Below are 45467 nucleotides of genomic sequence, written 5' to 3'. Positions count from 1 at the left end.
TAGCTGATCCCGCTGCCGGATCGCCAGTACATGAAGTCGAAAATCAAGTGAATAGGCCATCCCTATAGAATAATCAGAATTATTCAATCTTGCTATATGTCAGCGAGCTGAGTGGACCGGGACGGTTTTTCACTGTCGAGGTGGATATTAATGTGCTGCTCGACCGCCACAATTTGCAGTATGCCGATGTGCTCATGGCAATGGCTCGCGCACTGCTCGAACGAGTGTCCGGTCAAAAGATAACCCTGCCCGCCGCAGCGTTGAGCAAGTTGGAAAACTGGTTCGCTGAAAAGGTGGTCAATCAGGAAAAAACCAGTGAACTCACGCTTGGCATCGAAACCAGCGTCACGGCGAACAGCGGCATACCTTACCTGCTGGAATTGCTGGGCCGCTTCACCACCGCGTTCAAGAACAATCACACCTACAAGGAATCGCTGCGGCAGGTGATCCGCAACACCTTCAGCGATTTGGCCGATGCATTTAACGAATTGCTGAGAGCCGCTGAAACAGCGCTGACCGATGCCAACAAGGCGCGGCGCCTTTTGTTTCTCATCGACGGCACCGACAAGCTGCGCGGTGAGGACACCCGCCGGTTCTTCATTTACGACGTAGAGCAATTGCTGGCGATTACGGTGCTGGCGGTTTACACCGCACCCATCAATCTCAAATATGAAAGCCATCTTGCCGGCAAACTGGACGACGACCTGGTGTTGCCCATGATCAAGCTCTATGAAAAGCATAGCGCGCGCTGTGAGGCGGGCTGGGTTGCCATGCGCGCCATTTTGTTACGGCGGGCTGATCGCTCCATCTTCGCCAGCGATGCGGATATCGACCGCCTTGTCGAGCATTCCGGCGGCCATCCCCGCGAACTGCTGATTTTACTCAAGCTCAGTTGCGAGTTCGCTGAGGGTGACAGGCTCACGGCGGCGGATATTGAAGCGGCGATCAAGCAACTGGCCTCGGAATATCGTCGTTTCCTAGAGCCGGAGGATTACGCGCTGCTGGCTCGGATCGACAGCGACGCAATCCATGCCGGCAATGACGAGCGCACTCGCCGATTGCTCTACAACTTGGCGTTGCTCGAATACAACGATGCGTCGTGGCGGCGCAGTCATCCGGTGGTGCGCACGCTGGATGGCTATCAGCGCGCCCGCTCGCTCTTGCCGTCGCCAGCCGCGGGGAGCTAGCGACCCCGTGGCGAGGAATGGGCCGTTTGATTTCGACTACGCGCGCCATTGGGTGGCCAGTGCGCTGCGGCCCGAACATGTCGCCGATTTTCAGCGCTTGATCAAAAGGCTGCGATACGGTAGCCATTTTCAACTGCTGTTTGCCGAATTCACCGAAGCCAGCTATCGCAACATGTTGATGGAACAGCTTGATCATGTGTTCGCCGATCTTGGCCAGCCGGTAGCTCAGATCGATCTAAGCACTCACAACGTGGCCGATTTTGCCGCGCTTGAAACCGAGCTGCGTCGCTTGGCTAGCAACCATGCGGCGATTCATTTAACCGGCGTAGACGGCTGGTTCGATAAAGATCGTTGGCAGGATTTCAACATCCGCCGCGAGGCCATCGCTTTTGGCATACCGGTGCGATTGATCGTTTGGTTGAGCGCCGAAAGCGTGACCCAGGTTATTGACTTGGCTCCCGATCTTTGGGCGTGGCGCGGTGGTGTTTATGCCTTTACCACCACGCCCGTCGGCCCCCGCGAAATACCGCAGCCTCAAATGAATCTTGTCGATCCGCGCACCTTGGCCGAGCGCAGTTACCGCATTGCCATCTTGCGCGAATCCGTCGCCGCCAAACCCCCGCCGGACGATGAAATTCTGGGCTTGTTGTTGGATGAGTTAGCGGATTTGCTGGCCAGCATTGGCCAACTGGACGAAGCGCTGCGCATCCGCCAGGAGGAACAACTGCCGGTCTACGAGCGGCTGGGGGACGTACGCGCGCGGGCGGTGACGCTGGGGAAAATCGCCGATGTTTATCAGGCGCGCGGCCAACTGGACGAAGCGCTGCGCATCCGCCAGGAGGAACAACTGCCGGTCTACGAGCGGCTGGGGGACGTGCGCGCGCGGGCGGTGACGCTGGGGAAAATCGCCGATGTTTATCAGGCGCGCGGCCAACTGGACGAAGCGCTGCGCATCCGCCAGGAGGAACAACTGCCGGTCTACGAGCGGCTGCAAGCAGCGCGGGATGCGCTTATCTGTCGCGCCAACATCGGGATCAATTATCTGGCGCGCAACTCGGCGGGAGATCGGGAAAAGGCGTTGGCGTTGCTGCGCTTGGCTTTACAAGCCGCCCAGGCGTTGAAACTGCCGGAAGCGCAACAAATCGCTGAAATAATCCGGCATGCGGAAGAGTAACAAGATGGTTCTCGGGTTAAAGGCGCGCTTCGCTGGTGGCGCGCTCGGTGGTCATCGCTATGCGCGTTTATGAGGCGATATCTTAAATCATAGCACCAAGTGGGTGCAGAAAGCCGAGCGTCCGATGGCGATGCCTCAGCTATTACGCTGATTATAAAAACTTTTATGGGTCGGCGTGAAAATTGCTATTTCGCCCCATCTTCATCCGGGTTCGGCCCAATTTCGGCCCGGATTGGGGTAATTCCTCTCAAAACCCATCCGCGCCAAACGAAAAGAGCCATTCGATCATTACGCCTGCATCGGGCTATGTGGGGCCAGCGGGCGGTGTGGTCATCGGTAGTATGGACACTCGGGCACAAAAAACGGCCAAAAACGGCCGTTTTTTATCGTAATGCAACAACTGAGTGCTTGAGCTAACCAATTGATTTATGGTGCTGGTGGTGGGACTCGAACCCACAAGCCGGGCTAACGGCGCAGGATTTTAAGTCCTGTGTGTATACCATTCCACCACACCAGCGAAACCTGCCACAACCAAAACTAGACCGATCAATGCGTGGGCACTAATCCTTATCGCTATCGGTTGCGGCACCTGATAGCGGGCTTAGGATAAAGCAATAACCTGCCAATTGTCATCTTCGGCTCTATCGCCAACTCACCACCTCGTCCAAGCGGCGGCGCGAACTGGGTGCAGGCAGTTCTGCTGGATAGCCCAGACTCAACAGGGCCAAGGGGACCAAGCCCGACTCCAGTTTCAGCGCCGCCCGGACTCGACCCTCATCGAAATACCCAATCCAGGTAGATCCCATACCGGCGGCAACGATGGCAAGTTGGGCATAGGCCGCCGCGATAGTGGTATCTTGCAGGGCATAGAGATTAGCACCGCGTTCACCAAATACCTGCGCCGAGCGCGTGGGGTCCGCGCAAAACACCAAGCATACCGGGGCTTCAGCGATAAAAACCTGGTCATCGCACGCCTCAGCCAAGGCCGTCCGCTCGGCCAGATCGCGCACCACGATGATCCGATACGCTTGCAAATCACCGGCCGAGGGCGCCGCACACGCCATTTCTAGGATGGCGTAAAGCTTTTCCGCTTCAACCGGCATGTCCGGCTGATATTTACGAATCGAGTGACGATGGCGAACCGTTTCGAAAAAATCCCACATCACGGAGTCCTCTCGATGCTGGAGCAATCATTTTAACGCCATGTGCTTAAAACCACCTTGCCATCCTGGACAAAAGGCACTCAGCAGCTTGCAGCCATGCCTTTCAACCAGATCCCTTGACCAACGCATTCAGCTTGGGCAGTTCCGGGGATTGCGGATAATTGCGCTCCAGCACCCGCAAACTGTCAGCAGCCAATTGCGGCATATGCATCTTGACGTAGGCTTGGGTCATGATACTGAGCGCATCGGCTGAGGCAGGTGTCCGCGCATAAGTTTCTAGGACATATTTAGCCCGATTGACCGCCGCGACATAAGCGCCACGCCGTAAATAGTAGCCGGCGACGTTGACCTCATAAGCGGCCAAATTGTTGTGCAAGTACAGCATCCGCTGACGCGCATCCTGCGCATATTTGCTGTTAGGAAATTTGCGCGTTAATTCAGCAAAGTCGCTATAGGATTGCCGCGCAGTTGTGGTATCGGTTTTATCGCGATCACTAGGCGCGATTTGCTCAAGCAAGGTGTTATTGCGATTAAAATTTACCAACGCTTTCATGTAATAAGCATAATCCACATACGGATGGCGTGGATTGGCCTTAATGAAGCGGTCGGCGGCAGCAAGAGCAGCATCTGGCTCGTTGTCTTTATACTGGATGTAAATCGTATCCAGTTGGGCCTGTTGAGCTAGACGACCGAACGGATAGCGCGCCTGGAGCTTGTCCAAATATTCGAGGGCAGTTTTGTAGTTGCCCCCATTCATCGACTCCTTGGCTTCGCTGTAGAGGCGCTGGGCCGACCAACCTCTGGTTTCGTCGATTTTTTCAGGGAGCAGCGAGCACCCCGCAAGCAGCACGGCCACAAGAGGAACGGCGAGGAATAGTTTCAATAGACGGTGCATGGATGACGGCATGGAACGGCGATTGTCGGGAGTAAAATGAACGATTTGATGCCCAGTATAACCTTCGCGCCAGCAAATACCATCATGTCTGCATCTGAACAAATCGCCTGCCAGGTACCGGCCGACTATGCCGGAATGCGACTCGACCAAGCCTTGGCCGCCTTGCTGCCGACCCATTCGCGCAGCCGCTTACAACGGTGGCTGAAAACGGGCCAATTACGGGTGGACGGTCGAATCTGGCGGCCTCGTGATCCGGTTTTTGGTGGGGAAACCATCAGCGGAGAGTTGATTGCAGAAGCGGAGACCTTCGCGCTCCCGCAAGATATCCCGCTGGATATCCGCTATCAGGATGCCGATCTGCTGGTTCTCAACAAACCGGCCGGGCTGGTCGCCCATCCGGCTGCCGGGAATTGGGATGGCACGTTGGTCAATGCCCTCCTCCACCATTACCCAGAACTGGCGAACTTGCCGCGCGCTGGGCTGGTCCATCGGCTGGATAAGGAGACAACCGGCTTGCTGGTCGTCGCCCGCAGTTTACAAGCGCACAGCGCTTTGGTGGCGCAATTACAGGCGCGGCACATTGAACGTGACTATCTGGCGGTGGTGAATGGCTTGCCGGTAGCGGGTGGCACCGTGGATGCCCCTATTGGCCGCCATCCGGTCGAGCGGCAACGCATGGCGGTTGTCCCAGGCGGCAGACCTGCCGTTACCCATTATCGGATCATGCGCCGTTTCCGTACCCATACCCTGTTGCACGTCAAGCTGGAAACCGGCCGCACCCATCAAATTCGGGTTCATATGGCGCATATTCGCTTACCCCTGGTTGGTGACCCTCTCTACGGAGGACGCCCCCGCTTGCCTCCGAGCGCCTCTCCTCATGTGCTTGAGGTAATTCAGAATTTTCGGCGGCAGGCCCTACACGCCGAACGGCTGGCCCTGAGCCATCCTGTCAGCGGCGTGCGATTAACGTGGCAGGCAGAAATGCCGGCCGACTTGCTGGAATTAGTGGCAGCACTCGAAGAGGATGCCAAGGTATGAACCCACTGCGTCAAGAACATCTCCTGGTTCCCGAATGGCCAGCGCCGGCACGGGTACGGGCGCTTAGCACCACTCGTCAAGGTGGGATCAGCGAACCTCCCTTCACCAGTCTCAATCTAGCCGATCATGTCGCTGATGCGCTGGCTGACGTCACCGAAAACCGGCGACGGTTAGCGATGTTAGCCGGTTATCCTCGTGAACCGGCCTGGTTGCAGCAGGTTCACGGCAACCGGGTCGTGGCCGCTGAGACAGTATACGAACCAGTTGCCGCCGATGCTGCCTGGACCCGTCAACCGGGCTACCCTTGTGTGGTGATGACCGCCGATTGCCTGCCGGTGCTGCTATGCGATCAAGCGGGGACGGTGGTCGCTGCCGCTCATGCCGGTTGGCGTGGACTGGCCAACGGCGTGATTGCCGCAACGGTTAAGCATCTCAAGGTACCCCCTAGCCAATTACTGACTTGGCTAGGGCCTGCCATCGGTCCTAGCGCTTTCGAAGTGGGTGCGGAAGTGAGGGAAGCCTTTTTGCTGCTGGACGCTGATTACACCGGCTGCTTTCAACCGTCTCCGGCCGGTCGCTGGCTGGCTGATCTCTATGGATTGGCACGGCGACAGTTAACCGGGTTAGGCGTGACCGCCATTTACGGAGGGGATTTCTGTACGTTTGGCGATTCGGCACGATTCTTTTCGTACCGCAGGGAAAGCCGCACCGGACGGATGGCAAGCTTAATCTGGTTGGCGTGAAACGACCGGCTCCAGAGAGACCAACGGACTAACGAAAGTGGTCATACCCCGCTCGTTCCAGTTGAAAATCAGCACCATCCGCGCGGCTTAACCGTAAGCCCGGTGCTTCGGTAATCACCCCAATGCGGGTACAACCACAATCCCAGGCGGCGGCTAGCGTTGCCAACGCGGCGCTCTGTTGCGGCGGCACGGTAAAACACAATTCATAATCATCACCACTGGTCAGGGCCATGAGCCAGGCCGCTTCGCAGTCGAGTGTTCTGGAAAGTGCCGGTGACAGTGGTAATTGCCCGACATCCAGCCGAGCGCCGACCCGGCTGCGCTCCAGGATATGGCCGAGATCCTGCGCTAGGCCATCAGAGATATCGACGGCCGCACTGGCGATGCCACGCAATGCCAAACCTTGGGCGATCCGCGGTTCCGGCCGTTCCAGCCGCGCCTGAACAGAGTCACGATCTTCAGCGGCAACAGCGACTTGACCGTAGGCGGCCGCTAATGCCAAACCGGCATCACCCGGTGTACCCGTGACATAAATGCCATCACCCGGTCGTGCGCCATCGCGGCGCAGAGCCTGGTTCGGCGGTACGAAACCATGGGCCTGAAGGCTGATGACGGTGGTCGGCCCATGAGTCGTGTCGCCACCGACCAGTTGCACGTTGTAACGTCGGGCCAGATCAAACAAACCCCGACAAAACCGCTCCAGCCAAACTTCGTCGATTTGGGGAAGAGTCAGCGCCAGCGTTGCCCAAGCGGGAAGCGCGCCCATCGCCGCCAGATCGCTCAAATTGACCGCCAACGCTTTGTGGCCAAGCCTTTCTGGGTCAGTCGCGGCAAAGAAATGCACATCCGCTACCAACGTGTCCAATGTCACCACTAAGTGTTGGTCCAGCGGCGGCACCAACAAGGCGCCATCATCGCCGATGCCGAGCGCGACATCCGAGCGGGTCAAGCTCTGAGCCGCAAGATAGCGGTCGATCAGGGTAAACTCTGAAAGTGGCATCAGTGCATCATGACTCGAAACAATTTGAGTGATTCTTGATCAACCCTGCTCATTCCCGTTGCCAATCGCGCCGTGACGAGGAGATCGTGACTGTGAAGCCAGCGATGACATCGCTCGCCGTCATCAACATGATCAGGAAAAAGGTCATGTTAGCCATCTGGCGCATCACCAGCAGCTCGATCAGAGCAATGATGAAGACGACTAAGGACAGGACGTGGTTAAGCACCGCACCTTTGGAACTGCTGGTCGCGCGATAGACCTCGACACACAGCAAAACCAAACCCAGCACCAACAGAACATCACCTCCCCGAAACGGCAATCCATTGCCCGATAACAGCGGCAAACTGAACTGCACGGCCTCCAGCCAGCCCGGTGCGGTGAGCGCAAAAGCGGAATATAAAAAAACGACAATCGCGAGCAGGGGAAAACTAGCCATCGCTTCTCCTCCACAACAAATAAGAAGGCCGCCTGGCTACAGGCGGCCTGAGACAATCGAGGATGTTTTAGCCGTCCAAGCGCCGAAAAACCAGGGTCGCATTGGTGCCGCCAAAACCGAAGCTGTTGGACATCACCAGTTTAAGATCCGCATTGTCGATCCGTTGCCGGACAATAGGAAAACCTTCCGCTGCTGGATCAAGGGTTTCAATATTAGCCGAGGCGGCGATGAACCGATTTTCCATCATCAGCAGCGAGTAGATCGCCTCGTGGACGCCCGCTGCGCCCAGCGCATGACCGGTCAGGGGTTTGGTGGAACTGATCGGTGGAACCCGCTCGCCAAACATTTCGCGCAAGGCTTCCAGTTCGCGAACATCGCCGACCGGCGTGCTGGTGCCATGGGTATTGATGTACCCCAGCGGCTCTGCAATCCCAGTCAGCGCCTGCTTCATGCAACGCAATGCACCTTCACCGGAGGGCTGTACCATGTCGTAACCGTCTGAGGTGGCGCCATACCCGACCAGTTCCGCGTAAATCCGGGCGCCGCGCCGCTGCGCGTGTTCGAGTTCTTCCAACACCACCACGCCGCCACCGCCGGAGATGACAAACCCATCACGGTTGGCATCATATGTGCGCGATGCTGTTTGCGGCGTAGCATTGTATTTGGTGGATAACGCGCCCATAGCATCGAACAGATGGCTCAGACTCCAATGGACCTCCTCGCCACCACCGGCGAACACGATGTCCTGCTTGTTCCATTGAATCAACTCGGCGCCGTGGCCAATGCAATGAGCGCCGGTGGCACAAGCGGAACCCAGGCTGTAATTAACGCCCTTGATTTTGAACGGGGTCGCCAAACAGGCTGTGGTCGTGCTGCTCATGGTTCGCGGCACCATGTACGGCCCCACCCGCTTTAAGCCCTTGTTACGTAATAAATCAGCCGCTTCGACCATATTTTGCGGGCTACCGCCGCCGGTACCCGTCACCAATCCACTGCGTGGATTGGATACCAGATCCTCGGACAATTGGGCGTCGGCAATGGCTTCGCGCATGGCGATGTAATTGAACGCCGCCGCATCGCCCATAAACCGCAAGATCTTGCGGTCGATTTGTGCCGCCAGATCAACACGGATTGGCCCCCGCACATGGGAGCGCATCCCCATTTCTTTATAGTCTTCAGCGAACTCCAAACCACTGCGACCCTGCCGCAGTGACTCCAACACCTCCCAGCGGTCGTTACCGATGCTGGAGACAATACCGATACCGGTCACTACCACCCGTCTCATTTTTGGTATCCTCAAAAACCGTCGGTTGAGGTAAACAAACCAACGCGCAGATCTTTGCCGGTATAAATCGTCCGGCCATCGACCTCTAAATTCGCGTCAGCGATACCCATAACCAGTTTGCGCAGAATGACCCGCTTCATATGAATGTGGTAGGTCAGTTTGTGAGCTTCAGGCCGTACCTGGCCAGTGAACTTAACCTCACCACAACCGAGCGCCCTACCGCGCCCCTGGCCACCCATCCAGCCCAAGAAAAACCCGACTAGCTGCCACATGGCATCTAATCCCAAGCAACCCGGCATCACCGGGTCGCCGATAAAATGACAACCGAAAAACCAGAGATTAGGATTGATATCCAGTTCCGCGACGATCTCGCCCTTACCGTACTCGCCACCTTCGGAACCGATGTGGACGATTCGATCCACCATCAACATGTTCGGCAAAGGTAATTGGGCGTTGCCTGGCCCGAAGAGTTCGCCCCGGGCGCACGCGAGCAAATCTTCACGAGTATAGCTGGATTGTTTATTCACGATCAGAAATATCCACAATGAAAATGCTGTGATTCGAATTACTCAATAGAGTTCAACCTAAAGGGCGAATTATAAGGATTTTTTGGTTCGATAAACGGTTGGGCCGACAGTTCTTTTACAGCGCTACCCCAATTGTGCTCTATGATAAGCAATGTCTGTGGAGAGCGACTTGAAGAGCCATGATTTTCTTGTGCTAAATGCCATGCGCCTGGCGGAATACGCCCATCGCAAGCAAAACCAGTACCGCAAGGCGCCACCCGGCGAGGATCGTCCCGCTTATTTTCTGCATCTGACCGAGGTGGCCTGGCTGCTGGCGCAGAGCGCTATCGACGATAACGAGTTGATCGCCGCCGCCTTCTTGCACGATATCATCGAAGACTGCGGCTACGATGAAACCTCCCTCGCACAAGCCATCGGTAACTGTCGAGTCGCGCAACGGGTCGCGGCAGTCTCAGAATTGGCTAAAGGCCAGAGTTGGGAGGCCCGGCAGCAGGCGTATTGGGAGCGATTGAGCGCGATCAACGACCCGGCGATTCTGGCTTTATCGTGCGCCGATAAGACCTCCAACCTGATGGATATGAACCGACTGCTGGTCAAAGGCTACGAGGTGAGCAGTTTCACCAAGCGGGGTTTTGCCTCGCAATGCGCCAAGTTCGAGAGGCTGGACCTGCTTTTTCGCGGGCGCGTGCCCGCACGGCTGTACCAATACTTCGAACGGGCACTGACGGAATTTCGGCAACAAGACCCGATAAGTGCTGAAAAAGCTCCGTAGCCTCAATGCTCTGGCCGATCAGTACCGATCTTGTCCTCGGCGCCAGCCAGCAGGTTACGGATATTGGAGCGGTGCCGCCAGATCAACAACCCAACCATGATGGCAATGGCGACCAAGTACATCCCCGGCAAATCAAACCACCAACCGAGCAAGGGCGTCAGCGCGGCGGCGGTCAAAGCCGATAGCGAGGAAATACGGACCACGAAAGCCATGAATAACCACGCTGTCAGCGCCACGAGCGCGACCGGCCACGACAATCCCAGAATGGCACCAAACGCAGTCGCCACACCCTTACCGCCGACAAAACCGAAAAACACCGGATATAAATGCCCGACAAACGCCGCCAGTGCGGTCAAAGCCAGACCGGTCGCGTCGATACCTGCCAGCCGCGCCAATAAGACCGGCAGTAATCCTTTCAGAAGATCACCCGCCAACGTGATGGCGGCTGCCTTTTTACCGCCAAAGCGCAGTACATTCGTCGCGCCGGGATTACGTGAACCTTCGCTGCGCGGATCGGGTAGGCCCATCGCTCGGCACACCAGGATGGCGGTCGAAATGGAACCCGCCAAATAGCCGAGTACCACGAAAACAACGGTTCCGAACATAAATAGGTCACTCGCGGATTGGTCGCCTCAGCGAGAGCGCTGGGGCCTGAGAAGGCACGCTTCGCGCGGACGCTTTAGACTCAAACAAATTATTATCGGGCATTCTGTATGGACATCATTTTTATTCGTGAACTGCGCATCCAAACCATCATCGGCGTTTACGCCTGGGAGCGTGAGGCGCCGCGAACCTTGCTGATTGACTTGGACTTAGGCACCGATATCGGCCCGGCAGCCAGCAGCGACCAACTCGATCATACGCTCGATTATGCAAAGGTAGCGCAGCGAATTACAGAATGCGCCGCTCAGTGGAATTATCAATTAGTGGAAACGCTAGGGGAACGGATCGCCGAACTGGTACTGCGAGAGTTTGGCGTGTGCTGGCTGCGTTTATGCTTGCGCAAGCCGGGCGCGATACCCGACGCGCGCGAAGTCGGTATCCTTATTGAGCGCGGCAAACCCCTTTAGCTGCTGGCGCCCACCAACCGCACAGATTTACAACCGGCTCCACTGCGCACGACGCTGTTCTCGGATGCGCGGCATCAGCGTAGCCACCAACAAGCCAGCGCCCAAGAGAATCGCTCCCATCAGTAACCGGATATTGCCGTTATCGTTTCGCAGCGCTCGATTCTCCTGTTGAGTGATCTGCAACTCGCGCTCTAAGGTCACAGTTCGTTCCTGCAAAGCCTTGTTGTGGTCGTCAATCGCCACCGTCTCGGTTGCAACCTTCCGATATTGGGCTAATTGCTGGCGGAGCCGCAGGGTTTCCTCGTACAGTTCAGGATAGCTGAGCGCTTCACCGGCGGGGGTGCTGGCTGCCTCATCCATATGCTGTTTAAGATCGCTGTGGCGTGACTGCAATTGCGCCAGTTCTTGGCGGACGCCCACGAGCTGTTCCTTGCTACTTGGGGTATCGGTCAGCAGATCGCTACGAATCCATCCCCTGGCACCGGATGGGGCGCGAATTTGCGTAAAACCCCTGGTCGCATCCACTTGCAACACGCCGACCGCCGAACCGTTGCGAACCGTACCGACGATCTTGTAACGGTCGGACGCGCCTGCACGCAGCGGCATATCCACGGTATCGCTCACATAGGCATTGGTCCGCGCCGGGGGCTGCGCCCGCACCGGCAGAGCGATCATAAGCAGCAAAACCATTGATAAGGAAGAAAGCACAAAGGTTTTCATGGGAAACTGCTATAAGCTGGGGAAACGACAAGGATTGCTATAAATTTAGATAATTTTACCTGTTTATGGCCGCCGTTTATATCCATCGATACTACACGGCGATAAGAAAATTTCGGTGAGCCGCCTCTTGTGCGGTTCGATCTTTTGGCAAATGCAGCCTGCTCGTTGATGAAACCGACACCGACCGATCACCTCAGCGTTTTACCCGCGCCCGACCCCATTGCGGCGGCGCATAGCCATCGTCTCCTTCAGCATATTCATGCCGAAATGATTGCCGCCGGAGGATCGATTCCCTTTCTTCGCTTCATGGACTTAGCCCTCTATGCACCGGGGCTTGGCTATTATCGCGCTGGTGCCCGCAAATTCGGCCCGGACGGGGATTTCATCACCGCCCCGGAACTCTCTCCGCTGTTTTCCCATTGCCTCGCTCGGCAGTGTCAACAGATCCTGGTCCAAACTGGTGGTGGGGCGATTTTGGAGCTGGGAGCTGGCACCGGTACGATGGCTTGTGATCTTCTTCTGGAATTGGAACGGCTTAATAGCCTCCCAGAGCGCTACGCTATCCTGGAATTAAGCGGTGAATTACGCGAACGCCAGCACCAAACCCTCAGCCAGCGTATACCCCATTTGCTGGGGCAGATCATCTGGCTGGACACGCTGCCGGACTCTGGCTGGCGCGGCGTCATCCTCGGCAACGAAGTGCTGGATGCGCTACCGGTCGAGCGTTTTCGCATGACGGGCGCCGGACCTCGCCGCATGGAGGTGATCTGGCACGGTGACGATCTCCCAGAGGCGCTGCCAGAGACTTTTCCAGAAACTGCGCAAGGGAACTTGGGCTGGGCCGAAGGAGCACCGGACCCTGCCTTGACGGAAACCGTCGCCCAAATCGAAGCACAGATCGGCTGGGGCTTGCCGGAAGGTTACGTTTCCGAGTACGTCCCTCAACTGGGAAATTGGCTGAGCACCGTTGCCGAGTCTCTCACAGCAGGTGCCTTGCTGCTGATCGATTACGGTTATTCGCGGCGCGAGTATTACCATCCCGAACGCACCGACGGCACCCTGCTGTGCCACTATCGCCACCGCGTGCATGGTAATCCCCTGATTCTACCGGGCTTGCAGGACATCACCGCCAGCGTCGATTTCACCGCTGTCGCCGCAGCCGGTCGGGCCGCTGGGCTAGCACTGGCAGGTTATACCAGCCAGAACTATTTCCTGTTTGGCTGTGGACTCATGGAAGAATTGGCCCAGATGGACGCCACCGATACCGTGCGCTACCTGGAGCAGGTCCGCCAAGTCAAACTCCTGACGCTGCCCGGCGAAATGGGCGAGCGCTTCAAAGCCATCGCCCTAACGCGCGACATTGATGGACCGTTATGCGGTTTTTCCTTTCGTGACCAACGCGACCGGCTATAGTTTCGAGAACCGTCAGGCGGCTCGGAGACAGAGACCATGGGTCAGGAAATATCCCGCTCGCAGTTTACCCAGCAGGATTTCCAACGCTTTCAGACGTACCTGCGTGCGGAAACCGCTCAGTTAACCGAGTGGTTTCGCACAGAACGCTTCGTTGCGCGTAGTGGAATTGGCGGATTCGAGATTGAGGCGTGGCTGGTGGATCGGCATGGCAATCCGGCACCGATCAATGAGGCTTTTCTGGAACGGCTAGCCGATCCGCTGGTAGTACCGGAATTGAGCGTCTTCAACATCGAATTAAACACGCCCCCGTTGCCTCTGCACGGGCCGGTGCTTCGGCAGATGCACACTAATCTCGAAGCGCTTTGGCAACGCTGTCGGCTTGTCGCTGCCGAACTCGATAGCAGGGTGATGTTGATTGGAATCCCGCCCACGCTGCGCGCCGAACACCTGACCCTGGAACATATGTCAGGCCAGCAACGTTATCGGGCCATCAACGAGCAAATTCTCACACGGCGGCGCGGTCGGCCGATGCAGTTAGCGATCTACGGCGAAGAAACCCTGCACCTGACCCAATCCGACGTCATGCTCGAAGCTGCTACCACATCGTTTCAGACCCACTTGCAGGTTGCGATGCGCGATGCAGCCGATTTTTTTAATGCCGCTTTGGCGGTGTCGGCGCCCATGGTCGCGGTTTCGGCCAACTCGCCGCTGCTGTTCGGCAAACGATTGTGGGACGAAACGCGGATTCCAGTCTTTGAACAAGGGGTTGATTTAGCCGGTGGCGCAAGCTCCGACGACCTCAGTCACCGGCGGGTCGGCTTTGGCAGCGGTTATGTGCGCCAGTCACTGCTAGAGTTATTCGCTGAAAACCTGGCGCATTATCCGCCGTTATTGGCGGCCGACCCCAGTGGTGAGCGGGCGGCGGATCAATTGCCTCACCTACGACTACATAACGGTACGATTTGGCGCTGGAACCGGCCTCTGCTCGGCTTTGAGGTGGACGGAACGCCTCACTTACGCATCGAACATCGCGTTATGCCCGCCGGTCCCAGCATCCCCGATACCATTGCCAATGCAGCCTTCTATTACGGCCTCGCCCATGGCCTGGTACGCACACAGCCGCCTATCGCACTTACGCTGGACTTTGGGCAATGCCGAGCCAACTTCTACGCGGCGGCGCGTGATGGGCTACGGGCCGAGGTGGTTTGGCTACAGGGTCGGCGCGTACCGTTACGCCAATTGCTGCTGGAAGAACTCTTACCCTTGGCCGAGCAGGGATTGCTGGCTCTGGACATCGACCGGTCAGACGTGCGGCACTCTCTCGACATCATCGCAGCACGGGTGAACACCGGTCGTACCGGGGCAGACTGGCAGCGGCGGTTTCTCATCTCTCACGGCTCTGACCTGAACGCTCTCACCTTGGCGTATCTAGAGCGGCAACACGGCGGGCAGCCGGTCCACGAATGGGAATGTTGACTGTCGGTCGAGTCGGCTGCATCACCCTTCTCGCCGCGCCTCAACAAACTGGCTGCAAGTCGCTGGGTTACCCGACTTCCCGCACGCCTTAGCGGACCCCGGACTGGCGCGATACCGACCCGCCAGGAACAGTCGCTTGATATTGATCGTCAATTTCTAACCTTTCTTCCTCAGCGCCACCCTGAAAGAGATCGTTCCAAGCCACGTAAAGTAGCACGCCCAAATACGCCGGCAACGGCAGTGCCAGCACCTGAGCCGGGATCGAGAAAGGCTGGAAGAATGGCAATATCAGCAACACCAAGCCGACCAAGCCAAACATCGGTAGCAGCCACGGATTGAGTTGCATCGCCAGAGCGCTAGACCGCCAGCACACCGACAAAGGCAATTCCCGAAACAATTGCAGCGGAATGACGAAAACCGCCAGAAGCATCTGCAAAACCAGCAAGACGCTACCCAACACGCTTAATTGCGTACCCAAGATCGTGTCGGCTACGCCAAAGCTTCCAGACAGCGACCGGGAACCGCCGGTGATGTCGGGTGATATGAGCTGACTTTGCATCCAGTAGGCCAATAAATACCCCTGCAACAGGAGCAGGAACAGGAATAAGCTCGTCCTCGCCAGTGCCTTAGCAGCGGTTCGGTTAAATAGCTGCTTAAAAGCCGGTGCCCGTTTGCGATTGGCAGCGCGGGCCAAAGCGCAAGCTAAGGTGACAGTTAGGCTGAGCGGCAATCCATAGCAAAAGAGCGTGACGACCAGCAGCAACCACCCGCTCCCGGTCGGCAACCACCATTCCCAGATCGGTAGCGCCAGCAGCAATGCGCTACCCGTGGGGGCGAACAGCGCCACGGCCACAAACAACAACGGCCGCCGCCACATTAATTGCCACGCCTGCACCAACCAATCCCAACCATCGCCCGGAGTCAACGCCCGAGGCCCAAAACCTTGCATAGCCACCGCCCTGTCGGGGAATCAGTCGGTAGTTTAGCGTGGAAGGACCCCACACACAGCATTCGCGTAGCATTCCGCTGCTACCGGATAGATTCGGCTTTAGAACGGTCCAGCGCACGAAGGTAATGGGCTGGCGCAGCGCTACATTCGGTATCCGATCACTGCTCCTGATCAAGCGGAAGACGGGCATCCCAAATCCACCGAAACGGTGCGGCCTGCCGTGGTTAGGATGTCAAGATACAGTTTTGTCAAGCGATGAGGTTTGCCGCATCACGGCAAGAAGTAGAACGCCAGCGCCAGAATCACATACACCGCCAGCAACTGCGCGCCTTCCATCCAGTTCGATTCGCCATCCGAGGCGATCAGCACCAAAATCCAGGTGGCCAAGGCGATGGCCACCACCTCGAAGGTGGTGAACACCAAATCCATCGGTTGGCCGATGACGTATCCGGCAAACACCAGCACGGGGGCGACGAATAAGGCGATTTGGATGCTGGAGCCGATGCCGATGTTCATCGCCAGATCCATGTGATTTTTCATCGCCATCAACACGGCGGTGCTGTGCTCGGCGGCATTACCCACAATCGCCACCAGAATCACGCCGATGAAGACTTCGGTCATGCCCAGGACGCGCGCGGTATGCTCGACGGCCCCCACCAGAAATTCGCTCATGATCGCCACCACCACCGTGGCGGCAATCAGCACGATGAGTGCTTTCTTCTGGGTCCAGGTTTCGGTGCCGATGGCCTCATCGCTGTCGTCGGTTTCGTCGCCGACATAGAGATGTTTGTGGGTGCGCAGGCTGAAGATCAAGCTCAGGATGTAGCAGATGAACAGCACGATGGAGATTTCCAGGCTCAGCTCTCTTTCATGGGCTGCCGGATGGCCGGAGATCACCATGTGAAACAGCGCCGGAATGATCAAGCTGATGGTGCTGAGCGCCAGCAGCGTGACGCCGAGCGAGGCGGCGGTGCGGTTGAAATATTGGGTCTCGTATTTCAAACCACCGGCCAAAATACTCGCGCCCAGCACCAGCAAGATATTGCCGATGATCGAGCCGGTAATTGAGGCTTTCACCACATCGATCAGCCCCGCCTGCAACGCGATAAAACCGATGATCAGTTCCGCCGCATTACCGAAGGTGGCGTTCAGCAAGCCGCCAATCCCCGCCCCCAGATGCTCCGCCAAATGCTCGGTCGCCGTACCCATCAACCCGGCCAGGGGGATGATAGCCAGCCCGGCGGTGATGAAGATCCAGACCGGATCGGCATGGGACATTTCCAGCAGGATGCAGAGGGGGACAAAAGCCAGCATGGCCGACAGCGGCGTGAGATCGAATTCGAACTTTCTCAGCTTGATTCTTTTTTTCATGGGTAACACTCATTCATTGAAGCGTTGAGGGTTAACAGTAATCCAGTGTAGTTTAGCCGCAAAAGAAATTTTTGAAACGCCGTTTACATTTTTTGGCACACTATTCTATAGTATGAACACTGGGTCGCGGCTTCATTTCCACCTCGTGACGCCGACTAAAAGCCATCCGCCAGCGACGCCAATGAACCGGATGATTGAGACATGGATTTAATTGAAATTTTTGAGTCTGCTGACTCTCACCGCGCTGGAAATCGTGCTGGGCATCGACAATCTGGTGTTCATCTCGATCATGTCCAACCGTCTGCCAGCGCACCAGCAGTCCAACTAAAAACAAAAAAATCAACCCGGAGAACCCGCCATGACTTCACCGCGCCGCATCGTGCTGTTTGGGGAGTGCATGATCGAATTGCGCGGTCAGGTGTTCGGCGCGATGCGACAGGGTTTTGGCGGCGACACCCTAAACACCGCCATCTATCTGACCCGGCTCTGCGCCGACCAAAACCTGAGGATTTCTTACGCCACCGCGCTCGGCATCGACGTATTCAGCGATTACATGCTCACGGCGTGGCGGGCGGAAGGCATCGACACCTCGCTGGTGCGGCGGCTCGATAACCACCTGCCGGGCCTCTACGCCATCCAGGTCGATGCGAGCGGCGAGCGCCATTTCTTTTACTGGCGCGACACCAGCACCGCCCGCAGCTATTTCGACGCTTCCAGCACCCCTTTAGAAGACGCCATCGGCGGCGTGTCGATGCTGTATCTCAGCGGCATTAGTCTGGCGATTTTGCCGCCCGATGGCCGGGAGCGGCTGTTGAGCGCGCTGGCGCGAGTGCGCGCCAGCGGCGGTCAGGTCGCTTTCGACAACAATTTCCGCCCCCGCTTGTGGCCCGATCTCGCCCAAGCCCGCGCGCTCTACGACCGCGCCTACGCCTTGAGCGATGTGGTGTTGATCACGCTGGACGATGAAATGGCCCTGCGCGGCGAAACCTCCGCCGAGGACGCATTATCTAACGTGTTGGCGCTGCCTATTCCCGAAGTCGTGATCAAGCGCGGCGTGCAACCCACCCTGGTCCGAATCGCGGGCCGCGAACCCCTCACGGCGCCGGTCGAACCGGTCGCCCAAGTGGTGGATACCACGGCGGCGGGTGATTCCTTCGCCGGGTGCTATCTGGCGATGCGCTTGACCGGTGTGGAACCCGCCGCCGCTGCCCGCGCCGCCAACCGCACCGCGGCAGCCGTCATCCAACATCCCGGCGCCATCATTCCGCTGGATGCCATGCCAACGCGGAACGCCCTGCTGGCCCCGACTCCCTCAGCGCCTGTTTGAGCCTGTCCACTGGAGAAGAACCCCATGAAAATGTCGTTTCGTTGGTACGGTGATTCCGACCCCGTGTCGCTGGATTACATTCGCCAGATTCCCGGCGTCGAGCAGATCGTCTCGGCGGTCTATGACGTGCCGGTCGGCGAAGTCTGGCCGGTCGCCAACATTCAGGCGCTCAAGGCCAAGATCGAATCGCGCGGCTTAAAGCTGGAAGTGATTGAAAGCGTGCCGGTACACGAAGACATCAAGCTCGGCAAGCCGACCCGCGACCGACTAATTGAAAATTACTGCCAATCGCTGCGCAACCTGGCGCAATGCGGCATCAAGGTGGTCTGCTACAACTTCATGCCGGTGTTCGACTGGACCCGCACCACGCTGGAAAAGGAACTGCCGGACGGCTCAACGACCCTCGCGTTCGACATGGAGACCGTCAACAAAATCGATCCCTCGGAAGGCATCCAGTTACCGGGTTGGGACGCCAGCTACAAACCGGAAGAGCTGAAGTTGCTGCTGGCCGAATACAGCAAGGTCGATGAAGAAAAACTGTGGAGCCACCTCGAATATTTCCTGCATCGGGTGATTCCGGTCGCCAGGGAAGTCGGCATCAAGATGGCGATTCACCCGGACGACCCGCCCCGCCCTATTTTCGGCCTGCCGCGCATCGTCAAGAACCGCAACGATCTGGCCCGGCTGCTGGCCATTGAAGATACCCCCGCTAACGGCCTGACCCTGTGTTCCGGCTCGCTGGGCGGCGATTTTTATAACGACATCGCCGCGATGGTGCGCGAATTCGCCGGTCAGGGCCGCATCCATTTCGCCCATCTACGCAACGTCAAGGTCAACGAAGCGGGCGATTTCTACGAAACCGGCCACCGCTCGCAAGACGGTTCGCTCGACATGGCCGAGATCATGCGCGCCTACTACCAAGCGGGCTATGACGGCTATGTGCGGCCCGACCACGGCCGGATGATTTGGGGTGAAACCGGCAAGCCCGGCTACGGCCTCTACGACCGGGCGCTGGGCGCGGTGTATCTGAACGGACTCTGGGAAGGCATCGCCAAGGCCGAAACCGCCAAATCCACCTGAGAAGACCCATGAAACTTCCCTTCAAGATCGATCTGAACAATAAAGTGGCGGTCGTCACCGGCGGTGGCGGCGTGCTGTGCGCGGAACTGGCGGCGGCCCTGGCGGCCAACGGCGCCAAAATCGGGGTGCTCGACCTCAACGGCGACGCGGCGGAAAAAACCGCCGCGCAAATCCGTGAGCTGGGCGCAACCGCTATCGGGGTCAGCGCCAACGTGCTGGAGCGGGCCTCGCTGGAAGCGGCGGCGGAGCGGGTGCTGAAAGAACTCGGTCCCTGCGATTTGCTGCTGAACGGTGCGGGCGGCAATCACCCCAAGGGCACCACCACCAAGGAATGGTACGAAGACGGCGATTTGGACGATAAATCCTTGACCACTTTTTTCGACCTCGACCCCAAGGGGGTGGAATTCGTCTTTAACCTCAATTTCCTGGGTACGCTGTTGCCGACCCAGGTGTTTATCCAGCAGATGTTGGGCCGTTCCGGCTGTTCGATTATCAACATCTCGTCGATGAACGCCTTTTGCCCGCTGACCAAAATCCCCGCCTACAGCGGGGCCAAGGCGGCGGTCAGCAACTTCACCCAATGGCTGGCGGTGCATTTCTGCAAAGCCGGGATTCGGGTCAACGCTATCGCGCCCGGCTTTTTCCTGACCGCACAAAATCACAAATTGCTGATCGACGAAAAAACCGGTGAATTCACCGCGCGGGCCAAAAAGATCGTCGAACACACCCCGATGGGCCGCTTCGGCGAATCCCGCGAATTGATCGGCACCTTGCTGTGGTTGGCGTCCGAGGAAGGTTCCGGTTTCGTCAACGGCGTGGTGGTGCCGGTGGACGGCGCGTTCTCCGCTTATGCGGGCGTTTGAGTGTCTCGGGGGTTTGGCCGATCGCCAAACGGCTTTTTATCACTTGCTGTCTCTCATCCAAAGAAGGAAAAACCAATGAAAAATATGACGAAAGCGCTTGTTGCCGCCGTCGCCGTCGCGCTGGCGGGCGTCGCGCAAGCCCGTGATTTCCGCTCTTCCGATAACCAGCCCGCCACCTATCCCACCGTGATGGGCGTCAAGTTTATGGGCGAACGCCTGAAGGAACTTTCGGGCGGCAAAATGGGCGTGAAGGTATTCGCCGAAGGCAAGCTCGGCGGCGAAAAGGACGTGATCGAGCAAATCAAGATTGGCGGCGTGGACATGATCCGCGTCAACACCGCCCCGCTCAATAACATCGTGCCCGAAGTGATCGTGACCGGGCTGCCGTTCATCTTCCGGTCCAAGGACCACATGCGCAAGGTGCTGGACGGCCCGATTGGCGATGAAATCCTGGCGGCGATGGCAGCCCAAGGTTTCGTGGGCCTCGCTTTTTATGACAGCGGCGCCCGCAGTTTCTATACCGCGAAAAAACCCATCAAAAGTATGGCCGACATGAAGGGGATGAAGCTGCGCGTCCAGCAGTCCGACATGTGGGTGGCGATGGTGCAGGCGCTGGGCGCGGAAGCGACCCCGATGCCTTATGGCGAAGTTTACACCGCCCTCAAGACCGGCCTGATCGACGGTGCGGAGAACAACTGGCCGTCCTACGACACGGCCAGCCATTACGAGGCCGCCAAATATTACGCCCTGACCGAGCATTCGATGGCCCCAGAAGTGGTGGCCTTCTCCAAGAAAATTTGGGATACCTTGACCCCGGACGATCAAAAACTGCTCCGCCAGGCCGCCAAGGAATCGGTGCCGCACATGCGCAAACTGTGGGATGAGCTGGAAGTGCAATCCCGCGCCAAGGTCGAAAAAGCGGGCACCGAAGTCTCTACCATCGCCGACCGGCAAGCCATGATCGACGCGATGAAGCCGGTCTACGAAAAATTCGCCGCCGATCCCAAACTCAAGGATCTGGTCAAGCGGATTCAAGACACCCAATAAGACGAACGGCAAGGCGTGGCCCCCTGCCGCGCCTTGACCCTTCCCTCCTTGTCCACGCGGCCCAAGCAGGACCCCATCATGGAACATCAACATTCGGATGCACGGCCAGCGCAAGGCTGGCTGACGACCATCAACGCACCGCTCGCCCGCTCTGCCATGTACATCGGGGTGGCCGGATTACTGGCCATCGTCGGCATCGTGGTCTATCAGGTTTTCGGGCGCTACGTCCTTAACAAACCACCGACCTGGGCCGAAAGCTTGGCCTTGGTGCTGGTGCTGTACGTCACGCTGTTCGGCGCGGCGGCCGGGGTGCGCGATGCCGGACACATCGGCATGGAATCGCTGCTGGTGCTGCTGCCCGACAAAATCCGCAACCAGATCGAACTGCTGATTCACGGCCTTGTCATCGTCTTCGCGCTGGCGATGATCTACAACGGCATCGTGCTCGGCGCGCAGGCCAACTACAAAATTCCCAATCTCCCCTTTAACGAATGGGTGCGCTATATCCCGCTGGTGCTGGGTGGAATCATGATCATCCTGTTTTCCATCGAGCATATTCTTGCAGCGCTCAAGGGTGAGGAGGTCGTTCCGTCATGGCACTAACTATTCTATGTCTGACCTTTCTGCTCTTTCTCATCCTCGGTGTGCCGGTCGCTTTCGCCATAGGTCTCTCCGCCATCTGCACCATTCTGTACGAGGGGCTGCCGCTGGCGGTGCTGTTCCAGCAGATGATGTCGGGGATGAACATCTTTTCCTTCCTGGCCATCCCGTTCTTCGTCTTTAGCGGCGAGTTGATGCTGTATGGCGGCATCGCCGACAAGATCGTGCGTTTTGCCCAATCCCTGGTTGGGCACATTCGCGGCGGTCTGGGCCTCACCAACGTGGTGGCTTGCACCCTGTTCGGCGGGGTGTCCGGTTCGCCGGTGGCGGATGTGTCGGCGATGGGCGCGGTGATGATCCCGATGATGAAGGATAAAGGCTACGACCTCGATTACGCGGTCAACGTCACCACCCACGCCTCGCTGACCGGCGCGTTGATGCCGACCAGCCACAACATGATCATTTATACCCTGGCCGCTGGCGGGGCCGCCCAGGCGGCGGGCTATACGGTCTCGGCGGGCGCGCTGATTCCGGCGGGCATCATCCCGGCCATCCTGCTGATGGTCTGCATGTTGGTCGCTGCCTACTATGTCGCCATCCAGCGCGGTTATCCGGTCGGTTCCTTCCCCGGTTGGCCGGAAGTGGTGCGCACCTTCGTCGCGGCGCTGCCGGGTATGCTGGTGGTGGTCATCATCCTGGCCGGTATCCTCTCTGGCGTGTTCACCGCCACCGAATCCGCTTCCGTAGCGGTGAGCTACTCCATCCTCTTGACCTTCTTCATCTACCGGACGATGACCTGGGAGAACTTCCTGAAAGCGGCGGCCAAGGCGGTCAAGACCACCGGCGTGGTGCTGCTGCTGATCGGCGTTTCGACCATGTTTCAATACCTGATGGGCCTTTATGAGGTCGCGGAACTGATGGGGGATTTCCTCAAGGGGATTTCCAGCAACCCCATCGTCATCTTCCTGATGATCAACATTCTGCTGTTCCTGCTCGGCACCTTCATGGACATGGCCGCGACCATCCTGATTTGCACGCCGATTTTCCTGCCGGTGGCGATGGAAGCCGGGATGCATCCGGTGCAATTCGGCATCGTGATTCTGCTCAACTGCGCGCTGGGGCTGAACACCCCGCCGGTCGGCACCACCCAGTTTGTCGGCTGCGCCATTGCCGGGATTTCGGTCGGCACCGTGATGCGCTCCATCCTGCCCTTTTACGGGGCGCTGACGGCGTGTTTGCTGCTGGTGACTTATGTGCCTGCGTTCTCACTCACCTTGCCACGGCTGCTCGGTGTGTTGTCGGGCGGCGGCCACTGAACCCGCCGTAGCGCCAGCGGTTTCTCCTTCTTTGGCCAAGGGAAGGAGAAACCGGGCAACTCGCAGCGACATTCCAGACCTCCTCCCATCGGCCCAGCGCCTTGGGGGGAATTCAACCACCGAACTGTAACCTTCCGGCCCCGCCGACCTGTTGGCGGCCGGATTCCGTCGAACCGGAGGGCATATGGCCAAACCGTTTATGGACGAGGATTTTCTGCTCGAAACCCCGACCGCACGCAGGCTCTATCACGACTACGCCGCACCGCAGCCGATTCTTGATTATCACTGCCACCTGCCACCGGCGGAAATCGCCCAGAACAAGCCATTCCGCAACATCACCGAAGTCTGGCTGGGTGGCGATCATTACAAATGGCGCTTCATGCGCTCGGCGGGCGTCACCGAGGATTTCATCACCGGCGATCAGCCCGATCAGGCCAAATTCCGCCGCTTTTGCGAAGTGCTGCCGATGGGCGTCGGCAACCCGCTCTACCACTGGTGCCATCTCGAATTGCGCCGCTTTTTCGGCACCGACATCGTGGTCAGCGCCGCCACCGCCGATGCGCTGTGGGAACTCTGCAACGCCAAACTGAAGCAACCCGAATGCTTCGCCCGTGGCCTGATGCAAAGCGCCAAGGTGCGCGGGGTCTGCACCACCGACGATCCGGTGGACGATCTGGCCAACCATCAGGCTATCGCCGCCGATCAGAGTTTCTCGATCAAGGTGTTACCGACTTTCCGACCCGACCGCTCGTTCAACATCGACCGCGCCGACTATCCCGATTATCTGCGCCAGTTGAGTGCGGCCAGCGGCGTCCCCATCCATCGCTTCGCCGATGTCTGCAAGGCGCTGGACGCCCGGCTGGAGCATTTCGCCCGCTGCGGCTGCCGCTTGTCCGACCACGGTCTGGACACTGTGACTTTTTATGAGGAAGCGACCGAGGCCGAACTGGATCGTATTCTGGCCCGTCGGCTGGAAGGCGCGGCGCTCAGTCCCAAGGACATCGAGCAATACAAGACCGCCGTGCTGCTGCATGTCGGCCGCGAGTACGCCAAACGTGACTGGGCCATGCAGTTGCACATGAGCGCGCTGCGCAACAACAACAGCCGGATGTTCCAGCAACTCGGCGCGGACACCGGCTGGGATTCGATCAGTGATGGCCCGGTGGCGGCCAAGCTGTCGCGTTACCTCGACGCGCTCGACCGCGACAATCGGCTACCGCGCACCATCCTCTATGGCCTCAATCCGATTCATAACGAGGTGCTGGGCACCATGATCGGCAATTTCCAGGACGGGCGGGTGATCGGCAAGATGCAGTTCGGTTCCGGCTGGTGGTTCAACGACCAGAAGGACGGGATGATTCGGCAAATGACCGCGCTGGCCAATCTCGGCAATCTCGGCGCGTTCGTCGGGATGCTCACCGATTCGCGCAGCTTCCTGTCCTACACCCGCCACGAGTATTTCCGGCGGATTCTGTGCAATCTGATCGGCGGTTGGGTGGAAAACGGCGAATACCCGCAGGATTGGGCGCAATTGCAGCAGGTGGTGGAAGGCATTTGCTACCACAACGCCAGCCGTTATTTCGGGCTGGGGACTGCCTGAGTCCAGCCCATGCGTTGCCGTTGCCATCAATACACGATTCCGACCCAGCGAGAACACCATCATGGCGAAATTGCTGCAAATTGACTTCTCTTTTCCGGGGCCGTTTGGCGCGGAAATGACCCAAGCGCTGTCCGGGCTGGCGCATTCCATCACCAAAGAGCCTGGTTTCATTTGGAAGATCTGGACGGAAGACGCCCGCACGCAACAGGCGGGCGGCATTTATCTGTTCGAGGACGAGGCGACGGCCAAGGCGTATCTCCAGATGCACACCGAGCGGTTAAAAGGGTTTGGAATTGCCCAAGTGAACGCCAAGGTTTTTGATGTCAATGAACCCTTGTCCGCCATCACCCGTGGCCCGCTTCAGTAAACAGGCTGGGTGTAAACGCGGATGGGGGCTTCACCAAAAGAGAGAGCCATTTCATGAACGTACTGGACGTGATGCGTACCGGCCCGGTGATTCCGGTGATCGCCATCGAAGATTTAGCCCACGCGGTGTCGCTGGCTAAAGCGCTGGTCGCCGGTGGGGTGCGGGTGCTGGAAGTGACCTTGCGCACGGCGGTGGGCCTGGATTCGATCCGCGCTATCGCCCGCGAGGTGCCGGACGCCATCGTCGGCGTCGGCACCCTGACCCGCCCGGAAGAATTCGCCAAGGCGCTGGAGGCCGGTGCGCGTTTTGGGGTCAGTCCCGGCCTGACGCCAAGCATGATCGAAGCCGCTCACCAGACCGGCCTACCTCTGCTGCCCGGTGTGATGACGCCTTCGGACGTGATCGCCGCCCGGTTGGCGGGGTTCCAGCAACTGAAACTGTTCCCGGCCCAGCAGGCGGGCGGCATCGGCATGTTGAAAGCGCTGGGCGGACCGTTCCCCGACGTGATGTTCTGTCCGACCGGCGGCGTGTCGGTGGACAACGCGCCGGACTTTCTGGCGCTGCCGAATGTGGCCTGCGTCGGCGGCTCGTGGCTGGTGCCCAAAGCGGCGGCGGTGGCGGGTGATTGGGGCAAGATCACCGCCTTGGCCAAAGAAGCCAGCGCCTTGAAGCCGCGCTGAATGCGCCCTCACCCCTCGCCCCTTTCCCGGTGGGGAGTAAAGCTCAGAGGATTAAAAAATGGCTGAATTAGTCATCAAATCCGCCGCTGAAACGAAATGGGATTGCGCGTCATTCGGGGAAGTGATGCTGCGTTTCGACCCCGGTTTTGGCCGCGTCCGCAACGCCCGCACGTTCCAGGTCTGGGAAGGCGGTGGCGAATACAACGTCGCTCGCGCCATGCGCAAGTGCTGGGGCAAGCGCGCCGCCGTGGTCACCGCGCTGCCCAAAAATGATCTGGGCTGGTTGGTGGAAGATTTCATCATGCAAGGCGGCGTGGATATGTCGCACGTCATCTGGCGCGATTTCGACGGCCTGGGCCGCAATACCCGCGTCGGCTTGAACTTTACCGAAAAAGGCTTCGGCATCCGGCCAGCGCTGGGCTGCTCCGACCGGGGCCATTCGGCAGCCTCGCAAATCCGTCCCGGTGAAGTGAACTGGGAAAAGCTGTTCGGCGAGGAAGGCGTGCGTTGGTTCCAGACCGGCGGCATCTTCGCCGCGCTGGCCTCCAACACCGCCGAAGCCGTGCTGGAAGCGGTGCAGGTTGCCAAGAAATACGGCACTGTCGTGGCCTACGATTTGAACTTCCGCGCCTCGCTGTGGAAGAGTCAGGGCGGCAAAGAAGGCGCGCAAAAAATCAACCGCGAAATCGCCAAATACGTCGATGTGATGATCGGCAACGAGGAGGATTTCACCGCCTGTCTGGGCTTTGCGGTGGAAGGGGCCGACGAGCACCTGACCAACATCCAGACTGAATCCTTCGCCAACATGATCAAGAGCGCGGTGAAGGACTATCCCAACTTCAAGGTTGCCGCCACCACGCTGCGCAACGCCAAGACTGCCACCGTCAACGACTGGGCCGCCATCCTCTGGTACGACGGCAAAATTTACGAGTCGGTGAAGCGCGACAACCTGGAAATCTATGACCGGGTAGGCGGCGGCGACGGCTTTGCCTCCGGCTTGGCTTACGGCTTTTTGGAAGGCAAAGGCCCACAAGCGGCCGTCGAGTACGGCGCGGCCCACGGCGCGCTGGCGATGACCACGCCGGGCGATACCTCGATGGTGCGGGTCGAGGAAGTGGAAGCGGCGATGAAAGGTAAAGGCGCGCGCGTGATTCGCTGAAACTTCCTGGGGCGGCCAAGTGCTCGCCCTTTCACCTCACGATCTCGCTCCGAACAACAGGAGACACTTTTGAACCCTCCGCCGGATTTTTCATCCAGCCTCGTTCCGGGCGCTGGCAATCTACCTAAACAGGTGCTGGTCGCGCCGGATGGCGCACGCGCTGAAATTTATCTGCACGGCGCACAGGTCACCTCGTGGATTCCCGCTAGTGGCTCGGAACGCTTTTTCCTCAGTCGATTATCCCAATTCACCACGGACGCCACGATTCGTGGCGGCATTCCGGTCGTCTTCCCGCAATTCGGTCTGACCGGGCCGTTACCGCTGCATGGATTGGTGCGGCTGATGCCCTGGGAATTGAGTGACGCTAAAAATTCCACGGATACCGCGTCGGCGACATTCCGCCTGCGTGATACCGACGACAGCCGTCGGCATTGGCCTCATGCCTTTTTGGCGGAACTGGCGGTCGTGGTCGGCGGCAACCAGTTGGCGGTCACGCTGGCGATCACCAACACCAGCGCCGAGCCATTCGCGTTTACCAGCGGCTTGCATACCTATTTCAGTATCGCCGACCTTGCCACCACCACCGTTGCAGGGCTGACGGGCTTGCGCTATTGCGATGCGGCGGCCGGTTGGGTCGATCATCAGGAAACGGCGGCACACATCGAATTTACCGGCGAAGTCAACCGCATCTATTTCGACGCCCCCGCCGAAGTGCGGCTGGTAGAGCCACATCGGACGACGTTGATTCGCGCTGCTGGCTTTGCCGATACGGTGGTCTGGAATCCGGCGGCGGCCAAGTGCGCAACCTTTTCTGATCTGGAACCGGACGATTACCGGCGTTTCGTCTGCGTCGAAGCCGCCGCTATCGCCAAACCGATCCAGCTTGCCCCCGGCGAACGCTGGCAGGGTTCGCAAACCCTGCTGGCCTGACCCTCCGCCGCTCAGGAGATTGCCATGATTGCCGATCACATCGAAAACGCCGAACGCTATGCCGCGCTGGGGCCGCTGTTCAAACAGGCGTTCGATTTCCTGCGCAACCAGAAGCTAGATGCCCTGGCCGATGGTCGCCATGACCTGGCGGGCGATAGCCTGTTTGCGCTGGTGCAAGGCTATGACACCAAACCCCAGAGCGAGGGGTTTTGGGAGGCGCATCGCCGTTATATCGACTTGCAGTTCATCGTCTGGGGCGTCGAGCGCATCGGCTACGCCCCGCTGCACCGCATGAGGCTAGAGTCTTACGACGAAAGCCGCGATCTCGCGGTGCTGCACGGGGATGGCGATTTTCTGACCCTGACCGAAGGCTGTTTCCTGCTGCTGTGGCCGGAGGATGTTCACATGCCGGGATTGCAAGCGGCGCAATCCGCGCCCGTGCGCAAGATCGTGTTCAAGATCGCCAAGTAACCATTTTCCCAGTTTATTCCAATTCTGATCGGCTTAACTTCGTCATGCAGATTTTCTATCTTGTCCCGACCCGCCAGAGCGTCGGCTTGACTTCCATCGCCCTTGGCCTGGTTCGCGCCCTGCAACATCAAGGCTTTCGGGTGGGCTTCACCAAACCCGTAGCCGAAGATCAGCTGACTAATGAACACTCGGCCCACTTCGCCCGTGAGATTTGCCTGATCGAAGCTCCCGATCCAATTCCAATCTCCCAGGCTGATGAACGGCTGACGGCGGGACTGGAATCGGAGTTGCTTGAAGAAATCGTCGGTTTGTGTATGCGTGCAGCCGAGGGTAACGATGTGTTGGTTGCCGAGGGAATGCACACGGATGCGATTTATCCCTTCACACCCCGCCTGAACGCCGAGATCGCCCGTAGCCTAAAAGCGGAAATCGTCCTGGTCGCCAGCGCCAAACAGGGCAATGTGCTAGACGAAATCAGCCACATGGCGCAGCGGATGAGCAAGGTCGGCTGCCACATTGCCGGCGCAATCATCAACAAGGCGCCACCCTCGTTCGAGGTGGAAGTAACCCGTGAGGCGCTGGGTGATATCACGTTGTGGGGGGTGGTGCCTTACGACGCCAGCTTGCTGGCCCCACGGACTCTGGACATTGCCCGTCACCTGAACGCCCGCGTGCTGGCCGAAGGTGAAATCGCCACTCGTCGGGTGCTGGAAACGGTCATTACCGCCCGTTCCGCCGCCGAGATGATCCATCGCCTCACGCCGGGGGCGCTGATTATGGTCGCGGGTGATCGTGACGATGTGATGCTGGCCACCGCATTGGCGGCCAGCAACGGCGTACAGCTAGCCGGCCTCATATTGACCCACGGCTCGGAAATCGACCCGCGTGTCCGCAAATTGGCGGCCCACGCCTTTAGCGGCGGCTTGCCGATTCTCAGTGTTGCAACCGATAGCTTTGCCACCGCAACCCGCATCGACCACCTTCCGGGCGCCGTACCGACCGACGATATCGCGCGGATGAATACCGTGCTGGATGCGGTGGCGGATCAACTTTGGGCGAGTGTGCTCACCGATAGCGTCAGAATGCCCGCGTCGATCCAGATGTCGCCGCCGGCCTTCCGCTACCGGCTGATTCAGACCGCCCGCATGGCCAACCAGCGGATCGTGCTGCCGGAGGGCGACGAGCCGCGCACGATTCGCGCCGCCGTGATTTGCACCGAAAAGGAAATCGCCCGCTGCGTGTTGCTCGGCAAGCGCGCTGTCATCGAGGCCGTTGCCGCCGCGCAGGGCGTTGTCCTGCCGCCAACCCTGGAAATCATCGATCCAGATGATATCCGCGAACAGTATGTGGAACCGTTGGTGGAGATGCGCCGCAGCAAGGGGCTGACCCCTGCGCAAGCCCGTGATCAGCTTCAAGATACCGTCGTGCTGGGTACGATGATGCTGGCGATGGATACCGTTGATGGCCTGGTTTCCGGCGCGGTGCACACCACCGCCAGCACGGTGCGACCGGCCTTGCAACTGATTAAGACCGAGCCGGGTTCCTCCATCGTCTCCTCGGTGTTTTTCATGCTGATGCCGGATCAGGTGTTGGTCTACGGCGACTGCGCCATCAACCCCGATCCAACGGCTGCTGAACTAGCCGAGATTGCCTTGCAAAGCGCGGCCAGCGCGCGAGCTTTTGGCATCGAGCCGAAAGTGGCGATGATCAGTTATTCCACCGGCAGTTCAGGGACCGGGGCGGACGTGGAAAAGGTGCGCCAAGCGACCGAACTTGCCAGGACGAAGGCCCCCGATCTAGCCATCGACGGCCCATTGCAATACGACGCCGCCTCCGTGCGCGAGGTCGGTCAGCAAAAAGCGCCCGGCTCGAAGGTGGCCGGCGAGGCCACAGTCTTCGTCTTTCCCGATCTCAACACCGGCAATACCACGTACAAAGCCGTGCAACGCAGCGCCAATGTCATCTCGCTTGGCCCCATGCTGCAAGGCTTGAATAAGCCGGTCAACGATCTTTCGCGCGGTGCGTTGGTGGACGACATCGTGTTCACCATCGCCCTAACCGCCATTCAGGCCCGTGCCCGTGGGGCTTGAGTGGAATCTGCTGGTCATGGGCAAGACATCCGGTTTATCAAAAACCATGCCGGCCGGTACCCGACATTGATCCTGGCACCCCTCTAACTCAAGGATAATCCGATGAAAAAACACTTCCCCGCTACTCCATTGACCGGCTCGGCCGTACCACTTGCCAAACAGCGCATCGTTTTGGCCGTAACCCTTGCCCTGAGCCTTGGGGTTACCGCTTGCAACAATGATAACAATGACAATCCGCCCCCGGTCAATCAACCCAAGATCGGTGCCCGCACCAAGGCCATCATCAATATCAATGGCTTGCAATTCAAGGATTCCAATGCCAACGGTAGACTCGACCCTTACGAGGACTGGCGTTTGCCGGTTGACCAGCGCGCCGATGATTTGGTCACGCAAATGACGTTGGAGGAAAAAGCCGGCCTGATGCTGATCGACACACTCAACGCCGGTTTTGGCGGTGTGATTGAAGATCCGGTGAATGATTACATCACTAATCAGAAGATGCATCGTTTCATCTTGCGTAATCTGGTCACCGCCAGTCCGGTTAAATCGGCCAATCCAGGGCTTGGCGGTCAGCCGGTGACACCGCTGCAAATGGCAACCTGGACCAACAAAATCCAGGAAATGAACGAAGCGACCCGCCTCGGTATTCCGGCACTGTTTAAATCCAACGCCCGCAACCACATCGACCCCGATGCCCGTGCCGGCATCAACGAAGCAGCGGGCGCGTTTACTGCCTTTCCCAAGGAAGCGGGTCTGGCCGCCGCTGCATTAGGTGAGGAAGCGGTCAAGACCGGTAAGGCGCCAGCCACGGGCGATATGTCAGTAATCAAGAAGTTCACGGATGTGATGGGGCCGGAATGGAAAGCCATCGGTTTACGCGCGATGTACGGTTATATGGCGGATTTATCCACCGAGCCACGCTGGTATCGCGTGCATGAAACCTTTACCGAAAATGCCGATCTCGACGCCAACATCTTAAAAACCCTGGTGCAAAATCTACAGGGTTCCACCATCCAAGATGGGACTTCAGTCACCAGGAACAGTGCGGTGGCGCTGACCATCAAGCACTTTCCCGGCGGTGGCCCGCAAGAGTTGGGCTTCGACCCACATTACTCCCATGGCAAGGAGCAGGTCTATCCGGGCGGCAATTTCGGCTATCACCTCAAATCCTTCAAAGCAGCCATCGACGCTGGGGTTTCGTCGATCATGCCGTACTACGGCGCGCCGGTTAACCTGACCTACGAAGGCGTCAAATACGATCAAGTGGGCTTCGCATTTTCAAAGCAGATCGTCACTGATCTGCTGCGCGGTCAGCTTGGTTTCCAGGGTTATGTGAATTCGGATACCGGCATCATCAACGACCGTGCCTGGGGCCTGGAAAACAAGACCGTGCCGGAACGGGTTGCCATCGCGATTAACGGCGGTACGGAAGTGCTGTCGGGATTCCACGTCAACAAAACCATCGTCGATCTGGTAACGGCGGGACTGGTCAGTGAAACCCGAGTCAACGAAGCGGCCAAGCGTTTGCTGAAAGAGCAATTTCAACTGGGCTTATTTGAAGATCCCTATGCCGATGAAACCCAGGCAACCAGCATCATCGGTAGTGAAGCCAACCGTGCTGCCGCCCTTGATATTCAACGCAAATCGGTCGTTCTGCTGCAAAATCAGGAACTGACCGGTGGTATCAAGGCGTTACCGCTGCGAGCCGGCTCCAAGGTTTACATCATGGGCGATTTCACCAAGGCCAACGTTGAAAAGTACGGTTATACCGTGACCGATGGCAATGTGCTGGCTAACGGCGTTCGACCTGTGGCATCAGGACACGACTACGCACTGATCTCGGTGACCGCCCTGGTGAATCGGGCCGCCGCTAGTACCTACAAGAGCGACGATCCAGCCACGGGCCTTAATACCGAACATCTCAAACCGACCAAGGCCGGGCAGCCATTCAATAAACCTTATGGCTCAGAGGATCGTTGCGTAGCGATGGATGCTTATGCCGATACGACCAAAACTTGTTTGGATAATGGCTTGATTTTCGGCGGTGTTTTCCCGTGGGAAGCCAACAACTTGTCGTTCACCACCATGGCAACGTCAAAGTCCTGGCAGATCAAACCCTCGCTGGCGGATATTCAAGCGATCATGAACGAAGTCGGCCCGCAGAATACGATTTTGCACATTTATTTTCGCCACCCGTTCGTGCTGGATGAGGCCAGCGGTTTGAAAAACGCGGGCGCCATCGTCGCCGGCTTCGGCGTCAGCGACACCGCGCTGCTGGATGTCTTAAGCGGCAAGGTCAAGCCGCAAGGCAGGATGCCGTTTGCCTTGGCCAACAACCTGCAAGCGGTGATCGACAATCAATCGGATGTAGCGGGTTATCCAGAGAAAGATACCCTCTATCCGTTCGGTTACGGTTTAACGTACTGACCCCTGCGGGCGATTCGGTCAACCGGCCGGATCGCCCGATTGGGCACGCGAGTCGGGTGAAGAGTCCATCCAGCCCCGAAACCGGGTCAACAGCCACAGGCCCGGCACTGTTGAGGCCATGCAAAACAGAAAGAAGCCCTCCCATCCCAGCCATTGCGCCAGATAGCCGGTCGGCGTGGTCATGACCACCCGTGGAATGCCCATCAAGCTGCTGAGTAGAGCGTATTGGGTAGCGGTGAATTTCTTGTTAGTCAGGGTGGCCATGAACGCAACATACGCCGTGGTCGCCATGCCACTGAACAGATTTTCACTGGTGATCGCCAACGCCAACCCCGGCAAACTATGGCCGAGTCGAGCCAAGATCACAAAGCCAATCAGCCCGATGGCTTGCAGTACGCCAAATAGCCACAGCGCGCGATATTGGCCCAGTCGCAGCATCAACACACCGCCGATCAGTCCGCCAACTACCGTCGCCCAGAAACCGAACAATTTCACGATGGTGCCAATTTCAGTCTTGCTGAAACCGATATCCAAATAAAAGGGCGTGGTCATTTGATTGGCCATCATTTCGCCGACCTTGTACAGCAACACAAACAGCAGAATCAGCACCGCATCCTGACGGGAAAAATATTCAACAAACGGCTCGACGACCGCCTCCCGCAAGGTGCGCGGTGTACCCGCTGCAATCTGTGGTTCGATGCAAAACAGAGTCGTGATCAGGCCCGGCAGCATGGCCGCCACCATCACCCAGTACACAGCGGAAAACGGGATGTAATCCGCTAGAATCAACCCCCCGCCCGAAGAGAGCAGCAATCCGACCCGATAGCCGTTGACGTAGAGCGACGCCCCCAAACCCTGCTCGTCATCGGCCAGTGATTCCCGCCGATAGGCATCGACGACGATATCCTGTGAGGCAGAGAAAAAGGCGACCAGAAACGCCGCCAGCGTGACCAGTGGCAAGCTTTGCGTCGGATCAGTAAAGCCCAAGCCAGCAATGGCGGCCATTAGCGCCAGTTGGATCAATAAAAGCCAGCCACGCCGTCGGCCCATGCCAGCGATGGGCACGAAGCGATCCAGCAACGGCGCCCAGAGAAATTTGAGGGTGTACGGTAAGCCGACTAACGCAAACAGGCCGATGGTGCCAAGATCGACCCCAGCCTCCTTTAGCCATGCCTGCAACACCGAACCGCTGGCAAGCAAGAGCGGCAATCCAGAAGAAAAGCCCATCAGCAGCGCGGTCAACATCCGCCCGCTCACGAAAATTCGCATAATGTCGCCGCCGCTGTGGCGGGTGCTCTCAGAACGCATAGTCGTAATCCATGATGAGGGGCGCGTGGTCGGAAAAATGCTGGTCACGATAAATGGCGGCGGCGCGAGCTTTGTCCGCCAAACCGGGGGTAACCGCCTGATAATCGATTCGCCAGCCGACATGATTAGCGCGTGCCCGACCACGATTGGACCACCAGGTGTATTGGTCGGGTCGGGGGTCAACGACGCGGAAGGCATCGGCCCAGCCCAGCGGACCAAACAAACCATCCAGCCAGGCCCGCTCTTCGGGCAAAAAACCAGGATAATTGCGGTTGGCCCGCCAGTTTTTCAAATCGATTTCCTTGTGGGCCATGTTCCAGTCGCCGCACAAAATCACGTCGCGGCCGCTAGCGCGCAACACTTGCAACGGCTCAATCAATCGCGCCAGAAAGTCGAGTTTGACCGCCTGCCGCTGCGGGCTGGAGGAACCGGACGGTAGATACAAAGAAACCACGCTCAGCGAGCCGAACCGCGCTTCCAGCCAGCGGCCTTCCGTGTCACATTCCGGCCAGCCTAACCCGGTTCGCAGTGCATCGGGCGCACGGCGGGCGTACACCGCAACCCCGCTATAGCCTTTGCGCTCGGCATCGTGGTAACAGCAATGGTAGCCGGGCGGCTGGTAAGGCGCCGGTGGCAAGTGCGCACTTTGTACCCGCGTCTCTTGCACGCAGACCACATCCGCGTTCTGCGCGGCCAGCCAAGCGAAAAAGCCCTTGTCGGCCGCCGAACGGATGCCGTTGGCGTTAAAGCTAATGACCCGCATATCGATCCACGAGGCCCACTGTCCGAATGACAAAGCGCGCTATGATACCGACATTTGCCACTCTCTAAGCGGAATCTCGAACCATGCAGGACTATCAGCGCGATTTTCTCGACTTCGCCATCAGCCGGGGTGTGCTGCGCTTCGGCGAATTCATCCTGAAATCCGGGCGAGCCAGCCCGTATTTTTTCAACGCTGGTTTGTTCGCCAGCGGCGCGGCGCTGGCGCGCTTGGGTCGGTATTACGCCGCCGCTCTGGTAGATGCCGGATTGCCGTTCGACACGCTGTTCGGCCCCGCTTATAAAGGGATTCCGCTGGTATCGGCGGTAGCGGTTGCCTTAGCAGATCAGTACGGTCGCGACTTACCCTGGTGCTTCAACCGCAAGGAAGCCAAGGATCATGGTGAGGGCGGGCTGATTGTGGGCGCACCGTTGCAAGGTCGGATCATGATTATCGATGACGTGATCACCGCCGGTACCGCCATCCGCGAAACGATGGCTATTCTAGCCGCCCATAAAGCCACTCCAGCGGGTGTGTTGATCGCCTTAGACCGGCGCGAGCGTGGCCAAGGCGAGTTATCGGCGGTGCAAGAGACCGAGCGGACCTACGGTATTCCCGTAACCAGCATCGCCAATCTGGATGATTTGGTGGCGTATTTAGCCGAACAGCCGAATTATGCGGAGCACTTGGAGAAGATGCGCGATTATCGGGCGCAGTATGGAATTACCGAGTAAGGACTGTCGCTTCTGGAACTACCATGAACGCCTTTCTCCAACAAATCGTGCTGGCTGCACCGCTATTCATCCTCGTGTTTGTCGGTTATGGGCTGATGCGCTTTTTCAAGTGGCCCAAATCGATGTCCGACAACATGATCCGCTTTGTGTTCTCGGTGGCGCTACCGGCCATGCTGTTTCGCCTGATGAGCGATTTTTCCAAATTACCGCCAGTCGATGCCCGACTATTGTTGGCTTTTTTCGGTGGCTGCCTGATCGTCTTTATCATGGGCCGACTGGTGGCGTGGAAGCTGTTTGGGCTGGACGGGGTTGCCCAGTCGGTGTTCGCGTTGGGCGGGGTGTTTTCCAACAATGTGATGCTGGGCCTGCCACTGGCTAAGGTGGCCCTGGGCGAGGCGTCAGTTCCTTCGGTCGCGCTGGTGCTGGTGTTCAACGCGCTGATTTTGTGGACATTGGTCACCGTCTCGGTTGAATGGGCGCGGCACGGCAATTTTTCTGTGCGCGGCTTCGCACAGACCACGCGCGCCGTGCTGACTAACCCCATTGTCGCCGCGATTCTGTCGGGCGCCTTGTTTGGTATTACTGGCTTGCCCATACCGGCGCTGATCGATGCACCGCTGGCGATGCTCGGTCAACCAGCCCCGCCATTGGCGTTGGTTGCCTTAGGAATGGGTCTGGCCGAATACGGCGTGCGTGAAGGCTGGCGCATCAGCCTGGCCATCAGTGCCATGAAATTGCTGGTACAACCGTTGGTCGTTTGGCTATTGGCCTGCTGGCTTGGCTTACCGGCCATGGAGACGCAAGTCGTGGTGTTGCTGGCATCAATTGCAGTGGGCACCAACGTCTATCTGATGTCGCGTCAGTTTCAGAGCCTGGAAGGGCCGGTGGCCAGTAGCCTCCTCCTGTCCACAGGACTGGCCGCGATCACTACGCCGCTGGTGTTAACACTGCTTGATCTGCCCTATTGAAGCCCGCTCAACGGATAAGCGATTTCATTCAATTTGCGCCACGTCGATTGCCTCGCCTTCTACGAAGCACTGGATTAACCGCAGATCTGGCGAAAACACCACGATGTCGGCGTGAACACCGGGCTGTAGACGACCTCGATCACGCTCACCCAAATAATCGGCGGGATACATCGATAAGTGGCAAGCCGCCTCATGCGGGGTCAGACCCATCGAGATAAAATTACGGAACGCCTGATCCATGGTCAGCGCGCTGCCGGCCAACGTACCATCGGCTAATCGGACTCCACCCAGGCAGCGGGTCACGGTTTGCCGACCGAGGCGGTAGCTACCATCGGGCATCCCGGCGGCGGCAGTTGCGTCAGTCACCCCGCACAGTTTAGGGATCGCCCGCCGCGCCGCGCGGATCGCACCAGGGTGAACATGCAATAAATCAGGGATAATCTCGGCGTATTCGGCGTGCGCCAGCGCGGCACCAACGATCCCAGGTTGGCGGTGATGGAGCGGACTCATCGCATTGAATAAGTGAGTAAAGCCCCTGGCACCGGCGGTGAGCGCAGCTACCGCCTCCTCATAGCACGCTTCACTGTGGCCAATCTGCGGCACAATACCGGCGTTTTTTAGCTGGCGGATAAAATCAAGATGGCCAACCCTTTCCGGGGCTAACGTCACTACTCGGATCGGGGCCAGCGCTTGTAAGGCGGTCAGTTCGACGAGGGTTGCCGTGCGGCTGAAATCAGGCTGGGCGCCCAATCTGGTCGAGTTCAGAAACGGCCCTTCGAGATGGACACCGAGCACACGGGCTGCACCGGCCGGCCGTTCCCGCACGGCCCGGCCTACGTCCAGCAACGCCCTTTCGATGTCCTCACGCGGGGCGGTCATCGTCGTCGCCAGGCAACTGGTTGTGCCGTGGCGAGCGTGCAAGCGGGCGACCGTATCCACCGCGCCATCCGCATCCATCACATCCGCGCCACCACCACCGTGGACATGCAAGTCGATGAAACCAGGCAGCACCAGAGGTTCGTCCTCGCCCGGTTCGGTGGTGGGGTAGCCCTCAATCTCTGTGATCCGGTTGGTAAACGTCAGCGTGCCGCGTACCCAGCTCTCAGGCGTCAGGATGCAGCCAGCGATTTGGGTCGTCATGGGCGCTTATTGCCGATCAATCAACGACGAGGACGCATCGACCGAATCACGCCGCTTTAACTCGCAGGCGCGACAATTTGATAGCCGTACTCAGGATCAACCGCAGCAAGGCTGCCAATCCGCGTTTCTGCCAGGGTCGCAGCCGGGGAGTATCGATCAGCTTCCGACCGGCGTATTCGCCGAATTCGCGTAACACCTCGGAAAACGGCACCCTGGTATCGACATGCAGGGCGTGCGGCTCGGTCGATTCTATCGGCAGCGGACCAGGTGGAGACAGATAGCGCGCTGCGCTAAATGCCGGTAAAGGGATCAGCGCGTGATAATCGGCGATCATATCGGCAACCGACCGATGGCGGAAAGTCGTCGCCCAGGTTCGCAGCGGGATCAGGCACGCACGGTCGGCCGCGATGGCTAGCAGACGGTCGGCAAGGGCTTCTGGATACGGTTCACACAGAAAGCCACTGACCCCATCCTCAATGCGGTCGGCGAAACTGCCTAAATTGGTAGCCACGACCGGTAAACCGAACAGCCAAAGCTCACTGAGTGTGTAGCTGAAGGTTTCCGGCCAGATCGATAGCAGTAAACCCACGTCTGGCTGGATCTCCGCCATCTTAGCGGGTAGCTCTGCGTGGTCAAATCGAGGAATCACGGTAATTCCCGGTTGCCCACGAAAAATCTCACCATCCTCATCGCAGCCGATTAGGTACAAATCGACCTGTGCGGCGATCAGCGGCCAGAGTTTCTCTAATAACGCCCGACCTTTTTGCGGCGCCAAACTGCCCAGCACCACAACCCGCAATTTGTCCCCAGCCGGTGGGTTGGGCAAGCGGGGCGGGGCGAAATCCAGACCGTGCGGAATGACGGTGAAGTGCGTATTGCCCAACTCAGGAACCAGGGTTTGCCAGTGGTGGGCGACGGTGGGAGCGGGTACCACGAACCGCACGGAGTCGGTCTGGGCCAGCTTGGTGAAGCGCCGCCGCAAGCCAAGCCATTCGTCGGCGTCCGCGTTGCGGAAAAATCGGTTCTGCTCGTTGCTGGCAAAGCAAGCCGCTAGCCGTTGACGATCACAGGCGGTACAGACTTCGCCGAAATAAATCACGACCGCTGGGCAGAAGGGATAGTAGTCGTGAGCGAGGATGACGGTCGGCAGACCGGTGGCTAGCACGTCCAGCGCATGGCCGACCAGAGAGGAAACGATGATTGCTTCGACATGAAAGTCGGCGATGATCTCGCGCAGGATCGCCTGATACTGCAAATGGGCTGTTGCTGTAGCCCGAATCGGTAAGCCGAGATCCCAGTAACGCAGGGGTCGGTCCATGTTAGCGGAGCGATACAGGCCGATTCGTTGCCCGAAAGCCCCCCAAGTGCCAATGGAACGCAATACCAAATTATCCCGAATCTGGTCGTTTGCGCAGTATTGCCGAATCCAGTAATCGAGTCCGCCGCCCCAGCTATGGGCAACATGGAGCTGAATCGGCTTTGGGTTGGCCGCTTCGGTCGGTGCGGGATCGCCTCGGTCGAGAAATTCGCGTACTGCCATGCGCAACCCAAGCAACGGGTGCGCCCGCTCCTGTAACCGCGCCTCTTCCGAGGCTTCAATGGCGCACATATCGTGCCGGCGGCGGTCTGGGGCGTGATCTAACACGTAGAGATGATGGCAAGCGGTCGTGCTCCAACCCCACTCCCGAAATGCTTGCGCTAACCATTGGCACCACTCGCCTGCCGCCATGGCAGGGTGTGCAGCGATTTCCGGCGCGAGTATCTGTAGCGCGGTGCGGCGTAAGTAACAGCAACCGCTGAACAAACTGGGTATCTCACCATCAAGCCGGGGCGCATAAGCGCGTAAAAAGAGATCAACACGCTCGAAATTATTCTGGGTGACTGTTGATGCTTCCAGCAACGCAATCAGTGATGTGCTGTCGCATAGCGGCACGGCGGCAGCGATAGCGGGCTGTCGCTCCATCACCAGGGCTAGTCGCGTATCCCAGCCGGGTGGTACTTCGATTCCCGGCCGCAAAAGTAATAGGTCGCGCTCGGCATGGTGAGGCGGTAATTCCCGCAGCGCGGCCTGCCACGGGTCGGTGCTTTTAGTGACCAGCGCCAGTTCGATTCTGGGGGAGGTGAAGGCGATCTGCTGCCACGATTTGGGGTCACCGCCAACCGCCAGCAACAGAATGGGAGTTGCAGCGGAGGTATGGGTGAGAGCCGAGGGTAGGGTGAGGGGGAGCAACTCGCTATCGTCTGGCGTTAACGGAAGGCAGACCGTCCACTGCCGCTCCGCTGGGGCGAACTTAGCGGAGAGCATTGACAATGGAGGCGGTTTTCGGTGAATCGTTATCGACCATTTGAAAACTCCAAAAAGCTTGCTCAGAACGACTCATGGATGATCCCCCTTAATTTTTTTGGAAAAGGCAGACAATTTGTTCTGTGGTTAACACATCTTCATGATAAATGGCGGTTAGCTCAGAGGGTGGGATATGCGCAGTCTTCGTGCGGTGTTGTCGAATCAAGTTCAGGCCCGTGCCTAAGAAGAGATCAAGCAACTCATTAGCCGTAATTTTATTCAGCGTCGCAAAGACACTCCAGAAAGCTTCTTTAATCTTCTCGAAATTCTCATCAGTTTCTTCAGCATAGAGCGTATTCTTTTTTGCTTGGAGTATTTGATTTTGATAAAGATTGAGCTGAGTTGTAAGGTGACTCCAAGGCTGCGGAATCAGCATATCCATATGCGATCCAAACGCTGAGTAATAAAGGGGGGCAATTTGGATGAAGGCGTAACCACTTGATCGAATGGTTTTTGCAATTTCGCGGGCCGCTGTGGGGAGTAGATTCTGGTTTACATGTTCAAAAACAGACCAGGAAAAGATGCAATCAATTATTTCATCAGCAAATGTTTGGGAGAGAGGTTCATCAGGTTCAATATACTTAAAAAGCAGATTTTCGGGCAGAGTACTAAAATTTAAACGCCCACGAATTTCTAGGAGAAGATTTTTGTGATTTTCATTGATATCGACCCCAATCAGCCGCTTGACCTTACAGTGTTGGATTAAGCCAAGGGCCATCACACCAGTATCTGTACCAAAATCAAGAATGGTGGATTGAGTCAAGTCAAGTTTGCCATCCATCCAATGGCGAAATGCTTTAGGGGCTAAATTATAACGAGCGTCAAAAGTATTATTGTCCATCTGGTGTTCCGGGAAAGACTTCCAGCCGAAGCGTCGGATAGTGGATAAAAACCTATTGAAGGGCATTGAGATGATTCCAGTCTGTATCGAAACCTAAGCCACCTCCCCACCCACCGCTCCAGCGAGCTTAGCGGAAAGCATTGACAACGCGCGCGATGCTTCGCGCCAGACGCCAACTGCGAGACCGCTTGATCATCTCCAACTCGCGGCGGGTATCCATCAGTTGAGCGCGGATCATAGCCTCCTCGGTCGTACTTTCATCGCTATCACGAATGCCGGGGGCATTAAATCGATACCACTGGTAGTAGGAATCCCCGGCAGTTTGGAATGGGTGCGGGAAGGCTTGCCGTAAATCCAGGCGAGTTCGGTACAGGATGCGGTGCGCTTTGGTGATCGGCTCGCCATTGTCGAAGGCGTGATAGCGGCAGGGGCGTTTGCCCAATTCAGCCTGGCCCAGGCGCTCGCATTCGGCGATATACCAGCGGCGCAGGTCAAACAGCACTGAATCGCGTGCGGCGTACTTCTTCAACATGATTTCCTGGGCGCCGCCGTCGAACCCGGAAAAATGATAAAAACTCAGCGGCTCACTGTTGATGGTGATGCCTTTCTCCAAGGAGCCGGCTGCCGTGCGATGGGTTAGATTCCAGGTGGCGACGTTGTAACTCGGCGCGCGCAGGATGTGCAAGTCGGCGAAAAAGGCCGGTGCTAAGTCGATCCAACGCTGATCGGTGAACAGGCCACCGGCGATGTCATCGTGGCAGAAATCCCGCAGGCGCTCCGCCCACCAATTCAAAAACCGCAACCCTTCTCCGCTGGCCCGTATCCCCAGAAAGCCCAGGTTGAACACGCCGTACTTGAGGCTGCCAATTTCGTTATCGATGATCGCATCTTGTGCCGTCTCCGGCATCGTTTGGTGCGGAGTCAGCAAAATGCTGTGCTGGTCCAAGCGCTCAATCAAGCCATCCAGCCCTGATAAGATGACGATATCTGGATCGAAATAGAACACCTTTTCGGCATTGAAGCGGCGGATAATCTCCAAAAAACCCAGCGCTTTGACGGCAGTGCACATCTCCACCACGGTATGACCAAACAGCCACGACTCCCGATCCGGTACCGGGAGTTCTTCAACATCAATGATCGAGTCGAATGGCTCAGCCGCCCGGTCGGTATCAACCGGATAGGTGTCGCACAACAGGACATGGAAACGGATATCGGCCCCTTGGCGCTTGGCAGAATGTGCTAGCACTCTGGCCTTGGGCAGATAGTTTGCGGTGATGCTGGTGAAAAGATGGGTTGTCTGGTTCATTGTTTTCTAAAGAAACGGGTGTAACGCCATGATTTGGAGCCGTAAATCTGCTCTAGGCGAAGGTTAAGCGCGTCGTGCCGCTGCTGTAGTTCATCATACGTTTGCCGGGCGGCTTCGGCTTGCTGTTCGAGCGTCAAAACGCGCTGCGATGCGCATTCGAGAGCCTCCTGCAACCGCTGCCCTCGCTCATGGGCGCGAGCGATATCGGCTTCCCGTTCCCGGACATATCCCTGAGCCTGGATCAGTGCTTGATCCCTCGTTACTAGCTCTCGGTGGGCCTCATTCAGTAACCGCTCTGCTACGGCTAGACCTTGCTGCAAGGCAGCGGCTTCCGCAAGGCTTTGTTGATAGTGCCGACGCAGATCCGCTGCGACCGCATACTGTTCCGCCACCACCTGTAGCGCCTGCACCGATGAAAGGCAGATACGCTCGCGATCAACCGCCAGTCGAAACTCCTTGACTGGGTCTTTGCCAATAAATTCCTGAATCTCCGCCGGATAGTCCGGGTGCAATGCCAGTAACGTGGCTTGTGCCTGCGTCCGCAACGCTTCGGCTCGGTCGCTGAAACTGACGCTGCCGATGTGATGGACAAAGGTATCAGCGCACAGCAGATGCCGCCAACCCACCTTGGTGGCGCGCATACAAAAATCATTTTCCTCGCCATAGCCAAGACCGAAACGGCTTTCGTCGAAAAGGCCGATTTCGGTAACACAAGCACGACGGATATATAGGCAGAAGCCGACACCTGTGGGGATTTCCAGCCAGCGACCGGCGTTGGCGCGCTGAAATAAGCCATCGATCTCAGCCAAGGTCAGCCCTTCCGGTAGCGGGTTTTCCTCGCAAAAGCGCGGATAGCTGCAAATGGTGGCATTGTTGGAAAAAGGGGTTGCCGTGCCGATGCGTGGGTCGGTGTACGCACAACGGGCTAGCCGATCCAGCCAGTTGCCGCTGACTTCAGTATCGCTATTGAGCAACACCACATCCCGATCCGGGTGCAGGGTTAGCCCCCGGTTGACGGCGGCCACGAAGCCGGCGTTGGTGTCTTGCCGCAGTAGCGTAATCGCCTGACGAGCGGCGAGTTCATCCAGATAAGCCACCAGTTCCGGCTCCGGGCTGGCGTCATCAACAACGACGATCTCATACGGCGATTCTTGCGGCTGAGAGAGCACGCTTTCGAGGCAGCGGCGGGTTTCCGCCAATCCCCGGTAAACGGGCACGATGATATCGATGGTCTCCTGAGTGGGCGATTCTAGCGGCGGCATTCAGCATTCTCTAGGGAAAGCGGACAGGTTTTGGGAGCGCGATCTTCAACGGTTGACAAAGACTTGGCAATCTTTAATTTCGCTATCCTGCCCGTACCGCCACTTGTTTTGCAATCCACCGGCGCCGTGTTGTAACCCATCGGCTTGATCGGTGATCTGACTTTTCGATGTACGTTACAATCAAATTGCCATGCGTTTAATTTTGATCATTCTCCTCCCCTTCCTCGGCAGCCTGGGTGCAGCCTTCCTACCGTCCGACATCTGCAAGGGAAGCATGGCTGGCGGGAGCTACGCCCTGACGACCGCGCTGCTGGTGGTCAGCCTGTATCCGCAGGTCATCGGGGCCGATGGCATCGTTCGCACCACGGTTCCATGGATTCCGGCGCTGGGTCTGGATTTTTCCTTGCAGATGGACGGCTTCGCCTGGCGGTTGAGACCGGCACCCGCGACCTACACCGACTGTCCGGCCTGCATCGACTCATGCCGATGACCGCGACGCTGGCGAGAATGGAAAAATACAATTTCTCCGGCACTTGATGCATACCTCATAGTATTTCCCGGATTTTCCGTTACAGTCATTTCAGAAGTACCTCCGCTTTTTTCTTTGAGGCATCCCTTACCCATTCTTTGGAGATAGCATCATGAGTGTGTGTCCTGTCGATCTTAATCCCTCAAGCAAGGCTATAATCAATACGTTGCGAGCGATGGCCTTAGGGGTCTCAGTGCTACTCATCGGTATTCCGACAACCGTAAGCGCCTACGAGCAAGTTGGCAATGCTTGTTGGTATGGCCCAAGACTACACGGCAGGATAACGGCCAACGGCGAACGGTTTAACCAAAACAAACTGACCGCCGCCCATCAAAGCTTACCCTTTGGTACTAAAGCCAGAGTCACCAATCTCGATAATAAAAAATCAGTTCGGGTCACGATCAACGACCGTGGACCTCACGTTGGAAATTGCGCCATCGATGTCTCCCGCGCTGCGGCTCGCAGGCTGGGGATGACCGAAAGCGGTATTGTGCGCGTCAAAATAGAAGCCGCCACGAAGTAACCCGTAGCGGCTGGTTCTGATAGCTACCGGTTATGCACTGATCGAACGGGTCGCTAACAAGCTGTTCCGTTCGATGGGTGTTTCACCGGTGTCGCGATCTGAAGCCCTAGCGTTTCCAATCAGGAACGTTTTCTTCTCTCGGATTTGGCCTGTCGCCCCTGTCACCCCGTGCGTGGGTGGCCCGCCAGATGTCGCGCACCCTCACGTACCACCTACCGCCGCGAAACTGGCCCACGTCCCCCAGGTTAACCCGACCCCACTCATCGCCTACCTTGATCTTGTAATTGGCTCGGGCTTTGATGCGCACGCCGTCAGCCAGCAGATAAACCGTTTTCCCCGGTTCGATTTCCCAGGCATCGCCAATCCGCTCGCGCTGATGGGTCCACATGGTGACGCTCACCACATCGCGCCAATCGTTGTTGACTTGGATGTAACCGCGAGGTTGGCTTCGCGGGTATTCGCGACCAAAGTCTTGTGCGGTCTCTTGGGCGCTGGCACCCAGAGGCGCCAGAAAAAACGTGGCAGCTAACAGTACGAAAGTCTGCATGATCTTGTGCATACAGGTTATTCCTCTGG

The 45467-nt window shown here is 58.0% G+C and carries 44 protein-coding genes, 1 tRNA gene and 1 pseudogene; 27 read left to right on the top strand and 19 right to left on the bottom strand.

Annotated features, from left to right (window positions below):
- Positions 1-89: 89 nt before the first annotated feature.
- Both BN873_RS20785 and BN873_RS03920 read left to right on the top strand, forming a co-directional pair.
- Positions 90-1187: an ATP-binding protein gene (locus BN873_RS20785; RefSeq protein WP_242434367.1), complete on the top strand. Its 1098-nt coding sequence runs from the start codon at positions 90-92 to the stop codon at positions 1185-1187.
- Between the two features lie 7 nt (positions 1188-1194).
- On the top strand, positions 1195-2361 hold the full coding sequence (locus BN873_RS03920; RefSeq protein ID WP_048670844.1) for a tetratricopeptide repeat protein: 1167 nt from the start codon (positions 1195-1197) through the stop codon (positions 2359-2361).
- Between the two features lie 429 nt (positions 2362-2790).
- On the opposite strand, the gene BN873_RS03915 is transcribed toward BN873_RS03920, so the two are convergent.
- The 3 genes from BN873_RS03915 to BN873_RS03905 all read right to left on the bottom strand — a co-directional run bounded on the left by BN873_RS03915 (position 2791) and on the right by BN873_RS03905 (position 4419).
- Positions 2791-2878, bottom strand: a tRNA-Leu gene (locus BN873_RS03915).
- Positions 2879-3002: 124 nt separating this feature from the next.
- Positions 3003-3524, bottom strand: coding sequence for a nitroreductase family protein (locus BN873_RS03910; RefSeq protein WP_048670842.1), 522 nt, complete (start codon positions 3522-3524; stop codon positions 3003-3005).
- 103 nt (positions 3525-3627) lie between these two features.
- Positions 3628-4419 (bottom strand): outer membrane protein assembly factor BamD, encoded by a 792-nt coding sequence (locus BN873_RS03905; RefSeq protein WP_048670840.1) that lies wholly within the window; start codon positions 4417-4419, stop codon positions 3628-3630.
- A gap of 84 nt (positions 4420-4503) precedes the next feature.
- Here BN873_RS03905 and rluD point away from each other — a divergent pair, with 84 nt between their 5' ends.
- Both rluD and pgeF read left to right on the top strand, forming a co-directional pair.
- Positions 4504-5457: a 23S rRNA pseudouridine(1911/1915/1917) synthase RluD gene (rluD, locus tag BN873_RS03900; protein ID WP_048670854.1), complete on the top strand. Its 954-nt coding sequence runs from the start codon at positions 4504-4506 to the stop codon at positions 5455-5457.
- Positions 5454-6200 (top strand): peptidoglycan editing factor PgeF, encoded by a 747-nt coding sequence (gene pgeF / locus BN873_RS03895; protein ID WP_048670837.1) that lies wholly within the window; start codon positions 5454-5456, stop codon positions 6198-6200. The genes rluD and pgeF overlap by 4 nt, the downstream gene beginning before the upstream one ends.
- A 28-nt stretch (positions 6201-6228) precedes the next feature.
- Here the strand turns inward: pgeF and thiL are convergent, their stop codons facing one another.
- The 4 genes from thiL to fabA all read right to left on the bottom strand — a co-directional run bounded on the left by thiL (position 6229) and on the right by fabA (position 9448).
- Entirely contained in the window at positions 6229-7200 is a 972-nt protein-coding gene (thiL, locus tag BN873_RS03890; RefSeq protein WP_048670835.1) for a thiamine-phosphate kinase, read from the bottom strand.
- 49 nt (positions 7201-7249) lie between these two features.
- Positions 7250-7636 (bottom strand): hypothetical protein, encoded by a 387-nt coding sequence (locus tag BN873_RS03885; protein WP_048670832.1) that lies wholly within the window; start codon positions 7634-7636, stop codon positions 7250-7252.
- A 67-nt stretch (positions 7637-7703) separates the two neighbouring features.
- Positions 7704-8921 carry a beta-ketoacyl-ACP synthase I gene (gene fabB, locus BN873_RS03880; RefSeq protein WP_048670830.1) on the bottom strand — a complete coding sequence of 406 codons (1218 nt, stop codon included), beginning with the start codon at positions 8919-8921 and terminating at the stop codon, positions 7704-7706.
- An 11-nt stretch (positions 8922-8932) separates the two neighbouring features.
- Entirely contained in the window at positions 8933-9448 is a 516-nt protein-coding gene (gene fabA, locus BN873_RS03875) for a 3-hydroxyacyl-[acyl-carrier-protein] dehydratase FabA (RefSeq protein WP_048670828.1), read from the bottom strand.
- Positions 9449-9617: 169 nt separating this feature from the next.
- On the opposite strand from fabA, the gene BN873_RS03870 reads away from it, so the two are divergent.
- Positions 9618-10220: an HD domain-containing protein gene (locus tag BN873_RS03870; protein ID WP_171820413.1), complete on the top strand. Its 603-nt coding sequence runs from the start codon at positions 9618-9620 to the stop codon at positions 10218-10220.
- 2 nt (positions 10221-10222) lie between these two features.
- Here BN873_RS03870 and plsY read toward each other — a convergent pair whose 3' ends face one another.
- Positions 10223-10825 (bottom strand): glycerol-3-phosphate 1-O-acyltransferase PlsY, encoded by a 603-nt coding sequence (plsY, locus tag BN873_RS03865; protein WP_048670824.1) that lies wholly within the window; start codon positions 10823-10825, stop codon positions 10223-10225.
- A gap of 108 nt (positions 10826-10933) precedes the next feature.
- Here plsY and folB point away from each other — a divergent pair, with 108 nt between their 5' ends.
- Positions 10934-11290 (top strand): dihydroneopterin aldolase, encoded by a 357-nt coding sequence (folB, locus tag BN873_RS03860; RefSeq protein ID WP_048670822.1) that lies wholly within the window; start codon positions 10934-10936, stop codon positions 11288-11290.
- A 27-nt stretch (positions 11291-11317) separates the two neighbouring features.
- On the opposite strand, the gene BN873_RS03855 is transcribed toward folB, so the two are convergent.
- Complete coding sequence (locus tag BN873_RS03855) at positions 11318-12010, bottom strand: TIGR04211 family SH3 domain-containing protein (RefSeq protein WP_082161078.1); 693 nt, start codon at positions 12008-12010, stop codon at positions 11318-11320.
- 168 nt (positions 12011-12178) lie between these two features.
- On the opposite strand from BN873_RS03855, the gene BN873_RS03850 reads away from it, so the two are divergent.
- A complete protein-coding gene (locus tag BN873_RS03850; protein WP_048670852.1) occupies positions 12179-13423 on the top strand; it encodes a class I SAM-dependent methyltransferase in 1245 nt (414 codons plus the stop codon).
- Positions 13424-13459: 36 nt separating this feature from the next.
- A complete protein-coding gene (locus tag BN873_RS03845; protein WP_048670819.1) occupies positions 13460-14899 on the top strand; it encodes a glutamate-cysteine ligase family protein in 1440 nt (479 codons plus the stop codon).
- An 88-nt stretch (positions 14900-14987) separates the two neighbouring features.
- On the opposite strand, the gene BN873_RS03840 is transcribed toward BN873_RS03845, so the two are convergent.
- Positions 14988-15848 (bottom strand): DUF2189 domain-containing protein, encoded by an 861-nt coding sequence (locus BN873_RS03840; protein ID WP_048670818.1) that lies wholly within the window; start codon positions 15846-15848, stop codon positions 14988-14990.
- Positions 15849-16118: 270 nt separating this feature from the next.
- On the bottom strand, positions 16119-17219 hold the full coding sequence (gene cax, locus BN873_RS03835) for a calcium/proton exchanger (protein ID WP_048670815.1): 1101 nt from the start codon (positions 17217-17219) through the stop codon (positions 16119-16121).
- A gap of 211 nt (positions 17220-17430) precedes the next feature.
- Here cax and BN873_RS19285 point away from each other — a divergent pair.
- The 15 genes and pseudogenes from BN873_RS19285 to BN873_RS03765 form a co-directional block, all read left to right on the top strand.
- Positions 17431-17538, top strand: a pseudogene (locus tag BN873_RS19285) (TerC family protein); the annotation flags it as partial.
- Positions 17539-17577: 39 nt separating this feature from the next.
- Positions 17578-18546 carry a sugar kinase gene (locus BN873_RS03830; protein ID WP_048670813.1) on the top strand — a complete coding sequence of 323 codons (969 nt, stop codon included), beginning with the start codon at positions 17578-17580 and terminating at the stop codon, positions 18544-18546.
- A 24-nt stretch (positions 18547-18570) separates the two neighbouring features.
- Entirely contained in the window at positions 18571-19626 is a 1056-nt protein-coding gene (gene uxuA / locus BN873_RS03825; RefSeq protein WP_048670811.1) for a mannonate dehydratase, read from the top strand.
- An 8-nt stretch (positions 19627-19634) separates the two neighbouring features.
- A complete protein-coding gene (locus tag BN873_RS03820; RefSeq protein ID WP_048670809.1) occupies positions 19635-20489 on the top strand; it encodes an SDR family oxidoreductase in 855 nt (284 codons plus the stop codon).
- 75 nt (positions 20490-20564) lie between these two features.
- Positions 20565-21536, top strand: coding sequence for a TRAP transporter substrate-binding protein (locus BN873_RS03815; RefSeq protein WP_048670807.1), 972 nt, complete (start codon positions 20565-20567; stop codon positions 21534-21536).
- A gap of 78 nt (positions 21537-21614) precedes the next feature.
- Entirely contained in the window at positions 21615-22139 is a 525-nt protein-coding gene (locus BN873_RS03810; protein WP_048670805.1) for a TRAP transporter small permease, read from the top strand.
- Positions 22130-23452, top strand: coding sequence for a TRAP transporter large permease (locus BN873_RS03805; protein WP_048670803.1), 1323 nt, complete (start codon positions 22130-22132; stop codon positions 23450-23452). The genes BN873_RS03810 and BN873_RS03805 overlap by 10 nt, the downstream gene beginning before the upstream one ends.
- A gap of 184 nt (positions 23453-23636) precedes the next feature.
- Entirely contained in the window at positions 23637-25052 is a 1416-nt protein-coding gene (gene uxaC / locus BN873_RS03800; RefSeq protein WP_048670801.1) for a glucuronate isomerase, read from the top strand.
- Between the two features lie 61 nt (positions 25053-25113).
- Positions 25114-25419, top strand: coding sequence for a monooxygenase (locus tag BN873_RS03795; protein ID WP_048670799.1), 306 nt, complete (start codon positions 25114-25116; stop codon positions 25417-25419).
- 53 nt (positions 25420-25472) lie between these two features.
- On the top strand, positions 25473-26099 hold the full coding sequence (locus tag BN873_RS03790) for a bifunctional 4-hydroxy-2-oxoglutarate aldolase/2-dehydro-3-deoxy-phosphogluconate aldolase (protein ID WP_048670797.1): 627 nt from the start codon (positions 25473-25475) through the stop codon (positions 26097-26099).
- Between the two features lie 58 nt (positions 26100-26157).
- A complete protein-coding gene (locus BN873_RS03785) occupies positions 26158-27258 on the top strand; it encodes a sugar kinase (RefSeq protein WP_048670795.1) in 1101 nt (366 codons plus the stop codon).
- A 69-nt stretch (positions 27259-27327) separates the two neighbouring features.
- Positions 27328-28188: a D-hexose-6-phosphate mutarotase gene (locus BN873_RS03780; RefSeq protein ID WP_048670793.1), complete on the top strand. Its 861-nt coding sequence runs from the start codon at positions 27328-27330 to the stop codon at positions 28186-28188.
- Between the two features lie 24 nt (positions 28189-28212).
- Positions 28213-28659 (top strand): NanQ anomerase/TabA/YiaL family protein, encoded by a 447-nt coding sequence (locus tag BN873_RS03775; RefSeq protein WP_048670790.1) that lies wholly within the window; start codon positions 28213-28215, stop codon positions 28657-28659.
- A gap of 44 nt (positions 28660-28703) precedes the next feature.
- A complete protein-coding gene (gene pta / locus BN873_RS03770) occupies positions 28704-30749 on the top strand; it encodes a phosphate acetyltransferase (RefSeq protein ID WP_048670789.1) in 2046 nt (681 codons plus the stop codon).
- A gap of 102 nt (positions 30750-30851) precedes the next feature.
- Complete coding sequence (locus BN873_RS03765; protein ID WP_053085228.1) at positions 30852-33176, top strand: glycoside hydrolase family 3 protein; 2325 nt, start codon at positions 30852-30854, stop codon at positions 33174-33176.
- 18 nt (positions 33177-33194) lie between these two features.
- Here the strand turns inward: BN873_RS03765 and BN873_RS03760 are convergent, their stop codons facing one another.
- Both BN873_RS03760 and BN873_RS03755 read right to left on the bottom strand, forming a co-directional pair.
- Entirely contained in the window at positions 33195-34484 is a 1290-nt protein-coding gene (locus BN873_RS03760) for an AmpG family muropeptide MFS transporter (RefSeq protein WP_242434366.1), read from the bottom strand.
- On the bottom strand, positions 34474-35247 hold the full coding sequence (locus BN873_RS03755) for an exodeoxyribonuclease III (RefSeq protein ID WP_048670787.1): 774 nt from the start codon (positions 35245-35247) through the stop codon (positions 34474-34476). Before BN873_RS03755 ends, BN873_RS03760 begins: the two co-directional genes overlap by 11 nt.
- Positions 35248-35330: 83 nt before the next feature.
- Here BN873_RS03755 and pyrE point away from each other — a divergent pair, with 83 nt between their 5' ends.
- Both pyrE and BN873_RS03745 read left to right on the top strand, forming a co-directional pair.
- The gene (gene pyrE / locus BN873_RS03750) at positions 35331-35978 is read left to right on the top strand and encodes an orotate phosphoribosyltransferase (protein ID WP_048670786.1); all 648 of its coding nucleotides are present in this window, start codon (positions 35331-35333) and stop codon (positions 35976-35978) included.
- A gap of 23 nt (positions 35979-36001) precedes the next feature.
- The gene (locus tag BN873_RS03745; protein WP_048670785.1) at positions 36002-36946 is read left to right on the top strand and encodes an AEC family transporter; all 945 of its coding nucleotides are present in this window, start codon (positions 36002-36004) and stop codon (positions 36944-36946) included.
- Positions 36947-36970: 24 nt separating this feature from the next.
- Here the strand turns inward: BN873_RS03745 and nagA are convergent, their stop codons facing one another.
- The 5 genes from nagA to BN873_RS03720 all read right to left on the bottom strand — a co-directional run bounded on the left by nagA (position 36971) and on the right by BN873_RS03720 (position 43839).
- The gene (gene nagA / locus BN873_RS03740) at positions 36971-38086 is read right to left on the bottom strand and encodes an N-acetylglucosamine-6-phosphate deacetylase (protein ID WP_048670783.1); all 1116 of its coding nucleotides are present in this window, start codon (positions 38084-38086) and stop codon (positions 36971-36973) included.
- A gap of 46 nt (positions 38087-38132) precedes the next feature.
- Positions 38133-40391, bottom strand: a complete 2259-nt coding sequence (locus tag BN873_RS03735) for a glycosyltransferase (RefSeq protein ID WP_048670781.1) — start codon at positions 40389-40391, stop codon at positions 38133-38135.
- An 88-nt stretch (positions 40392-40479) separates the two neighbouring features.
- On the bottom strand, positions 40480-41271 hold the full coding sequence (locus BN873_RS03730; RefSeq protein WP_048670779.1) for a class I SAM-dependent methyltransferase: 792 nt from the start codon (positions 41269-41271) through the stop codon (positions 40480-40482).
- 127 nt (positions 41272-41398) lie between these two features.
- On the bottom strand, positions 41399-42577 hold the full coding sequence (locus BN873_RS03725) for a glycosyltransferase family protein (protein WP_048670777.1): 1179 nt from the start codon (positions 42575-42577) through the stop codon (positions 41399-41401).
- Complete coding sequence (locus tag BN873_RS03720; protein WP_048670775.1) at positions 42574-43839, bottom strand: glycosyltransferase family 2 protein; 1266 nt, start codon at positions 43837-43839, stop codon at positions 42574-42576. Before BN873_RS03720 ends, BN873_RS03725 begins: the two co-directional genes overlap by 4 nt.
- A gap of 190 nt (positions 43840-44029) precedes the next feature.
- Between BN873_RS03720 and BN873_RS03715 the strand changes: the two genes are divergently transcribed.
- Together BN873_RS03715 and BN873_RS03710 are read left to right on the top strand one after the other, a co-directional pair.
- Positions 44030-44329, top strand: coding sequence for a hypothetical protein (locus BN873_RS03715; protein WP_048670773.1), 300 nt, complete (start codon positions 44030-44032; stop codon positions 44327-44329).
- A 214-nt stretch (positions 44330-44543) separates the two neighbouring features.
- On the top strand, positions 44544-44891 hold the full coding sequence (locus BN873_RS03710) for a septal ring lytic transglycosylase RlpA family protein (protein ID WP_048670846.1): 348 nt from the start codon (positions 44544-44546) through the stop codon (positions 44889-44891).
- 106 nt (positions 44892-44997) lie between these two features.
- Here BN873_RS03710 and BN873_RS03705 read toward each other — a convergent pair.
- The coding region (locus BN873_RS03705) for a hypothetical protein (RefSeq protein WP_206778871.1) at positions 44998-45467 on the bottom strand (470 nt) is incomplete at its 5' end.

The organism is Candidatus Competibacter denitrificans Run_A_D11 (genome assembly GCF_001051235.1).
Classification (GTDB): domain Bacteria; phylum Pseudomonadota; class Gammaproteobacteria; order Competibacterales; family Competibacteraceae; genus Competibacter_A; species Competibacter_A denitrificans.
The sequence above is the reverse complement of the archived record's forward strand: the minus strand, read 5'-3'. Positions and strand labels throughout refer to the sequence as shown.

Excerpts from the sequence above, each read along its gene's own strand:
- BN873_RS03725 (WP_048670777.1), bottom strand. The coding sequence starts at position 42,577 with ATGAACCAGACAACCCATCTTTTCACCAGCATCACCGCAAACTATCTG.
- nagA (WP_048670783.1), bottom strand. The coding sequence starts at position 38,086 with ATGACGACCCAAATCGCTGGCTGCATCCTGACGCCTGAGAGCTGGGTA.
- BN873_RS03785 (WP_048670795.1), top strand. The coding sequence starts at position 26,158 with ATGGCTGAATTAGTCATCAAATCCGCCGCTGAAACGAAATGGGATTGC.
- BN873_RS03790 (WP_048670797.1), top strand. The coding sequence starts at position 25,473 with ATGAACGTACTGGACGTGATGCGTACCGGCCCGGTGATTCCGGTGATC.
- uxuA (WP_048670811.1), top strand. The coding sequence starts at position 18,571 with ATGAAAATGTCGTTTCGTTGGTACGGTGATTCCGACCCCGTGTCGCTG.
- cax (WP_048670815.1), bottom strand. The coding sequence starts at position 17,219 with ATGAAAAAAAGAATCAAGCTGAGAAAGTTCGAATTCGATCTCACGCCG.
- BN873_RS03710 (WP_048670846.1), top strand. The coding sequence starts at position 44,544 with ATGGCCTTAGGGGTCTCAGTGCTACTCATCGGTATTCCGACAACCGTA.
- BN873_RS03760 (WP_242434366.1), bottom strand. The coding sequence starts at position 34,484 with ATGCGTTCTGAGAGCACCCGCCACAGCGGCGGCGACATTATGCGAATT.
- pyrE (WP_048670786.1), top strand. The coding sequence starts at position 35,331 with ATGCAGGACTATCAGCGCGATTTTCTCGACTTCGCCATCAGCCGGGGT.
- BN873_RS03765 (WP_053085228.1), top strand. The coding sequence starts at position 30,852 with ATGAAAAAACACTTCCCCGCTACTCCATTGACCGGCTCGGCCGTACCA.
- BN873_RS03855 (WP_082161078.1), bottom strand. The coding sequence starts at position 12,010 with ATGAAAACCTTTGTGCTTTCTTCCTTATCAATGGTTTTGCTGCTTATG.
- folB (WP_048670822.1), top strand. The coding sequence starts at position 10,934 with ATGGACATCATTTTTATTCGTGAACTGCGCATCCAAACCATCATCGGC.
- BN873_RS03775 (WP_048670790.1), top strand. The coding sequence starts at position 28,213 with ATGATTGCCGATCACATCGAAAACGCCGAACGCTATGCCGCGCTGGGG.
- BN873_RS03820 (WP_048670809.1), top strand. The coding sequence starts at position 19,635 with ATGAAACTTCCCTTCAAGATCGATCTGAACAATAAAGTGGCGGTCGTC.
- BN873_RS03810 (WP_048670805.1), top strand. The coding sequence starts at position 21,615 with ATGGAACATCAACATTCGGATGCACGGCCAGCGCAAGGCTGGCTGACG.
- BN873_RS03885 (WP_048670832.1), bottom strand. The coding sequence starts at position 7,636 with ATGGCTAGTTTTCCCCTGCTCGCGATTGTCGTTTTTTTATATTCCGCT.
- BN873_RS03795 (WP_048670799.1), top strand. The coding sequence starts at position 25,114 with ATGGCGAAATTGCTGCAAATTGACTTCTCTTTTCCGGGGCCGTTTGGC.
- BN873_RS03830 (WP_048670813.1), top strand. The coding sequence starts at position 17,578 with ATGACTTCACCGCGCCGCATCGTGCTGTTTGGGGAGTGCATGATCGAA.
- pgeF (WP_048670837.1), top strand. The coding sequence starts at position 5,454 with ATGAACCCACTGCGTCAAGAACATCTCCTGGTTCCCGAATGGCCAGCG.
- BN873_RS03715 (WP_048670773.1), top strand. The coding sequence starts at position 44,030 with ATGCGTTTAATTTTGATCATTCTCCTCCCCTTCCTCGGCAGCCTGGGT.
- BN873_RS03720 (WP_048670775.1), bottom strand. The coding sequence starts at position 43,839 with ATGCCGCCGCTAGAATCGCCCACTCAGGAGACCATCGATATCATCGTG.
- rluD (WP_048670854.1), top strand. The coding sequence starts at position 4,504 with ATGTCTGCATCTGAACAAATCGCCTGCCAGGTACCGGCCGACTATGCC.
- BN873_RS03730 (WP_048670779.1), bottom strand. The coding sequence starts at position 41,271 with ATGGACAATAATACTTTTGACGCTCGTTATAATTTAGCCCCTAAAGCA.
- thiL (WP_048670835.1), bottom strand. The coding sequence starts at position 7,200 with ATGCCACTTTCAGAGTTTACCCTGATCGACCGCTATCTTGCGGCTCAG.
- pta (WP_048670789.1), top strand. The coding sequence starts at position 28,704 with ATGCAGATTTTCTATCTTGTCCCGACCCGCCAGAGCGTCGGCTTGACT.
- BN873_RS03910 (WP_048670842.1), bottom strand. The coding sequence starts at position 3,524 with ATGTGGGATTTTTTCGAAACGGTTCGCCATCGTCACTCGATTCGTAAA.
- uxaC (WP_048670801.1), top strand. The coding sequence starts at position 23,637 with ATGGCCAAACCGTTTATGGACGAGGATTTTCTGCTCGAAACCCCGACC.
- BN873_RS03735 (WP_048670781.1), bottom strand. The coding sequence starts at position 40,391 with ATGCTCTCCGCTAAGTTCGCCCCAGCGGAGCGGCAGTGGACGGTCTGC.
- fabB (WP_048670830.1), bottom strand. The coding sequence starts at position 8,921 with ATGAGACGGGTGGTAGTGACCGGTATCGGTATTGTCTCCAGCATCGGT.
- BN873_RS03745 (WP_048670785.1), top strand. The coding sequence starts at position 36,002 with ATGAACGCCTTTCTCCAACAAATCGTGCTGGCTGCACCGCTATTCATC.
- BN873_RS03815 (WP_048670807.1), top strand. The coding sequence starts at position 20,565 with ATGAAAAATATGACGAAAGCGCTTGTTGCCGCCGTCGCCGTCGCGCTG.
- BN873_RS03805 (WP_048670803.1), top strand. The coding sequence starts at position 22,130 with ATGGCACTAACTATTCTATGTCTGACCTTTCTGCTCTTTCTCATCCTC.
- BN873_RS03755 (WP_048670787.1), bottom strand. The coding sequence starts at position 35,247 with ATGCGGGTCATTAGCTTTAACGCCAACGGCATCCGTTCGGCGGCCGAC.
- BN873_RS03905 (WP_048670840.1), bottom strand. The coding sequence starts at position 4,419 with ATGCACCGTCTATTGAAACTATTCCTCGCCGTTCCTCTTGTGGCCGTG.
- BN873_RS03840 (WP_048670818.1), bottom strand. The coding sequence starts at position 15,848 with ATGCAAGGTTTTGGGCCTCGGGCGTTGACTCCGGGCGATGGTTGGGAT.
- plsY (WP_048670824.1), bottom strand. The coding sequence starts at position 10,825 with ATGTTCGGAACCGTTGTTTTCGTGGTACTCGGCTATTTGGCGGGTTCC.
- BN873_RS03850 (WP_048670852.1), top strand. The coding sequence starts at position 12,179 with ATGAAACCGACACCGACCGATCACCTCAGCGTTTTACCCGCGCCCGAC.
- BN873_RS03845 (WP_048670819.1), top strand. The coding sequence starts at position 13,460 with ATGGGTCAGGAAATATCCCGCTCGCAGTTTACCCAGCAGGATTTCCAA.